This is a genomic window from Mycobacterium sp. NPDC004974 (genome assembly GCF_053600815.1).
The window spans coordinates 1-55,257 of sequence record NZ_JBSGAQ010000003.1 but is presented as its reverse complement, the minus strand read 5'-3'; the positions used below and the strand labels follow the sequence as shown (position 1 = coordinate 55,257).

59 protein-coding genes and 1 tRNA gene (1 of these 60 only partly in view) are annotated in these 55,257 nt (G+C 65.8%); 45 read left to right on the top strand and 15 right to left on the bottom strand.

Features of this window, described 5'->3' with window-relative positions; all coding sequences use genetic code 11:
* Nucleotides 1-241, bottom strand: partial view of a PaaI family thioesterase gene (locus tag ACWEFV_RS08330; protein WP_450069794.1) — the 5' portion only. Its footprint begins 173 nt before the window's first position; only the first 241 of its 414 coding nucleotides appear in the window; its start codon is at nt 239-241; its stop codon lies beyond the left edge, outside the window.
* Between the two features lie 119 nt (nt 242-360).
* On the opposite strand from ACWEFV_RS08330, the gene ACWEFV_RS08325 reads away from it, so the two are divergent.
* The 5 genes from ACWEFV_RS08325 to ACWEFV_RS08305 all read left to right on the top strand — a co-directional run bounded on the left by ACWEFV_RS08325 (nt 361) and on the right by ACWEFV_RS08305 (nt 6,114).
* Nucleotides 361-1,701 carry an MFS transporter gene (locus ACWEFV_RS08325; protein WP_450070152.1) on the top strand — a complete coding sequence of 447 codons (1,341 nt, stop codon included), beginning with the start codon at nt 361-363 and terminating at the stop codon, nt 1,699-1,701.
* 88 nt (nt 1,702-1,789) lie between these two features.
* Nucleotides 1,790-2,728: a sulfate adenylyltransferase subunit CysD gene (cysD, locus tag ACWEFV_RS08320; RefSeq protein WP_135457075.1), complete on the top strand. Its 939-nt coding sequence runs from the start codon at nt 1,790-1,792 to the stop codon at nt 2,726-2,728.
* Entirely contained in the window at nt 2,728-4,572 is a 1,845-nt protein-coding gene (gene cysC / locus ACWEFV_RS08315) for an adenylyl-sulfate kinase (RefSeq protein ID WP_135457073.1), read from the top strand. The genes cysD and cysC overlap by 1 nt, the downstream gene beginning before the upstream one ends.
* Complete coding sequence (locus ACWEFV_RS08310) at nt 4,569-5,312, top strand: 3'(2'),5'-bisphosphate nucleotidase CysQ (protein ID WP_135457070.1); 744 nt, start codon at nt 4,569-4,571, stop codon at nt 5,310-5,312. The genes cysC and ACWEFV_RS08310 overlap by 4 nt, the downstream gene beginning before the upstream one ends.
* A gap of 55 nt (nt 5,313-5,367) precedes the next feature.
* Nucleotides 5,368-6,114 carry a hypothetical protein gene (locus ACWEFV_RS08305; RefSeq protein ID WP_450069793.1) on the top strand — a complete coding sequence of 249 codons (747 nt, stop codon included), beginning with the start codon at nt 5,368-5,370 and terminating at the stop codon, nt 6,112-6,114.
* 9 nt (nt 6,115-6,123) lie between these two features.
* On the opposite strand, the gene ACWEFV_RS08300 is transcribed toward ACWEFV_RS08305, so the two are convergent.
* Entirely contained in the window at nt 6,124-6,585 is a 462-nt protein-coding gene (locus tag ACWEFV_RS08300; RefSeq protein ID WP_450069792.1) for a hypothetical protein, read from the bottom strand.
* Nucleotides 6,586-6,628: 43 nt separating this feature from the next.
* Here ACWEFV_RS08300 and ACWEFV_RS08295 point away from each other — a divergent pair, with 43 nt between their 5' ends.
* Both ACWEFV_RS08295 and ACWEFV_RS08290 read left to right on the top strand, forming a co-directional pair.
* Nucleotides 6,629-7,225 carry a cysteine hydrolase family protein gene (locus tag ACWEFV_RS08295; RefSeq protein WP_135457066.1) on the top strand — a complete coding sequence of 199 codons (597 nt, stop codon included), beginning with the start codon at nt 6,629-6,631 and terminating at the stop codon, nt 7,223-7,225.
* Between the two features lie 73 nt (nt 7,226-7,298).
* A complete protein-coding gene (locus ACWEFV_RS08290) occupies nt 7,299-7,769 on the top strand; it encodes an Rrf2 family transcriptional regulator (protein ID WP_450069791.1) in 471 nt (156 codons plus the stop codon).
* A gap of 9 nt (nt 7,770-7,778) precedes the next feature.
* On the opposite strand, the gene ACWEFV_RS08285 is transcribed toward ACWEFV_RS08290, so the two are convergent.
* The gene (locus ACWEFV_RS08285) at nt 7,779-8,162 is read right to left on the bottom strand and encodes a VOC family protein (RefSeq protein ID WP_135457061.1); all 384 of its coding nucleotides are present in this window, start codon (nt 8,160-8,162) and stop codon (nt 7,779-7,781) included.
* 55 nt (nt 8,163-8,217) lie between these two features.
* On the opposite strand from ACWEFV_RS08285, the gene ACWEFV_RS08280 reads away from it, so the two are divergent.
* Nucleotides 8,218-8,742 carry a GNAT family N-acetyltransferase gene (locus tag ACWEFV_RS08280; RefSeq protein WP_450069790.1) on the top strand — a complete coding sequence of 175 codons (525 nt, stop codon included), beginning with the start codon at nt 8,218-8,220 and terminating at the stop codon, nt 8,740-8,742.
* A complete protein-coding gene (locus ACWEFV_RS08275) occupies nt 8,742-9,758 on the top strand; it encodes a nitronate monooxygenase (RefSeq protein WP_450069789.1) in 1,017 nt (338 codons plus the stop codon). Before ACWEFV_RS08280 ends, ACWEFV_RS08275 begins: the two co-directional genes overlap by 1 nt.
* Before the next feature lie 79 nt (nt 9,759-9,837).
* Here ACWEFV_RS08275 and ACWEFV_RS08270 read toward each other — a convergent pair whose 3' ends face one another.
* Genes ACWEFV_RS08270 through ACWEFV_RS08260 form a run of 3 tightly spaced genes read right to left on the bottom strand, consistent with a single transcriptional unit; the run spans nt 9,838 to nt 12,713 of the window.
* Nucleotides 9,838-10,728, bottom strand: coding sequence for a DUF4097 family beta strand repeat-containing protein (locus tag ACWEFV_RS08270; RefSeq protein WP_450069788.1), 891 nt, complete (start codon nt 10,726-10,728; stop codon nt 9,838-9,840).
* Nucleotides 10,729-10,761: 33 nt separating this feature from the next.
* Complete coding sequence (locus ACWEFV_RS08265) at nt 10,762-11,406, bottom strand: response regulator transcription factor (protein ID WP_135457053.1); 645 nt, start codon at nt 11,404-11,406, stop codon at nt 10,762-10,764.
* Nucleotides 11,394-12,713, bottom strand: a complete 1,320-nt coding sequence (locus ACWEFV_RS08260; protein WP_167857937.1) for a sensor histidine kinase — start codon at nt 12,711-12,713, stop codon at nt 11,394-11,396. Before ACWEFV_RS08260 ends, ACWEFV_RS08265 begins: the two co-directional genes overlap by 13 nt.
* Nucleotides 12,714-12,864: 151 nt before the next feature.
* On the opposite strand from ACWEFV_RS08260, the gene ACWEFV_RS08255 reads away from it, so the two are divergent.
* Entirely contained in the window at nt 12,865-13,290 is a 426-nt protein-coding gene (locus tag ACWEFV_RS08255; protein WP_135457051.1) for a DoxX family protein, read from the top strand.
* Nucleotides 13,291-13,293: 3 nt separating this feature from the next.
* Here ACWEFV_RS08255 and ACWEFV_RS08250 read toward each other — a convergent pair whose 3' ends face one another.
* Entirely contained in the window at nt 13,294-13,707 is a 414-nt protein-coding gene (locus ACWEFV_RS08250; protein ID WP_450070151.1) for a VOC family protein, read from the bottom strand.
* A gap of 51 nt (nt 13,708-13,758) precedes the next feature.
* On the opposite strand from ACWEFV_RS08250, the gene ACWEFV_RS08245 reads away from it, so the two are divergent.
* The 6 genes from ACWEFV_RS08245 to ACWEFV_RS08220 all read left to right on the top strand — a co-directional run bounded on the left by ACWEFV_RS08245 (nt 13,759) and on the right by ACWEFV_RS08220 (nt 19,611).
* The gene (locus ACWEFV_RS08245; protein ID WP_135460196.1) at nt 13,759-14,640 is read left to right on the top strand and encodes an LLM class flavin-dependent oxidoreductase; all 882 of its coding nucleotides are present in this window, start codon (nt 13,759-13,761) and stop codon (nt 14,638-14,640) included.
* A 385-nt stretch (nt 14,641-15,025) separates the two neighbouring features.
* Nucleotides 15,026-15,394, top strand: coding sequence for a hypothetical protein (locus ACWEFV_RS08240; RefSeq protein WP_450069787.1), 369 nt, complete (start codon nt 15,026-15,028; stop codon nt 15,392-15,394).
* A 168-nt stretch (nt 15,395-15,562) separates the two neighbouring features.
* Nucleotides 15,563-16,918 carry an LLM class flavin-dependent oxidoreductase gene (locus ACWEFV_RS08235; protein WP_450069786.1) on the top strand — a complete coding sequence of 452 codons (1,356 nt, stop codon included), beginning with the start codon at nt 15,563-15,565 and terminating at the stop codon, nt 16,916-16,918.
* 13 nt (nt 16,919-16,931) lie between these two features.
* Nucleotides 16,932-17,990: an ABC transporter substrate-binding protein gene (locus tag ACWEFV_RS08230; RefSeq protein WP_450069785.1), complete on the top strand. Its 1,059-nt coding sequence runs from the start codon at nt 16,932-16,934 to the stop codon at nt 17,988-17,990.
* Entirely contained in the window at nt 17,987-18,868 is an 882-nt protein-coding gene (locus ACWEFV_RS08225) for an ABC transporter permease (RefSeq protein ID WP_450069784.1), read from the top strand. Before ACWEFV_RS08230 ends, ACWEFV_RS08225 begins: the two co-directional genes overlap by 4 nt.
* Nucleotides 18,844-19,611 (top strand): ABC transporter ATP-binding protein, encoded by a 768-nt coding sequence (locus ACWEFV_RS08220; RefSeq protein ID WP_450069783.1) that lies wholly within the window; start codon nt 18,844-18,846, stop codon nt 19,609-19,611. Before ACWEFV_RS08225 ends, ACWEFV_RS08220 begins: the two co-directional genes overlap by 25 nt.
* Nucleotides 19,612-19,647: 36 nt before the next feature.
* Here the strand turns inward: ACWEFV_RS08220 and ACWEFV_RS08215 are convergent, their stop codons facing one another.
* From ACWEFV_RS08215 to ACWEFV_RS08205, 3 genes are all read right to left on the bottom strand, one after another.
* Entirely contained in the window at nt 19,648-19,986 is a 339-nt protein-coding gene (locus tag ACWEFV_RS08215; protein WP_450069782.1) for a hypothetical protein, read from the bottom strand.
* A 199-nt stretch (nt 19,987-20,185) separates the two neighbouring features.
* On the bottom strand, nt 20,186-20,827 hold the full coding sequence (locus ACWEFV_RS08210) for a GntR family transcriptional regulator (protein ID WP_286175101.1): 642 nt from the start codon (nt 20,825-20,827) through the stop codon (nt 20,186-20,188).
* A gap of 38 nt (nt 20,828-20,865) precedes the next feature.
* Complete coding sequence (locus ACWEFV_RS08205; RefSeq protein WP_450069781.1) at nt 20,866-22,023, bottom strand: acyl-CoA dehydrogenase family protein; 1,158 nt, start codon at nt 22,021-22,023, stop codon at nt 20,866-20,868.
* Nucleotides 22,024-22,425: 402 nt separating this feature from the next.
* Here ACWEFV_RS08205 and ACWEFV_RS08200 point away from each other — a divergent pair, with 402 nt between their 5' ends.
* The 3 genes from ACWEFV_RS08200 (at nt 22,426) to ACWEFV_RS08190 (ending at nt 24,986) form a co-directional block, all read left to right on the top strand.
* Nucleotides 22,426-22,920 carry an ImmA/IrrE family metallo-endopeptidase gene (locus ACWEFV_RS08200; RefSeq protein WP_450069780.1) on the top strand — a complete coding sequence of 165 codons (495 nt, stop codon included), beginning with the start codon at nt 22,426-22,428 and terminating at the stop codon, nt 22,918-22,920.
* Nucleotides 22,911-24,164, top strand: coding sequence for a hypothetical protein (locus tag ACWEFV_RS08195; protein WP_450069779.1), 1,254 nt, complete (start codon nt 22,911-22,913; stop codon nt 24,162-24,164). The genes ACWEFV_RS08200 and ACWEFV_RS08195 overlap by 10 nt, the downstream gene beginning before the upstream one ends.
* 408 nt (nt 24,165-24,572) lie before the next feature.
* On the top strand, nt 24,573-24,986 hold the full coding sequence (locus ACWEFV_RS08190) for a hypothetical protein (protein ID WP_450069778.1): 414 nt from the start codon (nt 24,573-24,575) through the stop codon (nt 24,984-24,986).
* Between the two features lie 17 nt (nt 24,987-25,003).
* Here ACWEFV_RS08190 and ACWEFV_RS08185 read toward each other — a convergent pair whose 3' ends face one another.
* Nucleotides 25,004-25,957, bottom strand: coding sequence for a hypothetical protein (locus tag ACWEFV_RS08185; protein WP_450069777.1), 954 nt, complete (start codon nt 25,955-25,957; stop codon nt 25,004-25,006).
* A gap of 320 nt (nt 25,958-26,277) precedes the next feature.
* Between ACWEFV_RS08185 and ACWEFV_RS08180 the strand changes: the two genes are divergently transcribed.
* A complete protein-coding gene (locus ACWEFV_RS08180; RefSeq protein WP_450069776.1) occupies nt 26,278-26,943 on the top strand; it encodes a DUF4760 domain-containing protein in 666 nt (221 codons plus the stop codon).
* Nucleotides 26,944-27,040: 97 nt separating this feature from the next.
* On the opposite strand, the gene ACWEFV_RS08175 is transcribed toward ACWEFV_RS08180, so the two are convergent.
* A tRNA-Arg gene (locus ACWEFV_RS08175) sits at nt 27,041-27,113 on the bottom strand.
* A 105-nt stretch (nt 27,114-27,218) separates the two neighbouring features.
* Between ACWEFV_RS08175 and argS the strand changes: the two genes are divergently transcribed.
* The 6 genes from argS to rho all read left to right on the top strand — a co-directional run bounded on the left by argS (nt 27,219) and on the right by rho (nt 36,053).
* Nucleotides 27,219-28,868: an arginine--tRNA ligase gene (gene argS, locus ACWEFV_RS08170; RefSeq protein WP_450069775.1), complete on the top strand. Its 1,650-nt coding sequence runs from the start codon at nt 27,219-27,221 to the stop codon at nt 28,866-28,868.
* A gap of 83 nt (nt 28,869-28,951) precedes the next feature.
* Nucleotides 28,952-30,289: a diaminopimelate decarboxylase gene (gene lysA / locus ACWEFV_RS08165; RefSeq protein WP_450070150.1), complete on the top strand. Its 1,338-nt coding sequence runs from the start codon at nt 28,952-28,954 to the stop codon at nt 30,287-30,289.
* Nucleotides 30,286-31,605 (top strand): homoserine dehydrogenase, encoded by a 1,320-nt coding sequence (locus ACWEFV_RS08160; RefSeq protein WP_450069774.1) that lies wholly within the window; start codon nt 30,286-30,288, stop codon nt 31,603-31,605. Before lysA ends, ACWEFV_RS08160 begins: the two co-directional genes overlap by 4 nt.
* The gene (thrC, locus tag ACWEFV_RS08155; RefSeq protein WP_135457026.1) at nt 31,602-32,702 is read left to right on the top strand and encodes a threonine synthase; all 1,101 of its coding nucleotides are present in this window, start codon (nt 31,602-31,604) and stop codon (nt 32,700-32,702) included. Before ACWEFV_RS08160 ends, thrC begins: the two co-directional genes overlap by 4 nt.
* 5 nt (nt 32,703-32,707) lie before the next feature.
* Complete coding sequence (gene thrB / locus ACWEFV_RS08150; protein ID WP_135457024.1) at nt 32,708-33,655, top strand: homoserine kinase; 948 nt, start codon at nt 32,708-32,710, stop codon at nt 33,653-33,655.
* Between the two features lie 313 nt (nt 33,656-33,968).
* The gene (gene rho / locus ACWEFV_RS08145) at nt 33,969-36,053 is read left to right on the top strand and encodes a transcription termination factor Rho (RefSeq protein WP_450069773.1); all 2,085 of its coding nucleotides are present in this window, start codon (nt 33,969-33,971) and stop codon (nt 36,051-36,053) included.
* Between the two features lie 51 nt (nt 36,054-36,104).
* On the opposite strand, the gene ACWEFV_RS08140 is transcribed toward rho, so the two are convergent.
* A complete protein-coding gene (locus tag ACWEFV_RS08140) occupies nt 36,105-36,710 on the bottom strand; it encodes a TetR/AcrR family transcriptional regulator (protein ID WP_286175100.1) in 606 nt (201 codons plus the stop codon).
* Between the two features lie 125 nt (nt 36,711-36,835).
* Here ACWEFV_RS08140 and fadD1 point away from each other — a divergent pair, with 125 nt between their 5' ends.
* From fadD1 to ACWEFV_RS08050, 18 genes are all read left to right on the top strand, one after another.
* The gene (fadD1, locus tag ACWEFV_RS08135; protein ID WP_450069772.1) at nt 36,836-38,389 is read left to right on the top strand and encodes a fatty-acid--CoA ligase FadD1; all 1,554 of its coding nucleotides are present in this window, start codon (nt 36,836-36,838) and stop codon (nt 38,387-38,389) included.
* 70 nt (nt 38,390-38,459) lie between these two features.
* On the top strand, nt 38,460-38,816 hold the full coding sequence (locus ACWEFV_RS08130) for a YciI family protein (protein ID WP_135457015.1): 357 nt from the start codon (nt 38,460-38,462) through the stop codon (nt 38,814-38,816).
* A complete protein-coding gene (locus tag ACWEFV_RS08125; RefSeq protein ID WP_450070149.1) occupies nt 38,813-40,006 on the top strand; it encodes an RNA polymerase sigma factor in 1,194 nt (397 codons plus the stop codon). Before ACWEFV_RS08130 ends, ACWEFV_RS08125 begins: the two co-directional genes overlap by 4 nt.
* A 116-nt stretch (nt 40,007-40,122) precedes the next feature.
* Complete coding sequence (gene rpmE, locus ACWEFV_RS08120; RefSeq protein WP_019344296.1) at nt 40,123-40,365, top strand: 50S ribosomal protein L31; 243 nt, start codon at nt 40,123-40,125, stop codon at nt 40,363-40,365.
* Nucleotides 40,366-40,449: 84 nt separating this feature from the next.
* Nucleotides 40,450-41,526, top strand: a complete 1,077-nt coding sequence (prfA, locus tag ACWEFV_RS08115; RefSeq protein WP_135457011.1) for a peptide chain release factor 1 — start codon at nt 40,450-40,452, stop codon at nt 41,524-41,526.
* Nucleotides 41,523-42,392 carry a peptide chain release factor N(5)-glutamine methyltransferase gene (gene prmC, locus ACWEFV_RS08110; RefSeq protein ID WP_450069771.1) on the top strand — a complete coding sequence of 290 codons (870 nt, stop codon included), beginning with the start codon at nt 41,523-41,525 and terminating at the stop codon, nt 42,390-42,392. The genes prfA and prmC overlap by 4 nt, the downstream gene beginning before the upstream one ends.
* 30 nt (nt 42,393-42,422) lie before the next feature.
* Complete coding sequence (locus ACWEFV_RS08105; RefSeq protein ID WP_135457006.1) at nt 42,423-43,085, top strand: L-threonylcarbamoyladenylate synthase; 663 nt, start codon at nt 42,423-42,425, stop codon at nt 43,083-43,085.
* Nucleotides 43,086-43,095: 10 nt separating this feature from the next.
* Nucleotides 43,096-44,340 (top strand): glycosyltransferase family 4 protein, encoded by a 1,245-nt coding sequence (locus ACWEFV_RS08100; RefSeq protein ID WP_450070148.1) that lies wholly within the window; start codon nt 43,096-43,098, stop codon nt 44,338-44,340.
* Nucleotides 44,341-44,606: 266 nt separating this feature from the next.
* The gene (locus ACWEFV_RS08095) at nt 44,607-45,053 is read left to right on the top strand and encodes an ATP synthase subunit I (protein WP_135457002.1); all 447 of its coding nucleotides are present in this window, start codon (nt 44,607-44,609) and stop codon (nt 45,051-45,053) included.
* 10 nt (nt 45,054-45,063) lie between these two features.
* Nucleotides 45,064-45,840 (top strand): F0F1 ATP synthase subunit A, encoded by a 777-nt coding sequence (gene atpB / locus ACWEFV_RS08090; protein WP_167857935.1) that lies wholly within the window; start codon nt 45,064-45,066, stop codon nt 45,838-45,840.
* Nucleotides 45,841-45,921: 81 nt separating this feature from the next.
* A complete protein-coding gene (locus ACWEFV_RS08085) occupies nt 45,922-46,182 on the top strand; it encodes a F0F1 ATP synthase subunit C (RefSeq protein ID WP_003888102.1) in 261 nt (86 codons plus the stop codon).
* 9 nt (nt 46,183-46,191) lie between these two features.
* Nucleotides 46,192-46,707 (top strand): F0F1 ATP synthase subunit B, encoded by a 516-nt coding sequence (locus ACWEFV_RS08080; protein ID WP_135457000.1) that lies wholly within the window; start codon nt 46,192-46,194, stop codon nt 46,705-46,707.
* Nucleotides 46,708-48,042: a F0F1 ATP synthase subunit B/delta gene (locus tag ACWEFV_RS08075; RefSeq protein WP_450069770.1), complete on the top strand. Its 1,335-nt coding sequence runs from the start codon at nt 46,708-46,710 to the stop codon at nt 48,040-48,042. It begins immediately after the preceding gene.
* A gap of 46 nt (nt 48,043-48,088) precedes the next feature.
* Nucleotides 48,089-49,738: a F0F1 ATP synthase subunit alpha gene (gene atpA, locus ACWEFV_RS08070; RefSeq protein ID WP_273735029.1), complete on the top strand. Its 1,650-nt coding sequence runs from the start codon at nt 48,089-48,091 to the stop codon at nt 49,736-49,738.
* A 7-nt stretch (nt 49,739-49,745) separates the two neighbouring features.
* Nucleotides 49,746-50,669 (top strand): F0F1 ATP synthase subunit gamma, encoded by a 924-nt coding sequence (locus tag ACWEFV_RS08065; protein WP_135456995.1) that lies wholly within the window; start codon nt 49,746-49,748, stop codon nt 50,667-50,669.
* A gap of 41 nt (nt 50,670-50,710) precedes the next feature.
* On the top strand, nt 50,711-52,138 hold the full coding sequence (atpD, locus tag ACWEFV_RS08060) for a F0F1 ATP synthase subunit beta (protein ID WP_090428634.1): 1,428 nt from the start codon (nt 50,711-50,713) through the stop codon (nt 52,136-52,138).
* 30 nt (nt 52,139-52,168) lie between these two features.
* Nucleotides 52,169-52,534, top strand: coding sequence for a F0F1 ATP synthase subunit epsilon (locus ACWEFV_RS08055; protein ID WP_135456993.1), 366 nt, complete (start codon nt 52,169-52,171; stop codon nt 52,532-52,534).
* Between the two features lie 15 nt (nt 52,535-52,549).
* Nucleotides 52,550-52,996: a DUF2550 domain-containing protein gene (locus tag ACWEFV_RS08050; protein ID WP_450069769.1), complete on the top strand. Its 447-nt coding sequence runs from the start codon at nt 52,550-52,552 to the stop codon at nt 52,994-52,996.
* Here the strand turns inward: ACWEFV_RS08050 and ACWEFV_RS08045 are convergent.
* Nucleotides 52,990-53,562: a cob(I)yrinic acid a,c-diamide adenosyltransferase gene (locus tag ACWEFV_RS08045; RefSeq protein ID WP_450069768.1), complete on the bottom strand. Its 573-nt coding sequence runs from the start codon at nt 53,560-53,562 to the stop codon at nt 52,990-52,992. The genes ACWEFV_RS08050 and ACWEFV_RS08045 overlap by 7 nt on opposite strands.
* A 97-nt stretch (nt 53,563-53,659) precedes the next feature.
* Between ACWEFV_RS08045 and murA the strand changes: the two genes are divergently transcribed.
* Nucleotides 53,660-54,916, top strand: coding sequence for a UDP-N-acetylglucosamine 1-carboxyvinyltransferase (gene murA, locus ACWEFV_RS08040; RefSeq protein WP_135456989.1), 1,257 nt, complete (start codon nt 53,660-53,662; stop codon nt 54,914-54,916).
* A gap of 77 nt (nt 54,917-54,993) precedes the next feature.
* Here murA and ACWEFV_RS08035 read toward each other — a convergent pair.
* Nucleotides 54,994-55,257 (bottom strand): hypothetical protein (locus ACWEFV_RS08035; protein ID WP_450069767.1); only part of this gene is annotated, 264 nt, incomplete at its 5' end.

Below are 55,257 nucleotides of genomic sequence, written 5' to 3'. Positions count from 1 at the left end.
CGCGAAGCGAATCCGGAACCTCGGCCTGAGCCCAGGCCGCGGCCATCACCGTCACGTCGGCCAACGCCGCGATCGCACCGCCGTGCACCATGTCGGCGATCGTGATGTTCGAAGGATCCCACGGCAACCGCAGCCGGACCTCGGGGCCCTCCAGCGTTTCGGCAACGATCCCGAGCTTGGTCACGAAAGGCGACTGGGGCAGGAAATCCGCCATCACGGCCGGGCCGGTCTGGATACTCATGGCCGCCAGTGTGTGCCGACGGCGGTCGGCGTCTCAATTACCTGCGGGGTAACCGTCCCGGCTCGTGGGGGCGGGCAGCTGTGATGTCAGTACCCGAGAATCCGCCCTTCCCGCGTGGCATGGCGCTGCTGGTGGCCGGCAGTCTCTTCATGGAAATCCTGGACGCGACGATCATCACGCCGGCCATCCCGCTGATCGCCGCCTCGTTCGGTGTCGAGGCCATCGACGTCAACGTGGCGATCTCGGCCTATCTGGTCACGGTGGCGGTGCTGATCCCGGCCAGCGGCTGGTTGGCCGACCGATTCGGCACGCGCCGAGTGTTCATCGGGGCCATCGCGGTGTTCACCTTGGCCTCGGTCGGCTGTGCGGCGAGTACGTCGCTCCCGATGCTGGTGCTGATGCGGATATTGCAGGGGGTCGGCGGCGCCATGATGGTGCCGGTCGGCCGGCTTGCCGTGTTGCGTCAGAGCGGCAAGTCGGACCTGGTGCGTGCCATCGCATTGCTGACCTGGCCGGCGCTGACCGCGCCTGTGTTGGCCCCCGTTCTGGGCGGGGCGATCGCGACGCTGGGCAGCTGGCGATGGATCTTCGCGGTCAACATTCCGATCGGCGTGATCGGAATTGTTCTGGCGCTCAAACTCGTCCGTGGCGAGCCACAGCGCACGGCCCGATCTTTGGATTGGCCGGGTCTGCTGGCGCTCGGCTCGGGGATTGCTGCGGCCCTGATCGCCCTGGAGAACATCCGGGTCTCGGGGACCGACTGGGGTCTGGTCGGCGGGTGCGGCGCCGCAGCGGTCCTGCTGCTCGCCGGCGCGGTGTGGCGGCTGCTCACCGCGACGGCCCCGCTCGTGCAGTTGCGGGTGCTGCGGGTGCACACGCTGCGCATCACCGTGGTGGCCGGGTCGCTGTATCGACTGGTCATCACCGCGGTGCCGTTCCTGCTCCCGCTGCAGTTCCAGCTGGAGTTCGGCTGGACGCCGCTGGCCGCCGGTGTCATGGTGGCCGCGCTGTTCGCCGGGAACCTGACCATCAAGCCGGCCACCACGCCGCTCATGCGCAGATTCGGCATCCGCACCGTGCTCCTGGTCAACGGGCTGGCCTCGGTCGCGTGTTTCGGCCTGCTGGCCCTGGTGCGGCCGGGCCTGCCGGTGGTCGTGATGGCCGTCGTTCTCTATCTGAGCGGGGCGCTGCGGTCGATCGGCTTCACTGCATACAACAGCCTGGCGTTCTCCGATGTCGAGGGGGAGGAGCTGACGCATGCCAACACGCTCAACGCCTCGGTGCAGGAGCTGGCCGCCGGCCTCGGCATCGCGGTGGCGGCGTTACTGCTCAGCCAACTGACCTCATATTCGGTGACCTACCTGGTTCTGGGCGCTTTGCTGGCGCTGACCCTGCTCGCCACGGTGCTCCTGCCCCGGCAGGCCGGGGCCCACGTCAGCGGGCACCGGCCTGACGGGTAGACCACCATTGACACCGCGGCGACCGGGCGGCTAGATTCCTGGCCATGCTTGCAATTCTGGCCATTCCTACCAACTTAATGGGGAAGTGATGACCACAGCGCAGAAATCCGATCAGCAGACCGGCCGTGCCGGTCACTACGAGCTGAGCCACCTGCGGTCCCTGGAGGCCGAGGCCATCCACATCATCCGCGAGGTCGCCGCGGAGTTCGAGAAGCCCGTGCTGCTGTTCTCCGGCGGCAAGGACTCGATCGTCATGCTGCACCTGGCGGTCAAGGCGTTCGCGCCGGGGCGCCTGCCGTTCCCGGTCATGCACGTCGACACGGGCCACAACTTCGACGAGGTCTACGCGGCCCGTGACGAACTCGTCGAGCACTACGGTGCGCGGCTGGTCGTCGCCAAGGTGCAGGACGATATCGACGCGGGGCGTGTGGTGGAGACGATCCCGTCCCGCAACCCGATCCAGACCGTCACGCTGCTGCGCGGCATCCGGGAGAACAAGTTCGACGCGGCCTTCGGCGGGGCCCGGCGCGACGAGGAGAAGGCCCGCGCCAAGGAGCGCGTGTTCTCCTTCCGCGACGAGTTCGGCCAGTGGGACCCCAAGGCCCAGCGGCCCGAGCTGTGGAACCTGTACAACGGTCGTCACCACAAGGGCGAGCACATCCGTGCCTTCCCGATCTCCAACTGGACCGAGTTCGACATCTGGTCCTACATCGGCGCCGAGAAGATCAAGCTGCCGTCCATCTACTACGCGCACCAGCGCAAGGTGTTCGAGCGCGACGGCATGCTGCTGGCAGTGCACAAGTACATGCAGCCCCGCAAGGACGAGCCGGTGATCGAGAAGACCGTGCGGTTCCGCACCGTCGGCGACGTCACCTGCACCGGCTGCGTCGAGTCAACGGCCGCAACGGTTTCCGAGGTGATCGCCGAGACCGCGGTGTCTCGGCTCACCGAGCGTGGCGCCACCCGCGCCGATGACCGGATCTCCGAGGCCGGAATGGAAGATCGCAAGCGAGAGGGTTACTTCTGATGTCGACGCTTCTTCGCATCGCCACCGCGGGATCCGTCGACGACGGCAAGTCCACGCTGATCGGACGGCTGCTGTTCGACTCCAAGGCTGTGATGGAGGATCAGCTGGCCGCGGTCGAGCGGACCTCCAAGGAACGTGGCCACGACTACACCGACCTGGCTCTGGTCACCGACGGCCTGCGGGCCGAGCGCGAGCAGGGCATCACGATCGATGTCGCCTACCGCTATTTCGCCACGGCCAAGCGCAAATTCATCATCGCCGACACCCCGGGCCACATCCAGTACACCCGCAACATGGTGACCGGGGCTTCCACTGCACAGCTGGTGATCGTGCTGGTCGACGCGCGCCACGGCCTGCTCGAGCAGTCCCGCCGGCACGCGTTCCTGGCCTCGCTGCTGGGCATCCAGCACATCGTGCTGGCCGTGAACAAGATGGACCTGATCGACTGGGACCAGGAACGCTTCGAGGCGATCCGCGACGAGTTCCACGCGTTCGCAGCACGATTGGACGTGCACGACGTGACGACGATCCCGATGTCGGCGCTCAACGGCGACAACGTGGTGACGAAATCCGATGTGACGCCCTGGTACGAGGGACCGTCTCTGCTGAGTCACCTCGAAGACGTCTACATCGCCGGTGACCGCAACCTGGTCGACGTGCGTTTCCCGGTGCAGTACGTGATCCGTCCTCAGACTCACGAGCACGCCGACCACCGCAGCTACGCCGGCACCGTGGCCAGCGGCGTGCTGCGTCCCGGTGACGACGTGATCGTGCTGCCGGCCGGAAAGCCCACGCGCATCACCCAGATCGACGGCCCCAGCGGTGTCGTCGAAGAGGCGTTCCCGCCGATGGCGGTGTCGATCAGCTTGTCCGACGACATCGACATCTCGCGCGGCGACATGATCGCCCGGCCCAACAACCAGCCCCGGGTCACCCAGGACTTCGACGCCACCGTGTGCTGGATGGCCGACGAGTCGTCGCTGGAGCCCGGTCGCGAGTACCTGATCAAACACACCACCCGCACCACGAGGGTCAAGATCACCGGTCTGGACTACCGCCTCGATGTCAACACCCTGCATCGGGACAAGTCCGCCAGTGCGCTCAAACTCAATGAGCTGGGCCGTATTTCGCTGCGTACCCAGGCCCCGCTGCTGCTCGACGAGTACAGCCGCAACGCGGCCACCGGATCGTTCATCCTGATCGATCCCAACACCAACGGCACCGTCGGCGCCGGCATGGTGTTGCGCGACACCCGCAACGAGACCGCGAGCCCCAATGCGGTCCGGCACGATTCGCTGGTAACCCCGGGGGATCGACTCAGCCGTGGCCGCACCGTGTGGTTCACCGGCCTGTCGGGCTCGGGCAAGTCCTCGGTGGCGATGCTGGTCGAGCAGAAACTGCTCGAAAAGGGCGTGCCTGCATACGTTCTGGACGGCGACAACCTGCGCCACGGCCTCAACGCGGACCTCGGCTTCTCGATGGCCGACCGGGCCGAGAACCTGCGCCGGCTGGCCCACGTCGCCGCGCTGCTGGCCGACTCCGGCCAGATCGTGCTGGTGCCTGCGATCAGCCCGCTGGAGGAGCACCGTGAGCTGGCCCGGAAGGTGGCCAACGAGGGCGGCGTCGACTTCTACGAGGTGTTCTGCGACACCCCGCTGGAAGACTGCGAACGTCGTGATCCCAAGGGTCTGTACGCCAAGGCCCGGGCCGGTGAGATCACCCACTTCACCGGCATCGACAGCCCGTACCAGCGGCCGAAGAACCCGGATCTGCGGCTCACTCCGGACCACGGCACCGCTGAACTGGCCGACATGGTGATCGAGCTGCTGGAATTACCGTCGTGAACGATCACGAACTGGCTGCCCGGCTGGCCACCAGGGCCGGGGATCTGCTGCTCGACGTCCGTGCCGACTTTGCCGATGCCTCGGCCGCCGAGCGAAAGGCGGCCGGGGACAAGCAGTCCCACGATTTCCTGATGGCCGAGCTGGCCGCGCTGCGTCCCGGCGACTCGGTGCTGTCCGAGGAAGCCACGGCCGACGAGCGGGCCGACCCGGCACGGCTGAGCGCCGAACGGGTCTGGATCGTCGACCCGCTCGACGGCACCCGGGAGTTCTCCGAACTCGGCCGCGACGACTGGGCCGTGCACGTGGCGCTGTGGAGCGCAGGCGAACTCGTGGCCGGCGCGGTCGCGCTGCCCGCGCAGAACACCACGCTGTCCACCCCCGAGGTGGCCGCACCGCGTCCCTTCGACGGTCCGCCGCGGGTCGTGGTGTCGCGCACCCGCCCGCCTGCAGTGGCGCTGGCCGTCCGCGAGGCACTCGGCGGAACCCTCGTCGAAATGGGTTCGGCCGGAGCCAAAGTCGCCGCGGTGGTCCGCGGAGTCGCTGATGTGTACGTACACGCCGGTGGTCAGTACGAGTGGGATTCGGCCGCGCCCGTCGCGGTGGCCCGTGCCGCCGGCCTGCACACCTCACGCATCGACGGCTCGCGATTGGTCTACAACTCGGCTGATCCGACGCTGCCCGACCTGATCGTGTGCCGGCCCGAGCTGGCCGAACGGGTCTTGGCCGTCACGGCGGGGTAGTCCCTCACAGAAATCGGTGCGCAGAACCCATCCCGAGCCATGCCAGGATCCGGGCATGGGGTTCTACGACTGCCGATGCATGCTGACCGGTGTAAGCGTCGATTTCGTCGGCGCTACGGCGGTGATTCTGCGCTGCACCGCGGCTGGTTACGAACCCGTCGCGCTGGGGCTCTCAGGCGAGTACGACGGTTACGGCACGATTGACGGCATCCCAGACGATGGAAACTCGACACTGGTCTACGAGTACTTCGCGCGTGAAAGCCGCAGTGGGCGATTCACTGCCAGGATTCACCCATTGGAGGATCTCGTCGAGTTCGACGATGACGACTTCAACCTCGATGCGCTGATTGGTCTCATCGAATCCTCCTGGTCGTTGTCGCCGACCTTCGAAGGCGATGACCTCGAGGTCCTGCCGTTGGCCGTTCTGGACGGGGACCCGCTGGTCTTTGCCTTGATCGCACAACCCATCTGGGATGCCGTCGCCGCCGCTGTGCCGGGTGAGGCATCGCTTCACGCGGCATTCGGCGAGGCCACCGTTCCGCAGGAGATATACGGCAGCCATCTTGCCGATGTCGACCGGCAGCTACGTGACTTTGCCGCGGTCCACGCGTTCGTACGCGCCCGCCAACTCCGTTGGGCCCCACCCGCCGATCCCGCTCAGCGATACCCGACCGAGATGGGCTCCCAGCGCGACAACGACGAGAACGCCGAGTTCATCGCGCAGGCTCGTGCCGACTACCGCGACAGCCCGGTCCTGTTGGCGGGCCTGGATGCGTACGAGAAGCGGCTGCTGGAGTCGTGATCCGACGGCCTACCTCGCAATCCCGTCGGGGAGCTGATCGGTTCCGACATTCGGACAGGCGAGCTTCAGTTCGTGGAGCGTGCTGAATGAATTCTGGTATCCGCCCATGTAGTTCTTGTCAGGCCACCCGTTCGGCGGCGCGCTGGGATTGCCCTGACTGAACTGGTGCAGTGCGTCCGCGAATGCCAGCGCTTTCCGTTTCAAATCGGGGTCTTCGATCGACGCGGCTTCGTCCCGAGCCGCTGCAGCCGCTTCAGCGGCCTTTCGGGTCACGTTCGGGTCGGCGACTCCGTCCCCTCCCGGGAGGGCGCCTGCCGTGACGAGGTGGTGGGCAATCTGATCGACGCGTTGGCAGTCCGCGCTCGGGGCCTTCTCGCTCGGTGCGGTGACGATCAGGATCACCGCGATGGGCGCCGCGACAGCGCCCATGACCAGCGTGATCTTGCCTCTCGACCAATCCGGTAGTCCCACCGATGCAGCCTAACCACCGCCGCTGGTCACTAGGCTCATCAACATGACCCGCCCCACGCTGCGCGAACTGGCCAGCCTCCCCGCCGCACCGGCCCGCCTCGCCGATTCCACCCTGGTCCTGATCGACTGCCAGAACACCTACACCCAGGGAATCATGGAGCTCGAAGGGGTGCAGGCCGCGCTCGAGCAGACGGCGCAATTGCTCGACCGGGCCCGCCGCGCGGGCATACCGATCATTCACATCCAGCACTCCGACGGTCCGGGCTCGCTGTATGACATCGAGGGGGAGAGCGGTGCGATCGTCGCGTCGGTGGCTCCACGCGAGGGAGAACCGGTGGTGGTCAAGCAGTTCCCCAATTCATTCGTCCAGACCGACCTCGACGATCGGCTGAAAGGCCTCGATGCGTCGAACCTGGTGCTGGCCGGATTCATGACGCACATGTGCGTCAACTCCACCGCGCGTGGCGCCTTCAACCTCGGATACGCCCCGACGGTGGTGGCCGCCGCCACCGCCACCCGTACGCTGGCCGGCCCCGACAGTGCACCGGTGCCCGCCGCGGTCATGCAGTCGGCGAGCCTGGCCGCGATGTCGGACTTGTTCGCCATCGTGGTCCCGGACGCCGCGGGGATTCCTGATTAGGCACGCCGACCCAGCGGGCACCCAGCTTCGGTGCATCGGTGCGGGCGATGAGTGAACTGGCACAATCCTGAGCATGCGGATGTCGGCGAAGGCGGAGTATGCCGTCCGAGCCATGGTCCAGCTCGCGACGGTCGCTGACGGCGAGCTGGTCAAAACCGATGACCTGGCCAAGGCGCAGGGCATCCCGGCGCAGTTCCTGGTCGACATCCTCACGGCCCTGCGCACCGATCGGCTGGTCCGCAGCCATCGAGGCCGCGACGGCGGCTACGAGCTGGCCCGTCCGGCCGGTGATATCAGCATCGCCGACGTGCTGCGCTGCATCGACGGACCGCTGGCCAGCGTGCGCGACATCGGGCTGGGAGACCTGCCGTACTCGGGTCCTACAGCGGCGCTGACCGATGTCTGGCGTGCACTGCGCGCGAGCATGCGCTCGGTGCTGGAGGAGACCAGCCTGGCCGATGTGGCGGCCGGTTCGCTGCCTGGTCACGTCGACAAGCTGGCCGACGCCTACCGCGATCAGGAGCACAAGCGCGGTCACCGCTAGTCGCAGCGATCAGCCCCCGTACGGGCGCGTGATGATCTCCAGGTAATGCCCCGACGGGTCCTGGAAGTAGACCCCGCGGCCGCCGTCGTTGTGGTTGATCTCGCCCGGGTGCTGACCGTGCGGATCGGCCCAGTGCTGGATGCCGCGGTCGTGGATCTTGCCGTAGATCGAGTCGAACTCGTCCTCGGACACCAGGAATGCGTAGTGCTGCGGCCGGACTTCGTCGTCGGGGCCGATCTGGGCGTAGTCCAGGCTCACTCCGTGATTCAGTGTCACGGCGAGAAACGGCCCGAATTCCTGCGGGCCGGGCAGCCCGAACAACTCGGTGAAGAACTCGGCTGAGACCCGCCGATCCTTGGCGGCGACGATCGTGTGATTGAAGGTGATTGCCATTCAGTCCAGTAAACCGCTGGACGGGTGGCCCCGGCAACGGTGCAGGATAGAGACCATGCCCAACACCCAGATCCTGGCCGGGCCACAGGTGCGGCTGCGGCCACCGGTTGTCGAGGACGCCGAGGTGCTGTACACCCGCATCGCCTCCGATCCCGAGGTGACGAGATATCTGTCTTGCCGCCCGCACTCGGGGGTGGCCGAAACGCGCCGCGTCATCACCACGTTGTTCAACGCCGGTGATGAGCAGACCTGGTTGATCGAAGTCGACGGCGAGGTGGTCGGGTTGTGTGCGCGGCGTCGCCCGCAGCCGTTCTCGGTGGAGTTCGGTTACTGCCTGGCCCGTCAGTGGTGGCGCCGGGGCCTGATGTCGGAAGCGGTTTCGTTGATGCTGACCGACGTGCAGCCCGATCCCACGGTGTACCGGGTCACGGCGTACTGCCACGTCGACAATGCCGGCTCGGCCGGGGTGCTGCGCCGGTGTGGTCTGTCACTGGAGGGAAGGCTTGCGCGGTGTGCGACGTTCCCCAATATCAGTGACGAACCGCAGGACGTGCTGCTGTTCGGGAAGGCGGTGCGGTGATGGGCACATTCGATGTTCGCGGGCTGCGGCACCCGGTGATCGTGGCGCCGATGGCCGGTGGCCCCTCGACCCCGGAGCTGGCCGCGGCGGGCAGCGATGCCGGCGGGCTCGGGTTCCTCGCGGCCGGATATCTCACCGCTGATGCGCTCGTCGAAAGGATCACGGCCGCACGCGGTTTGACCACCGAGCCACTCGGGGTGAATCTCTTTGCGCCGCAACCCAGTGCGGGTACCCCAGAACAGATCCAGGCCTATGCCGCCGAATTGGCCGGTGAAGCACAGCGCTACGGTGTGGAACTCGGTGCCCCGCGCTACGACGACGACGCCTGGGCGGCCAAGCTGGACGTGGTGTTCGATCTACGTCCCGAGGTGGTGTCGTTCACTTTTGGATTGCCCAGCGAGCCCGAGGTGGCCCGGCTGCGCGGCGCCGGCATCACCACCGTGGGGACGGTGACGACGCTGGACGAAGCCTGGCTGGCGGTGCACCGCGGGGTCGACGTCCTCGCCGTCCAGGGGCCGGGAGCGGGGGGACACCGCGGCACGTTCGATCCGGCGGCCTCGCCCGCATCGCAGTCACTGGACCATCTGCTGGCCGACGTGCTGGCGGCGGTGGATATCCCGGTCGTGGCCGCCGGCGGGCTGATCACCGCCGACGATGTCGCGGGGGTGCTGGCTGCCGGTGCGGCGGCCGCCCAGCTCGGCACCGCGTTCCTGCTGGCCGATGAAGCCGGGAGCAGCCCGGTGCACCGCGCCGCCCTGCAGAGTTCTGAGTTCACCGAAACCGTTGTCACCCGGGCGTTTTCCGGCCGCTATGCCCGCGGGCTGCGCAACCGCTTCATCATCGACCACGACGGTCAGGCCCCGCTGGGCTACCCCGAGATCCATTACCTGACAAGCCCGGTACGCAAGGCCTCGGTGGCCGCAGGCGATCCGCAGGGCACCAATGTGTGGGCCGGAACCGGGTGGCGCCAGGGCCGGACCGGTTCGGTGGCCGAGATCATGGCCGGGTTGGCGTAGAGGTCGAACGTGGACGGTTGAAATTGCACTCAGGGTCGTGAAAGTCGAGAAATCACGACCCTGCACGCAATCTCACAACTCAGCTTCTAGCCCGTCCCGGACCCACCCGCTCCACCACGACGTCGCCGTCGTCGGAGCGGACGGTGATCTCGGCGGCCGCGGTGTCGGGGTCGGTGGTCTCGGGCACCCGTACCTCTGTCGATGCTCCGGATTGTGCGTGTACGAGATACGGTCCCCGCTCCGGCAGTCCGATCACGACATCGCCGTTGCGGCTCACCGCATCGACGCGGCGCGGCGCGGAGTCGCGGAAGTCAACGGTGATGTCACCGTCAGACGTGGTGGCGCTGAATTCTTCGGTGACCGCGATCGGGTCGCGCGAGACGATCTCGCCGTCGACGGTGTGGGCCTCGACGCGGCGGGCAGCGCCGCGCAGGATGATCGCCCCATCGGTGACGCGGGAGATCAACTGGTCCACGTCGGCCTGCGCAATCACCGTGCCGATCTCCTGCTCGGTGCGCACCGTCAGCCGCCGGGCCTGCTCCGGCGGCACGGCGATCGTGATCTCCCCGCCGCGGGCCCATGCCAGCATGCGAGAGGGATTGCCCGCGATGGCGATCCGGGTCTCGTTGCCGTCTGTGGTGACCTGCAGTCGGTGCGCGCCGCTGTGAGAGGTGTTCACCAGGCGTAGATCCGCGGTGGCATCCCGAGTTTCGCGGTCCGCGGTGATACGGATCGCGACCGGGATGCTCGCGGTGTCGATCACCAGTGACCGCATCGTCGCGGGCAGGCCCTGGCGATCGGTGACGACCCGGACGGCACTCACGGCCCAGGCCGCCACACCGAGCGTGGCCACGGTGCCGGCCACCAGCAGCGTCGCCGCGGCGATCAGGACGAGGCGGAATGTGGTGCGTCCACCGGGGTTCAACTGAGGCGGCGGGTTCACCGGCGGCGGAGGGGCGATGGTGGTCACGATGGAAAGTCCTTCCCGGTAGGGATGTTCGGTCTAGGTCTCGAGGTAACGCAGTACCGCCAGCACCCGGCGGTTCTCGCTCTCGTCGGGAGCGAGGTCGAATTTCGTGAAGATCGAGGCGATGTGTTTCTCGGCCGAGCCGACGGAGATGTGCAGCGCGGCGGCGATGGCTGAGTTGGTTCTGCCCTCCGCCATCAACTGCAGGACGTCGCGCTCGCGCGGGGTCAGCTGGTCGAGGGCGCTATGGCGGGCCGAACGTAGCAAGATCTGTGACACCACCTCGGGATCGAGCACCGTGCCTCCGCCACCCACCACCGCGACGGCGTCGAGGAATGCAGGCACATCGGCCACCCGGTCTTTGAGCAGATAGCCGAATCCTCTTGTGTCCGAGGCGATCAGATCGGCTGCGTAACGCTCTTCGACGTAGTGGGAGAGCACCAGGACGGGGGACTCGGGGTTCTGGCTGCGCAGTAGCGCCGCCGCCCGGATGCCCTCATCGGTGAAGGTCGGCGGCATCCGGACGTCGAGAATGGCCAGGTCGGGGTGATGCTCGTTGACCAGGCGCAGCAGGTTGGTGGCGTCGGGTACCCCGGCGACGATCTCGTGCCCGGCGTCGGCCAGGATCCGCTCGATGCCTGCCCGCAGTAGCGCCGAGTCCTCGGCGATCACGATCCGCATGGCAGCACCGCCGTGACGATCGTCGGTCCGGTGGCGGGGCTGGAAACCCCGAAGGTCCCGCCTGCGGCACGTACCCGTTCGTCCAGACCGCGCAGACCCGTCGCGTTCTCGCCGGCATCGATGACTGCGGCGCCCTGACCGTCGTCGAACACCGAGACGTGGAGCACGTTGGCGGTCTCATCCAACCGCACGGTGACGACGGCCTGAGTGGCGTTGGCATGCTTGGCGATATTGGTCAGCGCCTCGGCGACGACGAAGTAGGCGACCGATTCCACCTCATCGGGCAGCCTGCGCGGAAGTTCGATGTGCAATGTGGTCGGTACTCCGGAGGTCTCGGCACGGTGCACGACCGACGACAGCGCAGCGTCGAGACCTCGATCCGACAGGATCGTCGGGGCGATACCGCGCACCACGTTGCGCAGTTCCACCAGTGCGCTCTTGGCGTCATCGTGGGCCTCGGCGATCAGTGCCTTGGCGGCGGGCGGATCCGAATCCAGCTTGGTCTGGGCCAGCCCGATCGTCATCGCCAGGGACACCAGCCGGGGCTGCACGCTGTCGTGCAGATCGCGTTCGATGCGGTGGCGTTCGGTCTGCGCCGAGGACACCGCTCCCTGCCGGGCATCGGCCAGCGCGTTGACCTGGTACTCCAGGGCTGCGGTGGGCGACGGCGACAAGAGCCAACGGTCGATCGCGGCATCCATGGCGGGGGCGAGGATCAGGATGGCTGCCGCGGCGATGACGGCGACGATCGCCAGCAGCCAGGCGATCGGCGGCGAGAGGAAGATCAGCCCGGCGTCGTTGTCGCTCTGCCGGATGGCGACGGCAGCGGCCGGACCCAAGAACGCGAAGGCGAGTAACGCGAACGCGAGGCCGGCGGCCAGCATGTCGTAGGTCATCCGAAGGTAGTGGTGGCATACGGCTTTCCAGAACCGGGTACTGCTGATGTCCAGCCACTGCTGGTGCGCCCAACCCTGGAACCCCGTGTGAGGCGACAGCTGGCGCGGCGGAATCCCGATACCGAGGCCGAACACCGCTTCGCTGCGCGTTCGCTCGACCCACTCGACACCGCGCATCAGGTAGATGAAGACCACCCCCGAGAGCAGGAATCCGATCACCGAAGGAATCGAGGAGAACCCGATGACCATGATGGACAACGGAATCCAGAACCACACCAATGCCACTGCGGCACCGGTGATCATCGATGCGGTCGGCACGAGGCCGATGTTGCGTGATGTCGTCACGGGCTCAGGCGCCGGCGGGGGCGATACGGGCAGGACCGGCGATCCGGTTTCGCTGATTGCGACCATGCCCTTCAACCTACGAAGTTGCGCGGCCCGGCGACACAGCGTTTTCCCCAGACCCGGGTGGGGGATAACCACCCCTGTCCTTCGCCGATGAGTTTCTCCCGGCGGATCGGTCTACCCGCTGTCGCCCTCTCGAAACGCTTAGGAGCAACCCATGACCGTCCTGTCCACATCCGACACCCATGCCGAAGGCCCTGTCGCCAAGTCGCTGAGCCGCAAGATCGGAATAGGGATCAGCGGGCTTGTCGGTGCCTTTCTCGTGTTCGACGCATTCGGCAAGTTCACCCTTCCCCAGCAGGTCAAGGACGGAACTGCCGCCCTCGGTTTTCCCGATGGGCAGGCTCTCGTGATGGGAGTCGTCCTGGCGGTGTGCGTTGTCGTCTACGCCGTCCCGCGCACGGCGGTGCTGGGCGCGGTGGGCATCACCGCCTACCTCGGTGGCGCGGTAACCGCGAACATGCGGGTCGAGGCACCGCTGTTCAGCCACACCCTGTTCGCGGTCTATCTGGGTGTGCTGATGTGGATCGGACTGGTGCTCCGACGCCCCGAGCTGCTCAGGGTCGCCGGCCTGCGCCGTTGAAACCTACTTCGGCGCGGTGAGCTCCAACGCGATGTTGTCGGGGTCGCGGAATTCCAGGATGTAGGAGGGGCCGATGTCTTTGACGGGTTCGTGCGCGATGTCCAGATCGTCGAGGTGCTGCGCGGCATCGTTCAGCTCCGCGAGGTTCTTGAGCCGGAAGGCCAAGTGGTCCAGCCCGGTTCGGTTCTCGTCGAACGCGTCGCGCCCGACCGGACGCAGGCCGATCAGCGTTGCCCCGGCGTCGTAGATGACGCCTCCGTGCAGAAAACTGAGAAGGGCGCGGGTGGAGGCATCGGCGTCCTGCGGCAGTTCGATCAGAATCGGCCAGCCGAAAACGCTCTCGTAGAACTGCCGGGACCGTTCGATGTCGGTGACCGTGAGCCGCACATGGGCGACCGAGGACGTGGTGATGGCCATGGGGTTCATGCTGCCACCTGGACGTGACAGAATCCGTGCGTGCGCGTGGGAATGACGATGCCGGTCATGGAACCTCAGTTGGATGCGACGACGCTGCGGTCCTGGGCGCACGTCATCGACGGAGGCCCGTTCTCGTCGCTGTGCTGGGGCGAGCGCATCGCCTTCGACAATCCCGACAGCCTGACCTTGCTGGGCGCACTGGCGGCGTGGACCGACCGGGTACGGCTGGTGACCACGGTGGTGGTGCCGCAGTTGCATGACCCCGTGATGCTGGCGAAAGGGCTGGCGACCGGTGATCTGCTGAGCGGCGGCCGGTTGACCGTGGGCATCGGCGTCGGTGGCCGCCACGAGGATTACCACGCGGTCGGCGCCGACCCGTCGTCCCAGACCCGGCGGGGAATGGCCGAGCGCGTCGCGGTGATGAAACGGGTCTGGGCCGGTGAGAAAGTCACCGACTCGGTGCTTCCGGTCGGGCCGCCACCGGTTCAGACCGGTGGCCCGCCCCTGCAGATCGGCTCCATCGGGCCGAAGACCATCCGTGACGCCGCGGCCTGGGCCGACGGCGTAGCCGGCACGACTCTGGATCTGGATCTGACCCGCCAGGCCGAGTTGTTCGACATCGCCCGCACCGCCTGGGCCGAGGCGGCCAAACCCAAGCCGCACCTCGCCACGTCGTTCTGGTTTGCGCTCGGTAAACCCGAGGAAGCCCGCGCCCAGGTGCACCGGCACCTGCGCCGGTACATGAACTGGATCCCGGCCGAATATGTCGACGCCATGGCTCCCATGACCGGTTGGGCCGGCACCGAAGAGGAGTTGATCGAGGTGCTCGGCAAGTTCGAGGACATCGGTACCGACGAGGTGCACCTGATCCCCACCAGCTCCGATATCGACCAGTTGCGCCGTGTGGCCGAGGTGGCCAAAGTCTTCGCCTGAGGCATCCTGGCCGGGCCACTCCAGCAAAACGTGAGCAAGATCATTCCGAGGCCTGCCGCGTAGTCTGGGTCTCGAAATCGCGATGAGTTCCCCTGCGTTGTCGTCTTCAAGGTGAACTGTCTGCGGCGCCCTCGAATACCGAGTAAGCGCATGATAGATCGGCGTACCACGCGGCTGTTAACCCGGCGGTTACCTGCTGTTCGGTTACGGTGACCGGTCCGGTCGGGTGCAATGGGCTGCGGCCAGGGGCCACCCCATGCAGGCGCAGCTACAGCAAACGATCTCGGGCGTCTGACATGGCAGGACGCCAGCGGGGTTCTGGGACTAGCGTGTCAAATTGGCGTCGCCGTCAGGCGATGCCGGACACGACAGTTGGGGACTCAGAATGCAGAAGAGTTTGATCGCCACGACCCTCGCCGCGGGGGCCATCGGCGCTGCGGTGGCGCTGTCCGCGCCCGCGTCGGCCGATTCCAAGGGCAACAGCACCGTCGGGTGCTCGCCGTGTGACCGTGTGTCTTCGTCGGTCACCGATGCCGTCACCGACGCCGCCAAGAGCGCGCTCACCGGTGGGGTCGATCTGCCCGAGAGCCCCATCGTCGACAAGTGGACGTCGTTCCCCGGTAAGACCGCTGAGAAGTGGACGTCGTTCCCCGGCAAGACCGCTGAGAAGTGGGCGACGTTCCCCGGCAAGACCGCAGAGAAATGGGGAAGCTTCCCGGGCAAGGTTCTGAAGAAGTGGACCGGCTTGGGCTGAGGCCGACCGAAGGCACCAAACCCCTCACGAGCGTGCGGCAGGCAAGCCGCACGCTCGTGTGCTGTCTGCGGGTTAGCTGAAATTTCACTGATCCAAACTGTTCTCGCAGCACAGCCCGCCCCCTGAAATAGACGCAGCCCGGTTCACCGACCAAAGGAGCTCGTCTCAATGGCTGCGCCCGCAAGGCAGTTGCACCTCAACGCATTCCTGCGCAACATCGGTCAACACGAAGCGGCGTGGCGTCTTCCGGAAACCGATCTGTCGGGCGTCACCGACATCGCCCACTACATCGAACTGGCCCGCATCGCCGAGCGTGGCAAGCTCGACGCGGTTTTCTTCGCCGACCATCCAGTCCTCAAGGACCAGACCGAGTTTCGCCCGTTCGATGCGCTCGACCCGATCACGCTGGTTGCCGCGCTGGCCGGGGCGACCACCAACGTCGGGCTGATCGCGACGGCGTCGACCACGTACAACGACCCGTACGGTTTGGCGCGGCGGTTCGCCACACTCGACCACGTTAGCCGAGGCAGGGCTGGCTGGAACGTCGTGACGACGGCCAATGCGTCGGCCGCGGCCAACTTCGGGGTGCCGAATCACCCGGACCCGGCCGATCGGTACCGGCGTGCCGATGAGTTCCTCCAGGTCGCGTTGAAGTTGTGGGACAGCTGGGAAGACGACGCGATCGTCGGCGACAAGGTCGCGCCACGCTTCGTTGATCCCGCCAAGATCCACGCGATCAACCACTCCGGCCGGCATTTCGATGTGGCCGGGCCGCTGGAGGTGCCGCGTTCCCCGCAGGGACATCCGGTGCTGTTCCAGGCCGGGTCTTCCGAGCCGGGTAAGGATCTCGCGGCCAGGTACGCCGAGGCCATCTTCACCGCGCAACCCACAGTGGACGAAGCCCGCGACTTCTACCGCGATGTCAAGGCCCGTATCCGGCGCTACGGTCGCAACCAGGACCAAGTGCACATTCTCCCCGGGCTGTCGACGATCATCGGTGGCACCGAAGCCGAGGCGCGCGAGCGGCAACGCGAGTTCGAAGAACTCACCGTGCCCGATTACGGGCTCGAACAACTGAGCGCCATCGTCGGATTCGCGGTCACCAAGGACGATCTGGACCGGAAACTGAGCTTCCCGGCCGAGGATCCGGGCGACACGTTCATCAAGAGCCGGCTTGCGCTGGTGAAGCGGTTGGTCGAGACCGACAACCTCACCGTACGTGAGCTGCTGCTGCGGCTCAGCAGCGGTCGGGGACACCGGTTGTTCGCAGGCACGCCCGAACAGGTGGCCGACACCATCGAGGAATGGTTCACCACCGGCGCCGCTGACGGTTTCAATCTCATCCCGCCGGCCCTGCCGTCCTCGCTGACCGACTTCGTCGACCACGTCGTCCCAGAGTTGCAGCGCCGCGGCATCTTCCGCGAGGAATACACCGGCAGCACACTTCGTGACCACCTCGGTTTGGACCGGCCGGCCAACCGATTCACCACCGGCGCGGACGCTCCCGTGTCGGCCGCGAGCTGACAGGGAACCAGATATGCGTAATCCGTTGACCCGCTTGACCCGGGTGATCCTGGCCGCCGGCCTCGTCGCGGGCGTGGTGGCCGGCTGCCAGTCGTCCGGATCCGGGGCGCAAGGCAGCGGCGGACTGTCCGCGGATGCACCGCTTCCGGTGGCGGTTCCGGAGGGGACCAGCCTGGTGGTCGCCGACGACGCGAACCGGCTCAAGACGTTGTTCAAACTCTCCGGTGAGCAGGACCGGCTCAGCGCCGACGTGACCTACGCCAACTTCAGCAGCGGACCGCTGCGCCTGGAGGCGATCCGTTCGGGCAACGCGCAACTGGGCCGGGTCGGCGATGTTCCGCCCATCCTCGCGCAGTATTCGGACGCCGGGGTGCCGATCGTCGGGGCGGTGAAGTACGACGGGAACGGGCTGGTGCTGGCAACCTCACCGGGTTCGGGTATCAAGTCACTGAAAGACCTGGCAGGCAAGAAGATTGCGATCAACGAGGGCACGGCGCAGCAGGCGGTCGTGCTACGCAACCTCAAGTCCGCGGGCCTGAGCATCAAGGACGTACAGCCCATCAATCTGGGTCTGGCCGAGTTCGCCGACGGCCTGCGTGCCGAGCAGGTCAACGCCGCGGTGCTCAAGCAACCGGACCGCGTCCGGTACCTCGCGTCCACGCAGGGGGAGGGGAGCATCGAAATCCCCAATGCCCCAGGTGCCTATCCCGGCCTGTACTACGTCTACGCCAGCAGGGAAGCGCTGTCCGACCCGGCTCGCGCGGCGGCCATCCGCGAGTTCGTGATCGCCTGGTACCGCGCCGAACAGTGGCTCAACGACAACAAGCAGACCTGGATCGACGAGTACCTGATCAAGGATCAGAAGGTCAGCCCGGAAGACGCAAAGGCCATCGCCGCGGCCGACGGAAAGTCCTCGGTGCCGGGGTTCACCGATGAGCTGATCACCACCCAGCAGGAGACCATCGACCTGCTGCAGCAGGCGGGCGCATTCTCCGGGAAGCAATTGCCCGCCAAGGACGAATTCGATTCCCGGTTCGCCGATCTCAATGCGACGTCGACGGGCAAACAGTGACCACCGTCCAGACGGCGCCCGCTTCGGCGGTGACAGTGGGAGCGGCGGCTGCCGGACGCCAGGATTATCCGCATCTGGAACACCGGTCGGGCAGTGAACGTCGCCGGCGGCTGGGGCCGGGGCGCGCCATCCCCGCGTCGCTGGCCGTCGGACCGCTTCTGCTGGTTGTCATCTGGATCGTCACGTCGCAGCTGGGCATCCTCGATCCGCGTACCCTGCCGCACCCGCTGGACATCGTGCGCACGATCGGCGAGATGTGGTCGGACGGTCGGTTGCCCACGAACATCCTCGCCTCACTCAAGCTGGCATCGATCTCGTTGGCCATCGGCGTGGCATTGGGTCTGGTGCTCGCGTTGATCTCGGGGCTCAGTCGCATCGGCGAGGCCATCGTCGACGGGCCCATCCAGGTCAAGCGCGCGGTGCCGACCCTGGCCATCATCCCGCTCGCGATCATCTGGTTCGGCATCGGCGACACCATGAAGATCATCATCATCGCCACCAGCGTGCTGATTCCGGTCTACATCAACACCACCGCACAGCTCAAGGGTGTCGACCTGCGCCACGTCGAACTCGCTGAAACCGTTGGGCTTTCCCGCAGTCAGTTCATCCGCAAGGTGGCCATCCCCGGTGCCCTGCCCGGTTTCTTCACCGGGCTGCGGCTCGCGGTCACCATCTCGTGGACCGCGCTGGTGGTCGTCGAACAGGTCAATGCGACCAGTGGTATCGGCTATCTGATGACCCAGGCCCGGCTGTATGGGCAGCTGGACGTCGTGGTGGTCGGCCTGCTCGTCTACGCGGTGTTCGGACTCACCGGCGACTACGCGGTCCGGGCCATCGAGAGGAGAGCGTTGTCGTGGCGGCGCGCACTGGGAACCTGACCGACGAAGTCGCCGTCGTCCGGCAACTGAGCCGATCATTCGGTGGCACAACGATTCTCGACGCGGTGGACCTCAGCATCCGCAAGGGTGAGTTCGTGGCCCTGCTGGGGCGCAGCGGCTCCGGCAAGAGCACGCTGCTGCGGGCGCTGGCCGGGCTGGATCACGGAGTCGCCGGAACAGGGGACCTGTTCGTCGCCCGCGATGTGTCGGTGGTGTTCCAGGACTCCCGGCTGCTGCCGTGGGCGCGGGTGCTCGACAACGTCGCGCTCGGTTTGTCCGGTCGCGAGGTCAGACAACGGGCGAGCACGGTGCTCGCCGATGTCGGCCTGGCCGGACGCGAACAGGCCTGGCCGTACGAGCTGTCCGGGGGTGAACAACAACGGGTGGCGCTGGCCCGGTCGCTGGTGCGCAATCCCGCGCTATTGCTGGCAGATGAACCCTTCGGGGCGCTCGACGCGCTCACCCGGGTTCGCATGCACCACCTGCTCAAGGAACTGTGCGCGAAGTACGAACCCGGGGTCCTGCTGGTGACGCACGATGTCGACGAAGCCGTGACGCTGGCTGATCGCGTGCTCGTCCTCGACGGCGGATCGTTCGTCGTCGATCGTCACCTGGACTTCCAGACGCCGGGTGCCCGCACCTACCGCAACCCTGAGTTCGTCGCGCACCGCGAGGCGCTGCTCGCCGCGCTCGGCGTGGGGGAGGCGGAGGGTCACAAACAGATCAGTGGTGACCCGCTGTAAACGGATCACCACTGATGCGAGGCGGTGTTCGGAGGTTTACTCCTCACCACCGCCGGACCACTTGTCCTTCAGCTTGCCGGGGAAGTCGCTCCACTTCTTGGCGACCTCGCCGGGGGCTTTGGCCCACTTGTCGGCGGTGTTGGCGGGGAAGCTGCCCCACTTGTCGGTGATGTTGCCCGGGAAGGTGGCCCACTTGTTCGCCTGAATCTCGGTGGCGCAGGACCACTTCTCGCCGCTGGTCGGCGTGTAGCCATCCTCGCTGTTGATCTTGTCGACGATGTCGGAGCAGTTCGGTGCCGCCGCGGCCGGCGCGGCGAGTGCGAGTCCGGCGCCCAAGGCTCCAGCGGCCACCGCTGCTGCGACGAACTTCTGCATGCTTTTGTCCCCCCACTGACGGAATCCCGAAATGTTGGGGTCACTGTATACCCTTGGGGCAGTTAGCTGAAGGCTTTTCTTCCGCTGCTTTGGAGTCCGGGTCCACGTTCCGCTCAGGGCAGGCAGGACTCTCGGAACCGGGGTAGCGATGGATTCAAACTTTCGTTCGCCAGAACCGCACGGTCGGGTGAAGTGGCGATCATGCGGAGTCGCCGTTCTGGGCCAGGTGCTCGGCAAGTAATGCGCCGGCATTGCGGATGTGCCGGGCCATCGCGCCACGGGCCTTCTCGGGGTCGTTGGTCCGCAGATGCTCGATGATGGCGCGGTGATCCTGGGCCGAGGCCTCGGGCCACCCTTCCACCGCGGCGAAGAATTTTCGCGGTGCGTATGCCAGCGTTGTCTTGATTAGCCAGCGCATCTTGCGCGATCCGCTCAGCTCGTAGATCAGGGCGTGGAACTGATGGTTGAGGCGTTCCTCTTCATCGAAATCGTTGGCGGCAGCGGCACGTTCGAGCGCCTCCTGGATGCGTTCGAGTTCATCGACCGCGGTCGGCGTGATCGTGGCGGCAGTGCGGGCCGTGAGCTCACCGCCCAACAGCGCCTGGGCGTCATAGATGTCGCGAATGTCGTCGCTGGACAGCGCGGTCACCATGAAACCGCGCCGAGGCTCCACGGACAGAAAGCCCTCGGTCTGCAGTTGGAGCAGGCCTTCGCGCGCCGGAGTGGCGCTGATCCCGAGTTCATCGGCGACCGTTTCCGGTCGGATGAACTCTCCGGACTGCAGCTGTCCCGAAACGATGAGTTCGCGAACGTGGGCCGAGGCGACGTCGGACAACCGCATCGGTACGAGTCTTTTCGAGTTCCCGGTCATGGCATGCCTCAGATGTCGAGTCCGCCGCGTTTGACCAACTGCTTGGCGATCACGCCGCGCTGGATCTCGTTGGTGCCTTCACCGACGATCATCAGTGGCGCGTCACGGAAATAGCGTTCGACGTCGTACTCGGTGGAGTATCCGTAGCCGCCGTGAATCCGCACCGCGTTGAGCGCGATTTCCATCGCGGTCTCGGAGGCGAACAGCTTGGCCATGCCGGCCTCCATGTCGCAGCGCCCGCCGGCGTCGATCCTCTCGGCCGCATCGAGCAGGAGGCTGCGGGCGGCGTAGAGCTTGGTGCCCATGTCGGCGAGCATGTTGCCGACCGATTGGTGCTGCCAGATCGGCACCCCGAAGCTCTCCCGGTCCTGCGCGTACTGCAGTGCGTCGTCGAAGGCGGCCCGGGCGACCCCGGTTGCCCGGGCCGCGACCTGGATTCGGCCGACCTCGAGTCCCTTCATCATCTGCGCGAAGCCACGTCCTTCGACGCCACCGAGCAGTGCCTCCGAATCCACCTGGCAGTCAACGAAATTGATCTCACAGCTCTCGACGCCCTTGTATCCCAGTTTCGGCAGGTCCTTCGAGACCGTGAAGCCGGGGACCTTCTCCACCAACAGGATCGACACCCCCTTGTGGGCGGGGCTGGCGGCCGGATCGGTCTTGCACAGCAGCGCCACGAGGCCGGCTTTGCGGGCGTTGCTGATCCAGGTCTTCGACCCGTTGATCACATAGTCGGATGCGTTCTTCGTGGCGACGGTCCGCATGGCCTGCAGGTCGGAGCCGCCGCCGGGTTCGGTCAGCGCCATCGTCGCGCGGAGCTCGCCGGTGGCCATCCGCGGGAGGTATTTCTGCTTCTGTTCCTCGGTGCCGAACTGCAACAGGAGCTTGGAGACCACGGTGTGTCCGCCCATCGCTCCGGCCAGGCTCATCCAGCCGCGCGCCAGCTCCTCGGTGACCTGTGCGTAGCACGGCATCGAAACCGCGGCGAAGCCATACGGTTCCGGGATCGCCAGCCCGAAGATGCCCAGTTCCTTCATCGCCTCGATGAGCTCTTCGGGATAGGTGTTGGCGTGCTCGAGTTCGCGGACCACGGGCCGGACCTGCTTGTCGACGAAGTCGCGGACGGTACTGACGATGGCCTGCTCTTCGGCGGACAAGGTGATCACTGCGGCATCCTCCCTGAAAACTCTATAGAAAATATTCTATAGAGTTGCGGAGGTTTGGCACTCCGGGTTGTTCCGAGCGTTGGCATGCTGCCGCACGACCGGCGCTGCTGTCACTGTGTTGCAGTGCCGGTTCGCCTCGGTCCGGCCTTCATTTGGGCCGCCGGGTGCAAGGCTGGAATGGCGAGTTAGGTCCGTGGCATCAACTCACTTGCCGACGTCAGCGAACTGGTTATGTCGGGCATAGCGCTTGCGGTCATGGCCAATGGGGAGACGTAACTGCGCAGGGCGACGCGCCGAACGGACAAACCGGCAGGTAGGGCGGCATGTCCGACCCGACCGCTACAGTGGCGAATGTGGGATACGGAGGACGCAGGAAAGGCGGCGGTGGCAATGTCTGCATACGTGACTGATCCCGCAGGGCTAACTAATCGTGCAATTTCGGAATACGCCGAAAGGGTCGGCCAAGGTCATAACATCTACGACGCTGATGGCTGCGCCGACATAGATATGCTGCTCAAGCGACTCGGCGGCGAAGTGCAGCTCGCAACGGACGAGGAATCGCTCTATGTGCGCAGTCGGGGTAACTTCACCGTGTTTATTCCGCACTTCACTTCTTCTCGGCGAGACCGGTTCACAATTGCCCACGAGCTAGGTCACTACTTCCTCCATTACTTATACCCGAAAGAGTTGGAAAGCAAGAAGTTCGGACGTGGAGGACGTGACCGGGCGGAAACAGAAGCGAATGTCTTCGCATCAGCGCTGCTGATGCCCACCGAAAAATTTACTGAGGCATATCAGGAACTCGAAAGCGACCAGTGGTTGCTCGCAAGCAGATTTGATGTATCACCCCGTGCGGCAGCGGTGCGTGCCGAGGTGCTCGGTCTCAAGTGCCAATGAATAATGGCGAGAGCGTCTCGCTGCTATTTCTGTCATGCGATCTGACTGGATCGACCAGCTTCAAGCAGACAAATCCGGATGACCTTCCCGAGCCATGGCAGAAGGTTTTTCTGCAGTTCTACCGAGAATTTCCCCAGCGTATTGCTACAACCCAAAGTGAGCTTGGCACAGTTGATCTCAACTTCAATCTGTGGAAGCCAATCGGTGACGAGCTGATATTTTCGTGTGAAGTGCGGTCGGAAGACGACGTCTTCAACGCGGTGCGTACGTGGCTAAAGTCGATGAAAGATTACGAGACGCATTCGCTGGACGACATACCTATGGGCACAAAGGGCGGTGCGTTTATCGCTACGTTTCCGGGCCCGGACAGTCGGTCGAGTGTTCCGCGCAAGCCTTTTGCTGAAGAGTCCGACGATGACGTTGTCGATCTGAACAGAATTGCATTAGAAACCATAGATCACGAGAAATTCGTGTACGACTACTTTGGTCCGAGTATCGACACGGGTTTCCGCGTTATTGGTGAGTGCGATTCTCGGTATTTCACCCTGTCTGTCGAAGTTGCGCTAGCGATTCTTGGCAGGTCGCGCGCGCCTGGCATTGTAAGAAAAGAAGAAGACACTCGAGATCTTATGTTACTCAAATTCGTTGAGCTGAAGGGCGTTTGGAAGAATCAACGGTATCCGATCGTTGCAATCGACACCGAGTTTGATGACCCTGTGAATGCAGCATATAGAAAATTTGAGATGCGCGGAACGCCCGACGAATTGCACGAACTTTGTTCCGCGTGTTATCACAGCGGCAAAGAATGGCCGTCAAAAATCTACTTACCCGGTTCGTGGGCCACTACGTACCAGGAGAGGCCGAAGCACGCGCTTGCGGACTATGTGCCCGCGACTACGTCTGAGGGTGCTGAGGAGTTGGCAAAAGACGAGCCGGAGGATGCGCTTCCGTTGGAGGGCGAGCTCGATCTAGGGCTGGTGCCTAAAACTGATATCGCCAGGGCGTACCTCACTGCGCTCCCTGCCGATCGTGAGATTCATGGCTACATGCCGAACGGTGAACTGCTATGCGGGCTGATCGGCGACGACGGCAACGAGCCGTATGTGCCAAATATGCCAGAGCCTGACCTGTTCGATCCGTACGAGTCCGACGTTTGCAATACGTGCAAAGCGCTGTGGAATCTCCTGCCGGACGATTACCCCCATCCCGATCCTGACAGTTACGGAGATAAAGGCCGCCCGTAGTCGATCTGGCGGTACACTTCTGCCGCCGATGGTCCTGTTCGTCGCCCAGCATTGATCCAGGACGCCTTTCCTGGCGTCTCCAGCGGGCTTAAGCTCAGCAGCAGGACGGCCCAAAGGCTGAGGTGCTAAACCTCGAAAACCATTCGGCCATAGCACTTTTCGGTTGACGCGAATCGCGACGGTTCATCTGTCACCAACCCCACAACTGCTCTACCCGGTGCGCGTTGAGGCGATCCTCTGCAGCGCCAACAAAACTTCCGACCTGCGTCTGAGTGCGACTGCCTCCGCAGGCCATCACATATTCGCAGCGGAAGTGCGCTACCGCGTATCCGAAAGCTGTTGACAGTCATGGCAATCTGCGGAGCGGTTTCTCCGCAAGCGTTTCCTGCTCTGCAGCGGACTGGTCAGATGAGCCACCACGACCGCAACGGTCACCCGATCACCGAGACGGAAAAGCTCACGCTGTATGCCGATCTGGCCTATCGGCAGGTAGCGGCGTTGGTGTCTCGCAACGGGCGAGTCGAACTGATCACCTGGTGGCTCGGCGGTGCCCCGTCGCTGCTGTTCTCGACGACTGTCATCGGTGGCCCCAACGTCGGCGCAATTGTGTTCTACCGGAATGAACTCGACGCGCGCTTCGGCCACCAGCGTGCCGTCGGAGACCTGCTGGCGCGGCGACATGTGTGGTTCCGGCGCAGTCCGTTCAGGAAACCCGGCCCGATGGTGCTCATGCCGTCGGCGGTAAATCTGGCCGCTGATCGTTGCCGACGGCACAGCTACCCGTTCCGAGGAACTGCATGCTGCCGGTGTGGACGTGCCTGAGAACGTCAGGCGGGTTCTTAGGCGGGGGAGCGGTGAACGGCTTCAGCGGCTATGTCCGCCGCCCACTCGGGAGGTTGGCCCTTGGCCGAAAGGAGACGTGCGGCTATAACTCCGTCCGGCGTCAGACGCACGCGTTCAAAAACCTTTCTGTCTCGATTGGTTGACGTTGAGACGACCTCAATCAGACCGCTGTCTATGAGCCGCTGATACGCCGCCGGGCGACCATCTGCTTCAGGCCAGTGAACATAAACAGTCGGTTCCTTATCGACGGAGAGCGTTTGGATGCGTGTGCGCACGTTGGCGATGAAGCCGCCGAGCACTTGGATCGAACGGATCGGCAGGCCGCGCAGTATTTCAGCGACGCGTTCGCCTTCGTCTTGCGTCGGCCAGGTCTCTAACAGGTTGCTCCACTCGGCTGTTCGTTGCACGCGGCGAACGCGGTCGTTGTGTTCTACTTCAGTACCTGTGGAAACGGCTCCTGCAGAACTTAGCCAGTTGTTCTTGATCGCCTCCTTGAGCCGTGACTCCAGTGCACTTTCCAGCGCGGACGCATCCTCAGCTTGATCACCAGTCGGCTCCTGACTAGTGACATCTTCGATTGCAGCCGGAACTGCCTGACGCACAAGGGCTTTAAGCACAGTATCGAACTGCCCACGCTGATTTGTCAGCAGCGATGCTGTCGTGGCCCGCATGTCGGCGAGGGCCGACTTTGTCTCGCCACTCACCTGTGTGGCTTGCTGCGCTTGCGCCATCGTGACGATCAACTGTGCCGCGAACGACAACACTGCCAGCGCCAGCGCGACCGTGGACAGCGTGTCGACATCTTTGATGGTGAGGATGACGATCACTGTCACGAACAGCGCGAGGCTGAGCGTGCCGAGGATGGTGGTCACGACGGGCCACGCGATAGTCATCCCACGCGATGGCTGCGGATCGCTCGCGCCAGCTTGATCACCGATGTTGTCCTGCATGTGAGCAGGTTGTCATCAGTTCGGGGCTCCAGCCAGCATGTCTCCGGCGTGCCGGACCGCCCAATTTCTGCGAGCACAGCGGTGACGCGCTCTAGCGCGGCGATCACGGCGGGGTCATCAGGGTCGGATCCCTCGGCGGCGATGGCCGCCCGTTCGAAGTCATCCATGGGTCGTTAGACGCAGCGGGGGAGGGGGGTGACCGGTTCCCTGCAATCACGTATCGAGGCGCATTAGAGTCCCGCACATGGCTGGCGGGGGGGACCCACGGGTCCAAGCATGAGGATGGCATTCGGGCTTGGTGGAAGAAGGGCGGATGGAGGATGGTCGCGCTGCTCGCAGCGGGCCTCGCCGTCGGGGCAGTGGTGGAACACTGCGCCGGCCTGATTCGTCACTTGCCGCACATTCCCACCGATCCGAAGGGCCCGACCTGGGCTGAGATCCTCATGCTTGTTCTCACCGCCGCGTTGCTGGGCGTCGGCGGCCTCGCGCTGTCCACTGTCAAAGAGGCCCGTAGCGCCCGCAATGGGCAGTACATGACGGAACTGTCGCGGCGGTGGGACGAACCCCTCAACCGGGACGTGCGCCAGAGGGTCCAGTGGTACGCGGAGAATGGGCTGGATAACTTCGACCACACCGTGGAGGCGAAACCACCCCAAAGGCTCAGGGAAGTCATGGTGGAGCTCCGCAAGCAGAACGACCGCGACTATCGAACGTTGCTGACTGATCCAAGCTATCTGGAAGACATCGCGATCATGGTCTACCTCGGGCAGATGGACCCTGACCTCGTGAATGAGTCACTCGGATTCCACGTCCCGTACCGCTGGAGTCTGTGGAGGCCGACCATCGAGGCACTCCGGGACATGGACGAGGCGCCGACCCGGTTCGAACGCTTTGAACAGCTCGCTATGGACATTGCGCGAAGGGACCCTAAGACGAGCAGGCTCGGAGCCGACGGTGAGATCGAATGGAGCGACTTCCGGGAGTGATGTCCGCTACGTCTGACGCTGGTCAGAGGCCTGAGATGGGATTGCACACACATCGCACGTGTTAGCTGGAAAAACCTGTTTCCGCTGGTAGGAAGAGTGCCCCCGGCAGGATTCGAACCTGCGGCCTTCTGCTCCGGAGGCAGACGCTCTATCCCCTGAGCTACGGGGGCGCGGGCTGGAGACCAGCTGCGCCGATTGGGCTTGCATAGCGTAGCGCATACAAGAGCGAATACGGATTCGGGGCGCGGGGACCCAAGACCATAGGATGGACCCTCGTGACCCCCGCTGACCTTGCAGAGCTGCTCAAGGCTACTGCCGCCGCAGTGCTGACCGAACACGACCTGGACACCGCCGCGTTGCCCGACACCGTCACGGTCGAGCGCCCGCGCAACCTTGAGCACGGCGACTACGCGACCAACCTCGCGCTGCAGCTCGGTAAGAAGGTCGGCGTCAATCCGCGCGAGCTGGCCGGCTGGCTGGCCACCGCACTGGCCGCGGCCGACGGCATCGCCGCCGCCGAGGTCGCCGGTCCCGGCTTCGTCAACCTGCGCATCGAGGCCTCCGCGCAGGGCGTCATCATCACCAACGTGCTCGACGCGGGCGCGGCGTACGGCAACTCTGCCGAGCTGAACGAGAAGGTCAACCTGGAGTTCGTCTCGGCCAACCCGACCGGGCCGATCCACATCGGCGGCACCCGCTGGGCTGCGGTCGGCGACGCGCTGGGCCGGCTGCTGACCACACAGGGCGCCGACGTCACCCGCGAGTACTACTTCAACGACCACGGCGCCCAGATCGACCGGTTCGCCCGCTCATTGGTCGCCGCGGCCAAGGGAGAGCCGGCACCGGAGGACGGCTACGCCGGCAGCTACATCAACGACATCGCCGCGGCGGTGCTGGCCAAGCAGCCCGATGCGATGAGCCTGCCCGACGATGAGCGGCAGGAAGCCTTCCGTGAGATCGGCGTGGACTTGATGTTCACCCACATCAAGGAATCGCTGCACGAGTTCGGCACCGACTTCGATGTGTACACCCACGAAGACTCGATGCACACCTCCGGCCGCGTCGACCAGGCCATCGCCAAGCTGCGCGAGACCGGCAACATCTACGAGAAGGACGGCGCAACCTGGTTGCGCACCACCGAATTCGGTGACGACAAGGACCGCGTCGTCATCAAGAGCGACGGCAACGCGGCCTACATCGCCGGTGACCTGGCGTACTACCTCGACAAGCGCGAGCGTGGATTCGACCTGTGCATCTACATGCTCGGCGCCGACCACCACGGCTATATCGCACGGCTGAAGGCCGCCGCGGCCGCGCTCGGTGACAACCCGGACACCGTCGAGGTGCTGATCGGCCAGATGGTCAACCTGGTCCGCGACGGCCAGCCGGTACGGATGAGCAAGCGCGCAGGCACCGTCATCACTCTCGACGATCTCGTCGAGGCCATCGGCGTCGACGCCGCACGGTACTCACTCATCCGCTCCTCGGTGGACACCCCGATCGACATCGATCTGGCGCTGTGGTCCAGCGCGTCCAACGAAAACCCGGTCTACTACGTGCAATACGCGCATGCCCGGTTGTCGGCGCTGGCCCGCAATGCCGCCGACCTCGGTGTCACCGCCGACACGGCTCACCTGGATCTGCTGACCCACGACAAAGAGGGCATTCTGATCCGCAACCTGGGAGAGTTCCCCCGGGTGCTCAAAGCCGCTGCCGCGCTGCGCGAGCCGCACCGCGTGTGCCGGTACCTGGAAGACCTGGCCGGCGACTACCACCGGTTCTACGACGCCTGCCGCGTGCTGCCGCAGGGCGACGAGGAACCGGGCGATCTGAACGCAGCGCGGTTGGCGCTGTGCGAGGCCACCCGCCAGGTGATCGCCAACGGACTGGCCATCCTCGGTGTCACTGCTCCGGAGCGCATGTGAACGCGCATCCCGCCGGGCCGCGGCACGCCGAAGAGGTTCACCACCCCGGCGCGCCGGTGAAGCCGCAGAGTCCCGACGAGGTCATGTTGCTGGCCCCGAATGTGTGGCCGCGCAACCTGGTTCGTGGTGACGGCGGTGTGGTGTCGATCGCCGGGGTGCCGGTCACCGAACTGGCGGCCGAATACGGCACTCCGCTGTTCGTGATCGACGAGGACGACTTCCGGGCCCGCTGCCGCGACATCGCCGCGGCGTTCGGCGGCGGCGACTATGTGCACTACGCCGCCAAGGCGTTCCTGTGCAGTGAGATCGCGCGCTGGGTCGACGAGGAAGGTCTGTCGCTCGACGTGGCCACCGGGGGCGAGCTTGCGGTGGCGCTGCACGCCGACTTCCCGCCGGAGCGAATCACCCTGCACGGCAACAACAAATCCGTCGCCGAGCTGACCGCGGCGGTCAAGGCCGGGGTCGGGCATGTGGTCGTCGATTCCCTGATCGAGATCGCGCGTCTGGACGAGGTCGCCGGAGCGGCGGGCATCGTCCAGGACGTGCTGGTGCGGGTGACGCCCGGGGTGGAGGCGCACACCCACGAGTTCATCTCCACCGCCCACGAGGACCAGAAGTTCGGATTGTCACTGGCCAGTGGCGCGGCGATGGACGCGGTACGCAAGGTGTTCGCCACCGACAACCTGCGCCTGGTCGGACTGCACAGTCACATCGGCAGCCAGATCTTCGACGTGGCCGGCTTCGAGGTGGCCGCACACCGGGTGATCGGCCTGCTGCGTGACGTCGTATCGGAATTCGGTGTCGAGAAGACGTCTCAGATGTCGATCATCGATCTCGGCGGCGGTCTGGGTATTTCCTATGTGCCGCAGGATGATCCGCCGCCGATGCAGGAGCTTGCCGACAAGCTGCTGGCCATCGTGCGTAGCGAGTCCGAGGCCGTTGGGCTCCCGACGCCGAAGCTCGTGGTCGAGCCGGGCCGCGCCATCGCCGGGCCGGGCACCATCACGCTCTACGAGGTCGGCACCGTCAAGGACGTGGCGATCAGCGCCACCGCGCAACGGCGCTACGTGAGTGTCGACGGCGGGATGAGCGACAACATCCGCCCCGCCCTGTACGGCGCCGAGTACGACGCGCGGTTGGTCTCCCGGGTCAGCGATGCACCCGCGACGCTGGCGCGGATCGTCGGAAAGCACTGCGAGACCGGTGACATCGTCGTTCGCGACACCTGGGTCTCGGAGGACATCGCGCCCGGCGACCTGCTGGCAGTTGCCGCCACCGGCGCCTACTGCTACTCGATGTCAAGCCGGTACAACCTGCTGTGCCGACCTGCTGTGGTGGCCGTGAAGGACGGCAAGGCGCGTTTGGTGCTCCGTCGGGAGACCGTCGACGATCTTTTGAGCCTGGAGGTGAGTGGTCAATGAGTGAGAAGCCCATCGGCGTAGCGGTATTGGGGCTGGGCAACGTCGGCAGCGAAGTGGTGCGCATCATCAACGAGAGCGCCGCCGATCTCGCCGCCCGCATCGGCGCCCCGCTCGAGGTGCGCGGCATCGGGGTGCGCAAGGTCTCCGGTGACCGTGGTGTGCCCAAGGATCTGCTCACCGACGACATCGTCGAGCTGGTATCGCGCGACGACGTCGACATCGTGGTGGAGTTGATGGGGCCGGTGAAGCCGGCTCGCAAGGCCATCCTGGCCGCGCTCGAGCAGGGCAAGTCGGTGGTCACCGCCAACAAGGCGTTGATGGCGCAGTCCACCGGCGAGCTGGCGCAGGCCGCCGAAAAGGCGCGCGTCGACCTGTATTTCGAAGCCGCAGTGGCGGGCGCCATCCCGGTGATCCGCCCGCTCACCCAGTCGCTGGCCGGTGATTCGGTGCTGCGGGTGGCGGGCATCGTCAACGGCACCACCAACTACATCCTGTCCGAGATGGACAGCACCGGAGCCGATTACGCCTCGGCATTGGCCGACGCCAGTGCTCTGGGTTATGCCGAGGCCGATCCCACGGCCGATGTCGAGGGCTACGACGCCGCGGCCAAGGCAGCCATCCTGGCCTCGATTGCGTTCCACACCCGGGTCACTGCCGACGATGTCTATCGCGAGGGCATCACCAAGGTGAGCGCGACCGACTTCGAATCCGCTCGTGCCCTGGGTTGCACCATCAAACTGCTGGCCATCTGTGAGCGGCTGACCAGCGATGAAGGCAAGCAACGTGTCTCGGCGCGGGTCTACCCGGCGCTGGTGCCGTTGTCGCACCCGCTGGCGGCGGTCAACGGTGCCTTCAATGCCGTGGTGGTCGAGGCCGAGGCGGCCGGTCGGCTGATGTTCTACGGCCAGGGCGCCGGGGGAGCGCCGACCGCGTCGGCGGTGATGGGTGACGTCGTGATGGCCGCGCGCAACCGGGTCCAGGGTGGACGCGGCCCGCGCGAATCCAAGTACGCCAAGCTGCCGATCGCCCCGATCGGGGTCATCCCCACCCGCTACTACGTGAACATGAACGTCTCGGACCGGCCCGGCGTGTTGTCTGCCGTGTCGGCCGAGTTCTCCAAGCGTGAGGTCAGCATCGCCGAGGTACGTCAGGAGGGCATGGTCGACGAGGGCGGCCGGCCGTGTGGTGCACGCATCGTGGTGGTCACCCACCAGGCCACCGATGCCGCGCTCTCCGAAACCGTCGAGGCGCTGGCCGATCTCGACGTGGTGCAGACCATCAACAGCGTGCTGCGTATGGAAGGAACGGACGCATGAACCCCGGGACGCAAGGAAAGACCAGCGCAGGACCGGTGCACCGGCCCTGGCCGGGATTGATCGAGGCCTACCGCGATCGGCTGCCGGTCGGCGACAACTGGACGCCGATCACCTTGCTCGAGGGTGGCACGCCGCTCATCCATGCCAAGCGCCTGAGCGAACTCACCGGTTGCACAGTGCATCTCAAGGTCGAGGGGCTCAACCCGACCGGCTCGTTCAAGGACCGCGGCATGACCGTGGCGGTCACCGAGTCACTGGCGCGCGGACAGCAAGCCGTGATGTGCGCTTCCACCGGTAACACCTCGGCCTCGGCTGCGGCCTATGCCGCGCAGGCCGGCATCACCTGTGCCGTGCTGATCCCGCAGGGCAAGATCGCGATGGGCAAGCTGGCGCAGGCGGTCATGTACGGCGCCAAGATCATTCAGGTCGACGGCAACTTCGACGACTGTCTGGAGCTGGCTCGCAAGATCACCGCGGATTTCCCGACCATCGCCCTGGTGAACTCGGTCAACCCGTACCGCATCGAGGGACAGAAGACCGCCGCGTTCGAGATCGTCGACGCGCTGGGCACCGCGCCCGATGTGCACGCGCTGCCGGTGGGCAACGCCGGGAACATCACTGCCTACTGGAAGGGCTACTCCGAGTACCACCGCGACGGCCTGTCGGACCGACTTCCGCGCATGCTCGGCACCCAGGCGGCCGGAGCTGCCCCGCTGGTGCTGGGTGAGCCGGTCAAGGAGCCCGAGACCATCGCGACCGCCATCCGGATCGGTTCGCCGGCGTCGTGGTCCGGAGCGGTCGAGGCCCAGCAGCAGTCCAAGGGCCGGTTCCTGGCGGCTACCGACGACGAGATCCTGGCGGCGTATCACCTGATCGCCCGCAGCGAAGGCGTGTTCGTCGAGCCCGCGTCGGCGGCCAGCGTGGCAGGTCTGCTCAAGTCGATCGAGGACGGCTGGGTCGCGCGTGGCTCGACCGTGGTCTGCACCGTCACCGGCAACGGCCTCAAGGATCCCGACACCGCGCTCAAGGACATGCCCACCGTCACCCCGGTGCCGGTCGATCCGGTTGCCGTCGTCGCCAAGCTCGGACTGGTCTGAGCCTGGTGAATCAGACCCTGCCCGCCGGACTCACGGCCACCGCTGTCGTCGCAGCGTCCAGCGCCAACCTCGGCCCAGGCTTTGACAGCCTCGGGTTGGCGTTGAGCCTTTACGACGAGATCATCGTCGAGACAACCGAATCCGGCCTTCAGCTGGAGGTCGAGGGGGAGGGTGCGGGCCAGGTGCCGCTTGATGCGACGCACCTCGTGGTGCGGGCCATCGAGGCGGGGCTGGCGGCCACCGGCCATCGCGTGGCCGGACTGATCGTGCGCTGCCGCAATGAGATTCCGCATTCGCGTGGTCTCGGGTCGTCGGCCGCCGCTGTCGTGGGTGGCCTGGCTGTGGTCAATGGTCTTGTGGCGCAAGCTGGTTCGGATCCGATGAGCGCTGAGCAGCTGATTCAGCTGTCCAGTGAGTTCGAGGGGCATCCGGACAATGCCGCGGCGGCAGTTCTCGGCGGGGCGGTGGTGTCCTGGACCGAAACCGATGACGACGGGCGGCCGCGCTACCGGGCGGCGCCGGTTCGGGTACATCCGGACATTCGGCTGTTCCCCGCGGTTCCGCAGCAGCGGTCGTCCACCGCCGAGACCCGCGCCGTGTTGCCCGAACAGGTCAGCCACGACGACGCGCGATTCAATCTGAGCCGTGCGGCCTTGCTGGTCGTGGCGCTGAGTGAGCGCCCGGATCTGCTGATGGCCGCCACCCAGGACGTGTTGCATCAGCCACAGCGCGCCGCGGCCATGCCGGCCTCGGCGGAATACCTGCAGCTGCTGCGGCGTTGTGGTGTGGCAGCGGTGCTGTCCGGAGCCGGACCTACGGTGCTTGGGCTGAGTTCGGCGGCGGGATTGCCTGATGAGGCCATGGATTACGGCACTGCCAATGGGTTCACCGTCAGGGAAATGTCGGTCGGAGCGGGCGTCCGCTGGACGTCTGGTGTGGTCGCCAGGAACTGACGATTGAGCGGCACGAGAAGAAGCAAACACCACACGCCCAGCGTCGATGTTGCTTGATTACTTGACCAAAGCGAGTTATTCTCGCTCTCGTCCAGCACTCGCAGGGTCTCTGCCTGCGTCGACACCAGGACGACCACCCAATCTTCTTGTGTTCTACTCGTGGACTGACGGTTCGCCGTATATCGGCGAATCCTGGCGATCGCCGTTGCGCAGGCGACGGTGTGAGCTACGCGCTCAGCGGTTCAGCTGAACGCGCATCGACCTTTGGGGAACCCTCGTACGACCTGATGAGCGAGGGAAAGAAAGGAAATCCGTGACAGATACGGACCTCTTCACGGCTGACAGCGCCAATGGCGCTGGGGATCTACCGCACGCCGTGACATCTGAAAGCACTGCGACCGCTGACACCGCGGCGCCGGCTGCTGCCTCTGCGCCCGGATCGGACACCGCGCGGCGCGCTTCGAGCGCCCGGCCCGCGTCGCTGTCGACCATGGTGCTGCCTGAGCTGCGAGCGCTGGCCAAGGAAATCGGTGTTGAAGGCGCGTCCGGTTTGCGCAAGAGTGAGTTGATCGCAGCTATCCGCGCCCACCGTGGCGAATCCAACGGTGCCGCCGAGGCCCCGCAAAAAGCCCCCGCCGACGTCCAGCCGGACGCCGGAGCCGAGGCCGCTGAGCCGCCGGCGACCCGTCGTCGTGAGCGTCGTGGTTCTTCGCGTCAGGCCGGTGCCCCGGTCGCCGACGCCGCCAATGACGACACCGCCAAGGCCGACACCGCCAAGGCCGACGCCGCCAAGGGCGACGCCGCCAAGGGTGACGCCGCCAATGAGGCCGCCAAGGTTGAGGTGAAGGCCGATTCCGCTGTTGAGGCCGCCACCAAGGACGCCGAGCCTGCCGCTGAGCAGCAGGAAAAGCCTGCCAGGCAGGACAAGCGTGACCGCCAGGAACGGCGGGACAAGCGCGAGCAGTCCGGCGACGAGAACAAGGCCGACAACAAGCAGGACGACAAGCGCGACCAGAAGCAGGACCGCGACCAGCGGCAGGACAAGGGCCAGGCCCGCGAGTCCGATCAGCAGGACAACCAGCAGAACCGGGGCGGCAACTCGTCGGGCAACAACAACGACGACGACGGCGATGGCGATGGCCGTCAGGGCCGCCGCGGCCGCCGGTTCCGTGACCGCGACCGCCGCCGCCGCGGAGAGCGTGGCACCGAGGGCGGTAACGAGACCGAACTGCGTGAGGACGACGTCGTCCAGCCGGTCGCCGGCATCCTCGATGTCCTCGACAACTACGCCTTCGTCCGTACCTCGGGCTACCTGGCCGGGCCGAACGACGTCTACGTATCCATGAACATGGTCCGCAAGAACGGTCTGCGCCGCGGCGACGCGGTCACCGGTGCGGTCCGTGTGCCCCGCGAGGGTGGTGAGAGCGGCGGCAACAACCCGCGGCAGAAGTTCAACCCGCTGGTGCGCCTGGACAGCGTCAACGGCGGTCCGGTCGAAGCGGCCAAGAACCGGCCCGATTTCACCAAGCTGACCCCGCTGTACCCGAACCAGCGGCTGCGCCTGGAGACCACGCCTGAGCGGCTGACCACCCGCGTCATCGACCTGATCATGCCGATCGGTAAGGGTCAGCGTGCCCTGATCGTGTCGCCGCCCAAGGCCGGTAAGACCACGATCATGCAGGACATCGCCAACGCGATCACCAAGAACAACCCGGAATGCCACCTCATGGTGGTGCTCGTCGACGAGCGCCCGGAAGAGGTCACCGACATGCAGCGTTCGGTGAAGGGAGAGGTCATCGCCTCGACCTTCGACCGTCCGCCGTCAGACCACACCCAGGCTGCCGAGCTGGCGATCGAGCGGGCCAAGCGCCTGGTCGAGCAGGGCAAAGACGTGGTTGTCCTTCTCGACTCGATCACCCGTCTGGGCCGCGCGTACAACAACGCGTCGCCGGCCTCGGGCCGCATCCTGTCCGGTGGTGTGGACTCCACCGCGCTGTACCCGCCGAAGCGGTTCCTCGGCGCGGCCCGCAACATTGAGCACGGCGGCTCGCTGACCATCATCGCCACGGCGATGGTCGAGACCGGCTCGACCGGTGACACCGTGATCTTCGAGGAGTTCAAGGGCACCGGCAACGCCGAGCTCAAGCTCGATCGCAAGATCGCCGAGCGCCGGGTGTTCCCGGCGGTCGACGTCAACCCGTCGGGCACCCGCAAGGACGAGCTGCTGCTCTCCACCGACGAGTTCGCCGTCGTGCACAAGCTGCGCCGGGTGCTGTCCGGGCTGGACAGCCACCAGGCCATCGACCTGCTGATGAGCCAGCTGCGCAAGACCAAGACCAACTACGAGTTCCTGGTGCAGGTCTCCAAGACCGCCCCGGGTAACATGGACGTCGACTAAACGCGAGCGACGCGCGAATGGCCCCCGTACGCGGGGGCCTTTTGCGTATCGTCAGGCAGTTGCGTCGGGGCGTAATCCGGGCATCACGTAACGCCGGACGAACGCGAGCACCGCGTCGCCGTCGCTGGGATCCAGCGTGTTCCCGGGCAAGGTCGCCAGCGAGATCAGAACTCGCGCAACCCATTCCGACGCCTCGGGGACATCGATGTCGGCGCGGACCTCGCCGCGGTCGCGGGCGGCCACCAGGTATCGCGACCAGAATTCGGCGAGATCGGGGATCATGCCCTGCACGCCGGCGCCCGCACACGCGGCGAACTCCTCGGGCTCGTCGTTGCGTAGCTTCATCAACACCGCGCCCGGATCGTCATAGGCTCGCAGGCCGTTCGCGACACCCGCGACGAGTTGGCTGTCCAAGCCGTCGACCTGCTCGAGCATGGCGTGGGCTTCCGACCAGAATGTGTCGTTGAGTCGCACGATCACCGCGCCAAGCAGCGTCGCCTTGTCCGGGAAGTGGCGATAGAGCCACCCGCGGGACACGCCTGCGGCCTCGGCCACCTCTGAGACGGTGGTCGCGCGAATGCCCTTGGTGCGCAGACATTCTTCGGCAGCGTCTATCAGTCGATCTCGCACGCTGCGGGGTGCCGTGGTGCTGGTCAACTGTGGTGTCTCCTGGTCATCTGATGGGGTTAGGTACATGATTCTGCCAAGGGTGTATCCCGTCGCGCCACAACCATGGTAGACAGTTTTCTAAATCTGTTCACTGAACTCTGGGGAATCATCGGATGGCCGAAACGCTGCAGCAGTTGCTCCGCGAGCGCGAAAGTGGCGACGCGGTCGCCATCAAGTACGGCGAACGTACCTGGACCTGGCGCGAGCACATCGCCGAGGCGAAGGCCCAGGCCGCCACGCTGATCGGGCTGGCCGATCCGCAGCGTCCACTGCATGTCGGCACACTCCTCGGCAACACCCCCGACATGCTGACCGCACTGGCCGCCGCAGCGCTCGGCGGCTACGTGCTGTGCGGCATCAACAACACCCGTCGGGGCGATGCGCTGGCCCGCGATATCGCGCGGGTCGAATGTCAGATCGTGCTCGTGGACCCGCAGCACCGCGACCTGCTCGACGGCGTCGACCTGCCCGGCGTCACCGTGATCGATGTATCGGAGGCCGCCTGGTCACCGCAGGAACTCACGCCACAGCGCGAGGTCGGGCCCGATGACACGTTCATGATGATCTTCACCTCGGGGACCAGCGGCGAGCCCAAGGCTGTCGAGGTGGCGCACTCCATCGTGCTGTTCTCCGCCGCGGCGCTGGTGCAGCGGTACGACCTCACCGAGGCGGACACCTGCTACCTGGCCATGCCGTTGTTCCACTCGAACGGGGTGTACGCGGGCTGGGGCGTGGCGCTCAGTTCGGGCGCGGCCATGGCGCCCGCACAGTTCTCCGCGTCCGGCTTCCTTCCGGACGTCCGCCGGTACGGTGCCACCTACATGAACTACGTCGGCAAGCCGCTGGCCTACATCCTGGCCACCGCCGAACAGGCCGACGATCACGACAACACGCTGCGGGTGGCGTTCGGCAACGAGGCGGCTGACCGCGACATCGACGAGTTCAGCCGCCGGTTCGGCTGCAGCGTGTGGGATGGCTTCGGCTCGACGGAACTGGCGATCATCATCACCCGGTCCGAGGGCACCCCGGCCGGCAGTGTCGGCCAGGGATTTCCCGGGGTGGCGATCTACGACCCGGAGACCGTCGAAGAATGCGCAATCGCAGAATTCGATGACACCGGTGCCCTGGTCAACGCCGACGCCGCCACCGGGGAGCTGGTCAACACCAACGGCAGCGGGATGTTCCGCGGCTACCACAATGATCAGGGCGCGACCGATGAACGCCTTCGGCACGGCATGTACTGGTCGGGTGACCTGGCCTACCGCGACGCCGACGGCTGGATCTACCTGGCCGGGCGCACCGCGGACTGGATGCGGGTGGATGGCGAGAACATCACCGCGGCACCCATCGAGCGAATCCTGTTGCGGCAGCCGGTGATCAGCCGTGTGGCGGTCTACCCGGTGCCCGACGAGTTCGTCGGCGATCAGGTGATGGCGGCCGTCGTGCTGCGCGACGGCCAGGAGCTCACTCCGGAAGGGCTGACCGAATTCCTTGCCGGTCAGGCGGATCTGTCGCCCAAATCCTGGCCGCGGTACGTCTGGCTCGCCGACGATCTGCCCAGCACCGCGACCAACAAGATTCTCAAGCGTGAACTGGTCGCCCTCGGCGCCGATCCGGCCGGTCGGGTGCTCTGGAAGCGCGACGGCACCACTTACTCGATTATTTGATCGTGTTGTCCCCTCGGGTCCCGCCCGTTCGTCTTGATGCTGTTAGACGATTCCCCCGAAGGAGACGACGATGAAATACGCAATCCTGATCTACCCCAAGCCGGGCACGCACGACGGTCTGCCGCCCGAGGAATATGCCGCACTCAACGCCGAGTACGTCGGGCTGCGTCAGGATCCTCGGTGCGTCGGCGGCGCCCACTTGGAGCCGGCCGAGACGGCGACGACGATCCGCAGCGGTCCGGGACAGGGACTGATCACCGACGGCCCGTTCGCCGACAGCAAGGAAGTTCTCGGCGGCTACTTCGTGCTGAAGGCCGCTGACCTGGATGAAGCCCTGGAGTTCGCGCAGCGCGTCCCGGCGATCAGGCTGGGTGGTGCGGTCGAGGTACGACCGCTCATCGATACCCCCGGGGAGGGGGCGCACTGATCGAGGCGATTTTCCAGCGCGAGTGGGGCCGGGTCCTGGCCGCACTCATCGGCATCCTCGGCGACTTCGACCTCGCCGAGGACGCCGCGCAGGAGGCGTTCGTCATCGCCGCCGAACGCTGGCCCCGCGACGGAATGCCGCAGGCGCCGGTGGCCTGGTTGGTGCGCACCGGGCGCAACCGCGCGATCGACCGGGTGCGTCGGGAACAGACTCGGCGAACCAAGACCGGGCTGCTCCGAGTCGATCAACGGACTGTGTTCCTGGACGACGTCGATCTGGACGACAACGCCATCCCCGACGAACGCCTGGAACTGATCTTCATGTGCTGCCATCCGGCGCTGGCCACCGAGGCGCAGGTGGCGCTCACATTGCGGGCCCTGGGTGGGCTCACCACGGCCGAGATCGCCCGGGCGTTCCTGGTTTCCGAGGAGACCATGAAGCGCCGGCTCTCTCGGGCGAAGGCCAAGATCAAGGCGACGAACATCCCGTTCGGGCTGCCCGCCGACCGTGTCCTGCCGGACCGCGTATCGGCTGTGCTCGCGGTGATCTACCTGATCTTCAACCAGGGGTTCACCGATCGCGACGACCTCGCCGCGGAAGCGATCAGGCTCGGGCGCTTGGTCGCTGGGCTGAAGGCCGACGAGCCCGAGGTGCATGGGCTGCTGGCCCTGATGCTGCTGCACGATTCGCGACGTGCCGCCCGGATCGTTTCCGGTGCTTTGATCCCGTTGGCCGAGCAGGACCGGTCTCTGCACGATCAGACCAAGGTCGATGACGGCCGGGCCGCCCTCGACCGTGCGCTGGCCATGCGGCGACCCGGCGGACCGTACGTGCTGCAGGCTGCGATCGCCTCACTGCAGGCCGACCCGGAGATCGATTGGCCCGCGGTCGTCGCGCTCTATGAGCGGCTCGAGTACCTGACGGGATCGGCAGTGGTCGGGCTGAACCGTGCGGTGGCCACCGCCGAGGCGGGTGATCCAGCCCGCGCTCTCGAACTCATGGACGCGCTGGAGCTCGGCGATTATCGCTATCTGCCGTCGAGTCGAGCGGAACTGCTGCGCCGCCTGGGTCGAGACGACGAGGCGCGGCAGGCGTTCGAGCGTGCCCTGCTGCTGGCCACGACGGATCCGGAACGGCGATTCCTCGAGCGCCGGTTGTCCGAGTTCCGATCGAGACCGGGGGAGGAATAGCGGCCGGTCATCCCGCGTTTAGGAGGTTGGCGGTTGACCTGGCATAATGAACCGCCGACCCTCGGTCCCGGTTCACGTCCGCGTGGGCGACCCGGGCCAACGATTGAAGAGGAACCATGAAAACAGGCATTCACCCTGAGTATGTCGAGACCACGGTGCACTGTGGTTGCGGCAATACCTTCCAGACCCGTAGCACCAAGCAGAGCGGCCAGATCGTGGTCGAGGTCTGCTCGCAGTGCCACCCGTTCTACACCGGCAAGCAGAAGATCCTCGACAGCGGCGGCCGCGTGGCCCGCTTCGAGAAGCGGTACGGCAAGCGCAAGCCTGCCGGTGATCAGGCTGCCGCAGCCGACAAGTAGCTACGTCAACGGCGCCCGATCTGTCGCATTTGCGTCAGATCTGGGCGCTGTTCTCGTTTCCGGAGAAAGTTGGAGGAGGCTGACGTGACGGATACCGCACCCGCGATCGAGGCGCTGCTCGCTGAGTACGCGGACCTGGAGCGCCAGCTCGCCGATCCCAACCTGCACGCCGATGCCTCCGCCGCCCGCAAGGTGGGCCGGCGCTTCGCCCAGGTGTCGCCGGTCGTGGGTACCTACCGCAAGTTGGATGCCGCCCGCGGCGACCTGGAGGCTGCCCGCGAACTCGCCGCCGACGACGCCAGCTTCGCCGCCGAGGTGGACGAGCTGACCGCCAAGGTCGCCGAACTCGACGCTCAGCTGACCGACCAGCTTGCCCCCCGCGATCCCCACGATGCCGATGACATCGTGTTGGAGGTCAAGTCCGGGGAAGGCGGGGAGGAGTCGGCACTGTTCGCCGCCGACCTGGCCCGCATGTACATCCGGTATGCCGAACGGCACGGCTGGACCGTCACGGTGCTCGACGAGACGTGGTCTGACCTCGGCGGCTACAAGGACGCCACCATCACCATCGCCAGTAAAGGCGATTCCGCCGACGGTGTGTGGTCGCGGATGAAGTTCGAGGGTGGCGTGCACCGGGTGCAGCGCGTGCCTGTCACCGAATCGCAGGGCCGCGTGCACACCTCGGCCGCGGGCGTGCTCGTCTACCCCGAGCCCGAAGACGTCGAGCAGGTGCAGATCGACGAATCCGACCTGCGCATCGACGTGTACCGGTCCTCGGGCAAGGGCGGCCAGGGCGTGAACACCACCGACTCCGCGGTCCGCATCACCCACCTGCCCACGGGCATCGTCGTGACCTGCCAGAACGAGCGCTCGCAGCTGCAGAACAAGGCCCGGGCCATGGTGGTGCTCGCCGCTCGACTGCAGGCACTGGCGGAGGAGCAGGCATCGGCCGACGCATCGGCCGACCGGGCCAGCCAGATCCGCACGGTCGACCGCAGCGAGCGGATCCGCACCTACAACTTTCCCGAGAACCGGATCGCGGATCACCGCATAAACTTCAAGGCGCACAACCTCGACCAGGTGCTCGACGGGGACATGGACGCACTGCTCGACGCGCTGGCCGCCGCCGACAAACAGGCCCGGCTGCAGCAGCAGTCATGACCCGGCCCGCCGGGGGAGGCACCACCCGGCTGCGGCAGACGATCGAAGCCGCAACGGCACGCCTGGCCGCCGCCGGCGTCGCCTCCCCGCGCATCGACGCCGAATTGCTCGCCGCGCACGTCGCGGGTGTCGACCGGAGCCGGCTGATGTTCCTCGACGATCCCGGTGACCGGTTCGAGCAGGCCTACGACGAACTCGTCGCCGCCCGGGCCCGCCGGATTCCCCTGCAACACCTGATCGGCACCGCGCCGTTCGGCCCGTTGACGCTCGCGGTCGGCCCCGGGGTTTTCATTCCCCGGCCGGAGACCGAGGCGCTGCTGGAATGGGCTTGGGCGCAACAACTTCCGGACAACCCGGTGATCGTCGACCTGTGCACGGGTTCAGGTGCGTTGGCGCTGGGGCTGGTCGCGAAGTGGCCCGACGCCCGGGTGCTGGCCGTGGAGAACTCGCCCGCGGCCCTGGAGTTCGCGCGTCGCAACGCGGCAGGGACGCGCGTCGAAATCTTGGACGCCGACGTCACCACCCCGGGACTGTTGCCCGAACTCGACGACCGGGTGGACCTGCTGGTGTCCAACCCGCCCTACATCCCCGAGGCTGCGGTCCTGGAACCCGAAGTGGCCGAACATGATCCTGTGCCTGCGTTGTTCGGCGGCCCCGACGGCATGTCGGTGATCCGGCCGATCGTCACGCTGGCCGCCCGGTGGTTGCGCGACGGTGCGCTCTGCGCCGTCGAGCACGACGACACCACATCCGAGCTCTCCGTCGAGGCCTTCACCCGCGACGGGCACTTCACCGAGGTCACCGCGCGCCGTGACCTTGCCGGGCGACCCCGCTTTGTGACGGCGACCCGTATTGGGAGAAGCTGAGTTGATGCGCGCACCGACCGGGGAGTCGACATGACCATCTTCGATTGCACCGACGCCGATCAGCGTGCGACCGGTATCGCCTCGGCGGTCAGCGCGGTCAAAGGTGGCCGCCTTGTGGTGATGCCGACCGACACCGTCTACGGCATCGGCGCCGACGCGTTCGACTCGGACGCGGTGGGTTCGCTTTTGGCCGCCAAGGGCCGGGGCCGCAACATGCCGGTCGGTGTGTTCGTCGGTTCGTGGAACACCATCGACGGGCTCGTTTATTCGGTCCCCTCAGCGGCCCGCGAATTGATCCGGGCATTCTGGCCGGGGGCGCTGAGCCTGGTGGTTACGCAGGCCCCCTCACTGCAGTGGGATCTCGGGGACGCCAACGGCAGCGTCATGCTGCGGATGCCGCTGCACCCGGTGGCTATCGAGTTGCTACGGGAAGTCGGCCCCATGGCCCAGTCCAGCGCCAATGTCTCGGGCCAGCCCGCCGCGGTGACGGCAGCGCAAGCCCACGAGCAACTCGGCGACAAGGTCGAGGTCTATCTCGACGGCGGGCCCGCCGAACAACAGGCCGCATCCACCATCGTCGACCTCACCGGCACCCAGCCCCGCATCCTGCGGACCGGCCCGATCAGTGCGGGGGACATCGCTAGGGTCCTTGGCGTGGAAACGTCCACGCTCACAACAACACCTACGGAGTGATCTCAGCTTGCTGCAGTACGGTTCATCGGTGATGTCGGCCGGTGACGCAGTGATCCCCGCGGTCAATTCCGGCCTTCTCGCGCTGTCGGACCGGGGGGCCGGTGTGCCGCTGCGTGAGCTGGCGCTCGTCGGGTTGACCGCCGCGATCATCACTTACTTCGCCACCGGTTGGGTGCGGGTGGTGGCCATCCGGCTCGGCGCCGTCGCCTATCCCCGCGAACGTGACGTACATGTGCAGCCGACTCCGCGGATGGGCGGGCTCGCGATGTACATCGGGGTGGCTGCCGCGGTGCTGCTGGCCTCCCAACTGCCGGCACTCACTCGGGGTTTCGTCTACTCCACCGGCATGCCCGCGGTCGTGGTCGCGGGCGGGCTGATCATGGCCATCGGGCTGATCGACGACCGCTGGGGCCTGGACGCCCTGACGAAGTTCGCCGGGCAGATCACCGCGGCCAGCGTGCTGGTGACGATGGGTGTGGCGTGGAGCGTGCTCTACATCCCGTTCGGGGGAGTGGGCACGATCGTGCTCGACCAGGTGTCGTCGATCCTGCTGACGCTCGCACTCACGGTGTCGATCGTCAACGCGATGAACTTCGTCGACGGGCTCGACGGTCTGGCCGCGGGCCTGGGGCTCATCACCGCCCTCGCCATCTGTGTGTTCTCGGTCGGGCTGCTGCGCGACCACGGCGGCGACGTCCTGTTCTATCCACCCGCGGTGATATCGGTGGTGCTGGCCGGGGCCTGCCTGGGTTTCCTGCCGCACAACTTCCACCGGGCCAAGATCTTCATGGGCGACTCCGGGTCGATGCTGATCGGCCTCATGTTGGGCGCGGCGTCGACGACCGCTGCCGGGCCGATCTCGCAGAATGCCTACGGCGCACGCGACGTCTTCGCGCTGATGTCGCCGTTCCTCCTGGTGATCGCCGTGATGCTGGTGCCTGCCCTGGACACGTTGCTGGCCATCGTGCGGCGCACCCGGGCCGGCCGCAGTCCGCTCAGCCCGGACAAGATGCATCTGCATCACCGCTTGCTGCAGATCGGGCACTCGCATCGCCGCGCCGTGCTGCTGATCTACCTGTGGGTGGGCATCATCGCCTTCGGTGCGGCAGCGACGATCTTCTTCGATCCGCGCTACACCGGAGCAGTCGTGGTGGCCGCCATTCTGGTGGCGATCGTGGTGACTCTGATTCCCCTGTTACAACGCGGAAGCGAAGGCTCCGAGGACGAGCACGAGGCGAAGTACGACGAAAAGTAGTAGGCCAGGTTTAGGGGTGCCTACCATGTGTTAGTCTGCTGCCAGAACCCGAAAAACCTCGCGGGTTGCCGGCCCGGCCCATCGGTTCGACGAACCGTCAGGTGCCGATCAACGACCGACAAAGGGAGCTACCCCGTGGGTGATTCGAGCCCGCCCGCAGCCCTCCGATATTCTCGGCGGGCATGCACAGGCTTTTGCCAGGGGATAGCAACCGTTGGCACCTCCGAGGGTGCAGCTTTTTGTGACAGCGGGATTGGGGTGAAGCAGTGACGACGCCAGCGCACGACGCGCCGTTGGTGTTCCCGTCGGTGGCCTTCCGGCCGCTGCGTCTGCTGATTGTTTGCGTTGTCCTGACCGCGCTGGCCATCTTGGCCGCCGGATTCACCGGACACATTTTCTTCGGCGTCTTCTTCGGTGTCGGCCTGGCCCTCGGCTTGGTCAACGCCTTGCTGGTGCGCCGGGCCGTCGAAGCGATCACGGCCGAAGACCACCCGCTCAAGAAGAAGATGGCCGTGAACTCCGCGACACGGCTGTTGATCATCACCGCGATCGCCCTCGGCATCGCATTTGTCTTCAAAACCTCGGGCGGCATCGCGGTGCTGTTCGGGCTGGCGATTTTCCAGGCTCTGCTGGTGATGAGCACCAGCATCCCCGTGCTGCGGAAGATCCGCTCGAACGGCCTGGATGTCTTGGATACGGAATCGAAGGGTTGAGCTGACCTATATGACTCAGACGACGACCGTGCTCGCCGCCGAAGAGGGTGGCGCTGCCATCCACGTCGGCCACCACACGATGGTGTTCGAGCTGTTCGGGATGACGTTCAACGGTGACACCATCCTGGCCACCGCGGTCACCGCGGTGATCGTGATCGCCCTGGCATTCATCCTGCGGGCCAAGGTCACCTCGACCGGCGTCCCGGGCGGTGTGCAGCTGTTCTGGGAGGCCCTGACCATCCAGATGCGCGGCCAGATCGAGGCCGCGATCGGCATGAAGGTCGCGCCGTTCGTGCTGCCGCTGTCGGTGACGATATTCGTCTTCATCCTGGTCTCCAACTGGCTGTCGGTGCTGCCGCTGCAGTACGGGGGAGCGGACGGCGCCGCCGCCGAGTGGTACAAGCCGCCGGCCTCTGACATCAACTTCGTGCTGGCGCTGGCCCTGTTCGTGTTCATCTGCTACCACGCGGCCGGCATCTGGCGCCGCGGCATCATCGGCCACCCGGTGAAGGTGCTCAAGGGTCACGTTCCCGCGCTGATGCCGATCAACATCGTCGAGGAACTCGCCAAGCCGATCTCGCTGGCCCTCCGTCTTTTCGGCAACATCTTCGCCGGCGGCATCCTCGTCGCGCTGATCGCGATGTTCCCCTGGTACATCCAGTGGGCACCCAACGCGATCTGGAAGACCTTCGACCTGTTCGTCGGCCTGATCCAGGCCTTCATCTTCTCGCTGCTGACGATCCTGTACTTCAGCCAGTCGATGGAGCTGGACCACGACGAGCACTGAGCATGACCGGCTAGACCCCTACAACTGCAGGACACGAACCTCTGGCGGCACAGCCACCAGTTATCAAGGAGGATAAAAGGAATGGAACTCGACCCCAACGCCCTCATCACGGCCGGCGCGCTGATCGGTGGCGGTTTGATCATGGGCGGCGGCGCCATCGGCGCTGGTATCGGTGACGGTATCGCGGGTAACGCGCTGATCTCGGGCATCGCCCGTCAGCCCGAGGCCCAGGGCCGGCTGTTCACCCCGTTCTTCATCACCGTCGGTCTGGTGGAGGCCGCGTACTTCATCAACCTGGCCTTCATGGCGCTGTTCGTCTTCGCCACCCCGGGCCTGCAGTAGTCCATCAGCATGGGTGAACTGAGCGCAACGATCCTGGCTGCGAGCCAGGCAGCCGAGGGAGGCGGTGGGGGCCAGAGCAACTTCCTGGTCCCCAACGGCACCTTCTTCGCCGTGCTGATCATTTTCCTGATCACGCTCGCCGTGATCGCGAAATGGGTTGTGCCACCGGTCGGCAAGGTGCTGGCAGAGCGCGAAGCGATGCTGGCGAAGACCGCCGCCGACAATCGGAAGTCGGCCGAACAGGTGGCCGCGGCACAGGCCGATTACAACGAGGCGATGGCCGGGGCACGCACCCAGGCATCGGCAATCCGTGACGAGGCTCGCGCAGCGGGTCGCGAGGTGGTCGACGCCAAGCGCGCCGAGGCGAGCACCGAAGTGGCCGAGACCGTGCGCCAGGCCGATGAGCAGCTTGCTGCTCAGAGTGCCGAGGTGCGGTCGGGCCTGGAGTCGTCCGTGGACGGACTCTCGCAGACCCTGGCCAACCGAATTTTGGGCGTCGACGTGAAATCAGGTGGGACGCAGTAGATGTCGATATTTATCGGGCAGCTGATCGGCTTTGCCTTCATCGCATTCATCATCATCAAGTGGGTGGTGCCGCCGGTGCGGAGCCTGATGCAGAAGCAGCAGGACGCCGTGCGGGTCGCGCTCGCCGAGAGCGCCGACGCGGCCAAGAAGCTCGCCGACGCCGATGAGATGCATGCCAAGGCGCTCGCCGAGGCCAAGGCCGAATCGACCAAGGTGACCGACGAGGCCTCGCAGGACTCCGAGCGGATCACCGCTCAGCTGGCCGAGCAAGCCGGCACCGAGGCCGAGCGGATCAAGGCGCACGGCGCCCAGCAGGTTCAGCTGATGCGCCAGCAGCTCATCCGCCAGCTGCGGACCGGTCTGGGATCGGAGTCGGTGGCCAAGGCCGACGCTCTGGTCCGGGCACACGTCGCCGACCCGGCCGCCCAGGCGGCCACCGTCGACCGGTTCCTCGCCGAGCTGGACCAGATGGCCCCGTCGGCCGTGCTGATCGACACCGCCGCAACCGCGAAGCTGCGAGCTGCGAGCCGCGAGTCGCTGGCGGTCGTGGTCGACAAGTTCGACTCCGTCGCAGGCGGTCTGGATGCCGAAGGGCTGACCACGCTGGCCGAGGAACTGACCTCGGTGGCCGGGCTGCTGCTGTCGGAGTCGATGCTCACCAGGCATCTGGCCGAGCCGACCGACGACGCTGCCGCCAAGGTCGAGCTGGTCGACCGACTGTTGTCGGGCAAGGTCGGCAACACCGCACTGGACGTGCTGCGGACCGCCGTCTCGCAGCGCTGGTCGACCGAAGCGAACCTGGTCGACGCGATTGAACACACCGCGCGTCTGGCGCTGCTCAAGCGCGCCGAGACCGCCGGTGAGGTCGACGAGGTGGAGGACCAGCTGTTCCGGTTCGGCCGCCTCCTCGACGCCGAGCCCAAGCTCTCGGCCCTGCTCAGTGATTACACCACCCCGGTCGACGGTCGGATTGCCTTGCTGGACAAGGTGCTTGGCGACGCGGGTGGGACCGGGACGGCGGCCGCGCTGTTGGCCCAGACTGTGGGACTGCTGCGCGGCGAGCGTGCCGACGAGGCCGTCATCGACCTCGCCGAGCTCGCAGTTTCCCGCCGCGGCGAGGTGGTCGCTCACGTGACTGCCGCGGCTGACCTGACCGATGCCCAGCGGACCCGGCTGTCGGAGGTGCTCACCCGCATCTACGGACACCCGGTGTCAGTGCAGCTGTATGTCGACCCGGAACTGCTCGGTGGTCTGTCGATCACCGTCGGTGACGAAGTGATCGACGGCTCGATCTCGTCCCGACTGGCCGCCGCGGCGACCCAGCTGCCGGACTAACCCGAACCAAGAACCACCCAAGAACAAGGTAGGAAGACGAAAAACCATGGCAGAGTTGACAATCTCGGCTGCTGATATCGAAGGTGCCATCGAGGACTACGTATCCTCGTTTTCCGCCGACACCGAGCGTGAAGAGATCGGCACCGTCGTCGATGCCGGTGACGGCATCGCTCACGTCGAGGGCCTGCCCTCGGTCATGACCCAGGAGCTCCTCGAGTTCCCGGGCGGTGTGTTGGGTGTGGCACTCAACCTCGACGAGCACAGCGTCGGCGCCGTCATCCTGGGTGAGTTCGAAAAGATCGAAGAAGGCCAGCAGGTCAAGCGCACCGGCGAGGTGCTCTCGGTGCCGGTCGGCGACGCGTTCCTCGGTCGCGTCGTCAACCCGCTCGGCCAGCCGATCGACGGCCAGGGCGACATCGAGTCCGAGACCCGGCGTGCACTCGAGCTGCAGGCCCCTTCGGTGGTGCAGCGCCAGGGCGTGTCCGAGCCGCTGCAGACCGGTATCAAGGCCATCGACGCCATGACCCCGATCGGCCGTGGCCAGCGTCAGCTGATCATCGGCGACCGCAAGACCGGCAAGACCGCGGTCTGCGTCGACACCATCCTCAACCAGCGCGAAGCCTGGGAGACCGGCGACCCCAAGCAGCAGGTGCGCTGCGTGTACGTCGCCATCGGCCAGAAGGGCACCACCATCGCCAGCGTGAAGCGCGCGCTGGAAGAGGGTGGCGCGATGGAGTACACCACCATCGTCGCGGCCCCCGCGTCCGATCCGGCCGGCTTCAAGTGGCTGGCACCGTACACCGGTTCGGCCATCGGCCAGCACTGGATGTACGACGGCAAGCACGTGCTGATCGTCTTCGACGACCTCTCCAAGCAGGCTGACGCCTACCGCGCCATCTCGCTGCTGCTGCGCCGCCCGCCGGGCCGCGAGGCATTCCCCGGCGACGTCTTCTACCTTCACTCCCGTCTGCTGGAGCGTTGCGCCAAGCTCTCCGACGAGCTGGGCGGTGGTTCGATGACGGGTCTGCCGATCATCGAGACCAAGGCCAACGACATCTCGGCGTTCATCCCGACCAACGTCATCTCGATCACCGACGGCCAGTGCTTCCTGGAGTCCGACCTGTTCAACCAGGGTGTGCGACCGGCCGTCAACGTCGGTGTGTCGGTGTCCCGCGTCGGTGGCGCCGCGCAGATCAAGGCCATGAAAGAGGTCGCGGGTTCGCTGCGTCTGGATCTCTCGCAGTACCGCGAGCTGGAGGCCTTCGCGGCCTTCGCCTCGGATCTGGATGCGGCCTCCAAGGCTCAGCTGGATCGTGGTGTCCGCCTCGTCGAGCTGCTCAAGCAGGCGCAGTACAGCCCGCTGGCGGTCGAGGATCAGGTCGTCTCGATCTTCCTCGGTACCCAGGGCCACCTGGATTCGGTTCCGGCCGAGGACGTCACCCGCTTCGTCGACGAGCTGCTGGAGCATGTCAAGGCCAGCCACTCAGACATCCTCAAGAGCATCAAGGAGACCAAGAAGCTCTCCGAGGACAACGAGGAGAAGCTGGTCTCGGTGATCAACGAGTTCAAGAAGGGCTTCGCTGCTACCGACGGCAGCTCCGTGGTTGTCAAGGAGGCCGATGCTGATGCACTGGACCCCGAGGACCTGGAGAAGGAATCGGTCAAGGTCCGCAAGCCGGCTCCGAAGAAGGCCTAGGTAACCAATGGCAGCCACACTTCGCGAGCTACGCGGGCGTATCCGCTCTGCTTCGTCGATCAAGAAGATCACGAAGGCACAGGAGCTGATCGCCACGTCGCGGATCGCCAAGGCGCAGGCCCGGGTCGACGCGGCCCGGCCCTACTCCACCGAGATCACCAACATGCTCACCGAGCTTGCGGGCGCCAGCGCGCTGGATCACCCGCTGCTCGTGCAGCGGGAGAACCCCAAGCGGGCCGGTGTGCTCGTGGTGTCCTCGGATCGCGGTCTCTGCGGCGGTTACAACGCCAACGTGCTGCGCCGGGCCGAAGAACTGTTCTCGCTGCTGCGGGAACAGGGCAAGAGCCCGGTGCTCTACGTCGTCGGCCGGAAAGCCCTGGGCTACTACAGCTTCCGGCAGCGGACGGTCACCCAGTCGTGGACCGGCTTCTCCGAGCGGCCCACCTACGAGAACGCCAAGGAGATCGCCGACACTCTGGTGGCGACGTTCATGTCCGGCGCCGATGACGAGGGCGACGATGCAGGAGCCGACGGCATCTTGGGTGTCGACGAACTCCACATCGTCTCCACCGAATTCCGTTCGATGCTCTCGCAGACCGCGGTGGCACATCAGATCGCGCCGTTGGTCGTCGAGTACGTCGGGGAGCCGGACACCGGTCCGCACACGCTGTATTCGTTCGAGCCGAATGCCGAGGACCTGTTCGACGCATTGCTGCCGCGTTACATCGCCACCCGCGTGTACGCGGCACTGCTGGAGGCGGCCGCCTCGGAGTCGGCTTCGCGCCGGCGCGCCATGAAGTCGGCCACCGACAACGCCGACGATCTGATCAAGGCACTCACGCTCGCGGCCAACCGCGAACGTCAGGCGCAGATCACCCAGGAAATCAGCGAGATCGTGGGCGGCGCGAACGCGCTGGCCGACGCGCGCTAGCCGGACCAAAGACGAAAGCCTCGTAGGAAAGCGAAGAGAGAATGACTGCTACTGCAGAAAAGACCGCGGGCCGCGTAGTCCGCATCACCGGCCCGGTGGTGGATATTGAGTTTCCGCGCGGCGCCGTGCCCGAGCTGTTCAACGCGCTGCACGCCGATATCACCTATGGCGCGCTCGCCAAGACCCTGACGCTTGAGGTTGCCCAGCACCTCGGCGACAGCCTGGTTCGCTGCATCTCCATGCAGCCCACCGACGGCCTGGTGCGTGGCACCGACGTCCGCGACACCGGCGCCTCGATCTCGGTGCCGGTCGGCGACGGCGTCAAGGGCCATGTGTTCAACGCCCTCGGCGACTGCCTCGATGAGCCCGGCTACGGCAAGGACTTCGATCACTGGTCGATCCACCGCAAGCCGCCGGCCTTCGCCGACCTGGAGCCCCGCACCGAGATGCTGGAGACCGGTCTGAAGGTCGTCGACCTGCTCACGCCGTATGTGCGTGGTGGCAAGATCGCCCTGTTCGGTGGCGCCGGTGTGGGTAAGACGGTTCTGATCCAGGAGATGATCAACCGTATTGCCCGCAACTTCGGTGGTACCTCGGTGTTCGCCGGCGTGGGTGAGCGCACCCGCGAGGGCAACGACCTGTGGGTCGAGCTCGCCGACGCAAACGTGCTCAAGGACACCGCGTTGGTGTTCGGCCAGATGGACGAGCCGCCAGGCACCCGTATGCGCGTCGCCCTGTCGGCCCTGACCATGGCCGAGTACTTCCGTGACGAGCAGAACCAGGACGTGCTGCTCTTCATCGACAACATCTTCCGGTTCACCCAGGCCGGTTCCGAGGTTTCGACCCTGCTGGGTCGTATGCCTTCGGCCGTGGGTTACCAGCCGACGCTGGCCGACGAGATGGGTGAGCTGCAGGAGCGCATCACCTCGACCCGTGGTCGCTCAATCACCTCGATGCAGGCCGTGTACGTGCCTGCCGACGACTACACCGACCCGGCCCCGGCCACCACGTTCGCCCACCTGGATGCCACCACCGAGCTTTCGCGTGCGGTGTTCTCCAAGGGCATCTTCCCCGCGGTGGACCCGCTGGCTTCGTCCTCGACGATCCTGCACCCCAGCGTCGTCGGCGACGAGCACTACCGCGTCGCCCAGGAAGTCATCCGGATCCTGCAGCGCTACAAGGATCTTCAGGACATCATCGCCATCCTCGGTATCGACGAGCTGTCGGAAGAGGACAAGGTTCTGGTGTACCGCGCCCGTAAGATCGAGCGCTTCCTGAGCCAGAACATGATGGCGGCCGAGCAGTTCACCGGCCAGCCGGGTTCGACCGTGCCGCTTAAGGAGACCATCGAGGCCTTCGACAAGCTGGCCAAGGGCGAGTTCGATCACCTGCCCGAGCAGGCGTTCTTCCTCATCGGTGGCCTGGACGACCTGGCGAAGAAGGCCGAAAGCCTCGGCGCCAAGCTGTGATGAGCGCTCTAGCCCGAAAGGTGGTGTGGAATGGCTGAATTGAACGTTGAGATCGTTGCCGTCGAGCGTGAGCTCTGGTCCGGCACCGCTACGTTCGTCTTCACCCGGACCACCGCTGGTGAGATCGGCATCCTGCCGCGGCACATTCCGTTGGTGGCGCAGCTGGTCGACGACGCCATGGTGCGAGTCGAGCGCGAAGGCGAGGACGATCTGCGTATCGCCGTTGACGGTGGTTTCCTGTCGGTGACCGAGGAGACAGTCCGGATCCTGGTGGAGAACGCTCAGTTCGAAACCGAGATCGACGCCGACTCGGCCAAGCAGGATGCAGAGTCCGACGACGAGCAGACTGCGGCCTGGGGCCGTGCACGCCTGCGCGCGCTCGGCCAGATCGACTGACGACAGAGACGACAGATGAGCGCGCCCATGATCGGCATGGTCGCGCTCGTCTGCGTTCTGCTCCTTTTGGTCGGTGCCCTGAGTTACCGGCTGTGGAAACTACGTCAGGTTGGTGGAACAGCCGCCATCCTGCGTGACTTTCCCGCCGAAGGCGGTAGTGGCTGGCGCCATGGTGTGATGCGCTACCGCGGAGGGGAGGCCGGTTTCTACCGGCTGTCCAGCATGCGGTGGTGGCCTGACCGGCAATTGAGCCGGCGGGGGCTGGAAGTGGTGTCGCGTCGCGCCCCGCGTGGCGACGAGTTCGACATCATGACCGCCGCGACGGTCATTCTCGAACTTCGCGACCACAGTCCCGAACGCCGGCAAGGGTATGAGATCGCCCTGGACCGGGGCGCCTTGACGGCGTTCACCTCCTGGCTGGAATCGCGGCCGTCGCCGCGGGCCCGGCGGCGCAATTACTGAGCGGCTCCGGGCTTCCAGAGCACGTCCCCATCCGGGTTCGCCACCCGCGACAGGATGAACAGCAGGTCTGACAACCGGTTGAGGTACTTCGCCGGCAGAACGCTCACCGATTCACCGTGCTCTTGCACCGCGATCCATGCCGACCGCTCAGCGCGGCGGGCCACAGTTCGCGCGACGTGCAACAGTGCGGACAGGGGAGTTCCGCCGGGCAGGATGAACGAATTCAGCGCAGGCAGCGCCTCGTTGAACTCGTCGCACCACTTCTCCAGCCGGTCGATGTAGGCCTGCGAGATTCGCAGCGGTGGGTGCTCGGGGTTCTCCACGACGGGGGTGGACAGATCGGCGCCGGCGTCGAACAGATCGTTCTGAATCTGCCGCAATACCGCCAGGATTTGCTGATCGGGTCCGCCGAGAGCGACTGCGACGCCGATGGCAGCGTTGGCTTCGTCACAGTCGGCGTAGGCCGCCAACCTCGAATCATTCTTGGAAACCCTGCTGAAATCACTCAGCCCGGTCGTGCCGTCGTCGCCGGTGCGGGTATAGATACGGGTGAGATGAACCGCCATAGCTGAACCGTACCGGGCTCGTGGACACGTTGGCCGGGCCCGCCGGATCTGTGCGAGCAGGCGGAAACTCGACGCCGGGCTGTTTACACTAACCGGCGTGAGCGAGCGTTTCTTGGTGACCGGAGGCAGCCGGTTATCAGGCGAAGTTGCTGTCGGTGGCGCGAAGAACAGTGTGCTGAAACTGATGGCGGCCTCGTTGCTTGCCGAGGGTACGAGCACGATCACCAATTGCCCTGACATCCTTGACGTACCGCTGATGGCCGAGGTCCTGCGCGGGTTGGGCGCCACCGTCGAGCTGGACGGCGACACCGTGCGCATCACATCGCCCGACGAACCCAAGTACGACGCGGATTTCGCGGCGGTCCGCCAGTTCCGCGCCTCGGTGTGTGTGCTGGGCCCGCTGGTAGGACGGTGCAAGAAGGCGAAGGTTGCGCTTCCGGGTGGTGACGCCATCGGATCGCGGCCCCTGGACATGCATCAGGCCGGGCTCCGCCAACTGGGTGCGACCTGCAATATCGAGCACGGTTGTGTGGTGGCCGAGGCCGACCATCTGCGGGGTGCCGAGATCCAACTGGAGTTCCCGTCCGTGGGGGCGACGGAGAACATTCTCATGGCCGCGGTGCTGGCCGAAGGTGTCACCACCATCCACAACGCGGCGCGCGAGCCGGACATCGTCGACATCTGCGCGATGCTCAACCAGATGGGTGCCAAGGTCTCCGGGGCGGGGACCTCGACGCTGACGATCACCGGTGTCGATCGGCTCTATCCCACGGAACACCGGGTGATCGGTGACCGGATCGTGGCGGCGACCTGGGGGATAGCCGCGGCGATGACGCGCGGCGATATCTCGGTGACGGGCGTGGACCCACAGCACCTGCAGCTGGTTCTGCACAAGTTGCACGACGCCGGTGCCACCGTGACCCAGAACGATGACGGTTTCCGGGTGGTGCAGTACGAGCGGCCCAAGGCGGTCAACGTGGCGACGCTGCCGTTCCCGGGATTCCCGACCGACCTGCAGCCGATGGCGATCGGGTTGGCCGCAGTGGCCGACGGTACGTCGATGATCACCGAGAACGTGTTCGAAGCTCGCTTCCGGTTCGTCGAGGAGATGATCCGGTTGGGTGCCGATGCGCGGACAGACGGCCACCATGCCGTCGTGCGCGGGATCCCCCAGCTTTCGAGCGCGCCGGTGTGGTCGTCGGACATTCGCGCCGGCGCCGGACTGGTGCTCGCCGGCCTGGTCGCCGACGGCGAGACCGAGGTCCACGACGTGTTTCACATCGATCGCGGGTACCCGTTGTTCGTCGAGAACCTGCTGATTTTGGGAGCGGAGATCGAGAGGGTAAGCTCTTAGAAAGTGCCGGAGCGCAGCAAGTTTCATCATCTGCTGAAGGCCTAGCTCAGGGAGTTTGACTCCCCGCCAGTTCGGTACTAGGCTGGCGGAGTTGCCTCGGTCCGGATGAAACAAGCCAGGACGGGCAGCTTGACAAGCCAGAGAGACTTGATTAAGCTGGTGAGGTTGCCCCAAAACAGGGCAGCGAAGAAGTAAAGTCTGTTGTTTGAGAACTCAATAGTGTGTTTGGTGGTTTTTGTTTGTTGTTTTTTGGCCACGCTCTTTTTCCCGTTTAGGGTGTGGTTGTTTGTTTTTTTGATGCCAGTTTGTTGGTGTCTTTTGTTTTGATCGGATTTTTCTGA

What these genes read in the sequence shown, in the direction of transcription:
- ACWEFV_RS08325 (WP_450070152.1), top strand. Translation starts at nt 361, where the DNA reads ATGGCGCTGCTGGTGGCCGGCAGTCTCTTCATGGAAATCCTGGACGCG.
- cysD (WP_135457075.1), top strand. Translation starts at nt 1,790, where the DNA reads ATGACCACAGCGCAGAAATCCGATCAGCAGACCGGCCGTGCCGGTCAC.
- cysC (WP_135457073.1), top strand. Translation starts at nt 2,728, where the DNA reads ATGTCGACGCTTCTTCGCATCGCCACCGCGGGATCCGTCGACGACGGC.
- ACWEFV_RS08305 (WP_450069793.1), top strand. Translation starts at nt 5,368, where the DNA reads ATGGGGTTCTACGACTGCCGATGCATGCTGACCGGTGTAAGCGTCGAT.
- ACWEFV_RS08295 (WP_135457066.1), top strand. Translation starts at nt 6,629, where the DNA reads ATGACCCGCCCCACGCTGCGCGAACTGGCCAGCCTCCCCGCCGCACCG.
- ACWEFV_RS08290 (WP_450069791.1), top strand. Translation starts at nt 7,299, where the DNA reads ATGCGGATGTCGGCGAAGGCGGAGTATGCCGTCCGAGCCATGGTCCAG.
- ACWEFV_RS08285 (WP_135457061.1), bottom strand. Translation starts at nt 8,162, where the DNA reads ATGGCAATCACCTTCAATCACACGATCGTCGCCGCCAAGGATCGGCGG.
- ACWEFV_RS08280 (WP_450069790.1), top strand. Translation starts at nt 8,218, where the DNA reads ATGCCCAACACCCAGATCCTGGCCGGGCCACAGGTGCGGCTGCGGCCA.
- ACWEFV_RS08275 (WP_450069789.1), top strand. Translation starts at nt 8,742, where the DNA reads ATGGGCACATTCGATGTTCGCGGGCTGCGGCACCCGGTGATCGTGGCG.
- ACWEFV_RS08265 (WP_135457053.1), bottom strand. Translation starts at nt 11,406, where the DNA reads ATGCGGATCGTGATCGCCGAGGACTCGGCGCTACTGCGGGCAGGCATC.
- ACWEFV_RS08260 (WP_167857937.1), bottom strand. Translation starts at nt 12,713, where the DNA reads ATGGTCGCAATCAGCGAAACCGGATCGCCGGTCCTGCCCGTATCGCCC.
- ACWEFV_RS08255 (WP_135457051.1), top strand. Translation starts at nt 12,865, where the DNA reads ATGACCGTCCTGTCCACATCCGACACCCATGCCGAAGGCCCTGTCGCC.
- ACWEFV_RS08250 (WP_450070151.1), bottom strand. Translation starts at nt 13,707, where the DNA reads ATGGCCATCACCACGTCCTCGGTCGCCCATGTGCGGCTCACGGTCACC.
- ACWEFV_RS08245 (WP_135460196.1), top strand. Translation starts at nt 13,759, where the DNA reads ATGACGATGCCGGTCATGGAACCTCAGTTGGATGCGACGACGCTGCGG.
- ACWEFV_RS08240 (WP_450069787.1), top strand. Translation starts at nt 15,026, where the DNA reads ATGCAGAAGAGTTTGATCGCCACGACCCTCGCCGCGGGGGCCATCGGC.
- ACWEFV_RS08235 (WP_450069786.1), top strand. Translation starts at nt 15,563, where the DNA reads ATGGCTGCGCCCGCAAGGCAGTTGCACCTCAACGCATTCCTGCGCAAC.
- ACWEFV_RS08230 (WP_450069785.1), top strand. Translation starts at nt 16,932, where the DNA reads ATGCGTAATCCGTTGACCCGCTTGACCCGGGTGATCCTGGCCGCCGGC.
- ACWEFV_RS08215 (WP_450069782.1), bottom strand. Translation starts at nt 19,986, where the DNA reads ATGCAGAAGTTCGTCGCAGCAGCGGTGGCCGCTGGAGCCTTGGGCGCC.
- ACWEFV_RS08210 (WP_286175101.1), bottom strand. Translation starts at nt 20,827, where the DNA reads ATGCGGTTGTCCGACGTCGCCTCGGCCCACGTTCGCGAACTCATCGTT.
- ACWEFV_RS08190 (WP_450069778.1), top strand. Translation starts at nt 24,573, where the DNA reads ATGAGCCACCACGACCGCAACGGTCACCCGATCACCGAGACGGAAAAG.
- ACWEFV_RS08185 (WP_450069777.1), bottom strand. Translation starts at nt 25,957, where the DNA reads ATGCAGGACAACATCGGTGATCAAGCTGGCGCGAGCGATCCGCAGCCA.
- ACWEFV_RS08180 (WP_450069776.1), top strand. Translation starts at nt 26,278, where the DNA reads ATGGTCGCGCTGCTCGCAGCGGGCCTCGCCGTCGGGGCAGTGGTGGAA.
- lysA (WP_450070150.1), top strand. Translation starts at nt 28,952, where the DNA reads ATGTTGCTGGCCCCGAATGTGTGGCCGCGCAACCTGGTTCGTGGTGAC.
- ACWEFV_RS08160 (WP_450069774.1), top strand. Translation starts at nt 30,286, where the DNA reads ATGAGTGAGAAGCCCATCGGCGTAGCGGTATTGGGGCTGGGCAACGTC.
- thrC (WP_135457026.1), top strand. Translation starts at nt 31,602, where the DNA reads ATGAACCCCGGGACGCAAGGAAAGACCAGCGCAGGACCGGTGCACCGG.
- fadD1 (WP_450069772.1), top strand. Translation starts at nt 36,836, where the DNA reads ATGGCCGAAACGCTGCAGCAGTTGCTCCGCGAGCGCGAAAGTGGCGAC.
- ACWEFV_RS08130 (WP_135457015.1), top strand. Translation starts at nt 38,460, where the DNA reads ATGAAATACGCAATCCTGATCTACCCCAAGCCGGGCACGCACGACGGT.
- rpmE (WP_019344296.1), top strand. Translation starts at nt 40,123, where the DNA reads ATGAAAACAGGCATTCACCCTGAGTATGTCGAGACCACGGTGCACTGT.
- prmC (WP_450069771.1), top strand. Translation starts at nt 41,523, where the DNA reads ATGACCCGGCCCGCCGGGGGAGGCACCACCCGGCTGCGGCAGACGATC.
- ACWEFV_RS08105 (WP_135457006.1), top strand. Translation starts at nt 42,423, where the DNA reads ATGACCATCTTCGATTGCACCGACGCCGATCAGCGTGCGACCGGTATC.
- atpB (WP_167857935.1), top strand. Translation starts at nt 45,064, where the DNA reads ATGACTCAGACGACGACCGTGCTCGCCGCCGAAGAGGGTGGCGCTGCC.
- ACWEFV_RS08085 (WP_003888102.1), top strand. Translation starts at nt 45,922, where the DNA reads ATGGAACTCGACCCCAACGCCCTCATCACGGCCGGCGCGCTGATCGGT.
- ACWEFV_RS08080 (WP_135457000.1), top strand. Translation starts at nt 46,192, where the DNA reads ATGGGTGAACTGAGCGCAACGATCCTGGCTGCGAGCCAGGCAGCCGAG.
- ACWEFV_RS08075 (WP_450069770.1), top strand. Translation starts at nt 46,708, where the DNA reads ATGTCGATATTTATCGGGCAGCTGATCGGCTTTGCCTTCATCGCATTC.
- atpA (WP_273735029.1), top strand. Translation starts at nt 48,089, where the DNA reads ATGGCAGAGTTGACAATCTCGGCTGCTGATATCGAAGGTGCCATCGAG.
- ACWEFV_RS08065 (WP_135456995.1), top strand. Translation starts at nt 49,746, where the DNA reads ATGGCAGCCACACTTCGCGAGCTACGCGGGCGTATCCGCTCTGCTTCG.
- atpD (WP_090428634.1), top strand. Translation starts at nt 50,711, where the DNA reads ATGACTGCTACTGCAGAAAAGACCGCGGGCCGCGTAGTCCGCATCACC.
- ACWEFV_RS08055 (WP_135456993.1), top strand. Translation starts at nt 52,169, where the DNA reads ATGGCTGAATTGAACGTTGAGATCGTTGCCGTCGAGCGTGAGCTCTGG.
- ACWEFV_RS08050 (WP_450069769.1), top strand. Translation starts at nt 52,550, where the DNA reads ATGAGCGCGCCCATGATCGGCATGGTCGCGCTCGTCTGCGTTCTGCTC.
- ACWEFV_RS08045 (WP_450069768.1), bottom strand. Translation starts at nt 53,562, where the DNA reads ATGGCGGTTCATCTCACCCGTATCTATACCCGCACCGGCGACGACGGC.